Here is a 57,671-nt window from a genome sequence, read left to right as displayed (position 1 = left end):
GTGTTGGTCATTGCTGATAACGGTGCAAACCCAGCATTTACTGCATCTGATTTGCTATCTCAAGCAGAGCATGGCCCTGATTCACAAGTTATTTTATTAACTGATGATGAAAACTTTGCCCAACGCGTGATCGAAGAAACAGAAAAACAATTAGCGCAACTTTCACGTGCAGAAATTGCTCGAGAAGCATTGAGCGCCAGCCGTGTCATCATCGCTGATTCCATCGCTCAATGCGTTGAAATTAGTAACCGTTATGGCCCTGAGCACTTAATACTGCAAACTCGCAATGCAGATGATTTAGTAGATGCAATTACTAGCGCGGGCTCGGTGTTTGTTGGCGACTGGTCACCGGAGTCGGCTGGCGACTATGCATCAGGCACAAATCACGTATTACCCACTTACGGGTATACCGCAACCTATTCAAGCCTTGGCCTCGCCGATTTTATGAAGCGAATGACAGTTCAAAAACTGTCGAAGCAAGGTTTATTAGGCTTAGCCGACACCATCGAAACCTTAGCCCAAGCAGAGCAACTCACCGCTCACAAAAATGCCGTTACCTTACGCGTTAACGAACTAAAAAAACAAAATCAGGAGTAAGTCATGAGCCAACCATTTAATGCCGCCAGTCTTGCACGTGAAAATGTTAAAACCATGACGCCTTATATGTCTGCACGACGTTTAGGGGGAAATGGCGACGTTTGGCTCAATGCCAATGAATACCCAATTGCACCTGATTACCAATTCAGTGAACGCAACCTTAACCGTTATCCTGAATGCCAACCAGTTGCGGTGATCAATAACTATGCAGCTTATGCCAAAGTTAAACCAGAACAAGTGCTAGTTTGCCGTGGGGCCGATGAGTCCATCGAGTTGTTAATCCGCGCATTTTGTGAGCCGGGGAAAGATGCGGTGATGTTTTGCCCGCCAACCTATGGCATGTACAGCGTCAGTGCAGAAACCTTTGGTGTTGAACAAAAGAAAATCATGGCGTTGCCAGACTGGGCATTAAACGTTAACGCGATCCGTGAAAATCTATCCAATACCAAACTGATTTATATTTGCAGCCCGAATAACCCAACAGGCAATATCATCGACAATAAAGATTTACGCGAAGTGCTAGATATGGCTGCGGGCCGTGCATTAGTCGTTGTCGATGAAGCCTATATTGAGTTCTGCCCACAATACAGTGTGGCAAGCTGGTTAGCACAATACCCAAACTTGGTAATTTTAAGAACCTTATCCAAAGCCTTTGCATTAGCAGGTTTACGTTGTGGTTTTACTTTAGCATCCCCTGAAGTGATTGAAGTGCTATTAAAGGTTATCGCCCCTTATCCTTTATCAACCCCTGTTGCGATGATTGCAGCTCAAGCCCTTGAGCCCCAAGGTATCGAGACGATGAAAAGCCGTGTAGAAACGGTAACAGAAAACCGTATTGCACTTCGTGAAGCGCTACGCGACTTATCAGTGGTTGAACATGTTTATCCAAGTGAAACCAACTATATTTTGGTGCGTTTCACTGATGGAAATAAAGTCTTTAAAGCCCTGTGGGACCAAGGCATTATTTTACGTGACCAAAGTAAACAACCCGGTCTCATTAATTGCCTGCGTATTACTATTGGGACAGAAATAGAAAATACCCGTGTTATTGAAGCTATTGCAGCACTTTGCTAATTAGGAATGATTCATGAGCCAGAAAATTTTATTTATCGACCGTGATGGAACATTAATTACCGAGCCGCCAACTGACTTTCAAGTTGATAGTTTAAGTAAACTCGCCTTTGAAAAAGCAGTTATTCCTAGCTTACTTGCTCTGCAAAAAGCCAATTACCGTTTAGTGATGATAACCAATCAAGACGGCTTAGGCACCGATAGCTTTCCAACAGCAGATTTCGAACCCCCTCATAATTTAATGATGCAGGTATTTGAGTCCCAAGGCGTTAAATTTGATGACGTGTTAATTTGCCCACATAAGCCCGAAGATAACTGCGCTTGCCGTAAACCTAAATTGCAGTTAGTTGAGCGCTATTTAGACAACAACGTATTAGACAGCGAAAACAGCTATGTGATTGGTGACCGTGAAACAGATATTCAATTAGCTAAAAATATGGGTATCAAAGGGTTACGTTATAACCCAGCTGAACTTGACTGGGAGGCCATCACCCAGCAATTAACCAAACGCAACCGCCATGCACTGGTGAAGCGTGTAACAAAAGAAACCAATATCCAAGTTGAAGTGTGGCTGGACCAAGAAGGCGGCAGCAAAATTAGCACTGGCGTAGGCTTCTTTGACCACATGTTAGACCAAATCGCGACTCACGGCGGTTTCCGGTTAAACATTGAAGTGAATGGCGATTTATTTATCGATGACCACCACACGGTTGAAGACACCGGTCTTGCACTAGGTGAAGCATTGAAAGTGGCACTGGGTGATAAACGCGGTATCGCACGTTTTGGTTTCGTTCTGCCAATGGATGAATGCCAAGCGCGCTGTGCACTGGATATTTCAGGTCGCCCGCACCTTGAATACAAAGCCGAGTTTAAATACCAACGCGTCGGTGACTTAAGCACAGAAATGATTGAGCACTTCTTTAGCTCACTTTCCTATGCCATGGGTTGCACATTACACCTGAAAACCAAAGGGAAAAACGATCACCACAAAGCCGAAAGTTTGTTTAAAGTTTTCGGCCGCACATTGCGCCAAGCAATTCGTGTTGAAGGGGATACGTTACCTAGCTCGAAAGGGGTTCTGTAATGAACGTTGTCATCCTTGATACCGGCTGTGCAAATTTAGCCTCCGTAGCCTATGCGGTGAAACGCCTAGGCTATAACCCTGTGGTGAGCCGTGATACCAATACTATTTTACAAGCTGACAAAGTCTTTTTGCCGGGGGTTGGTACTGCTAGCGCAGCCATGGAAAAGCTCACTGAACGTGAATTAGTTCCGTTAATCAAAGCACTAACCCAACCGGTGTTAGGCATCTGTTTAGGCATGCAGCTACTCGGCTCTTTCAGTGAAGAAGGCCAATCTACAGTGCCACTACTGGGGTTAATTGATAGCCCTGTACAAAAAATGGATGCCAATGGGCTTCCAGTTCCACATAGCGGTTGGAACCAAGTCAAAGCCTTAGCAGGAAACCCCTTGTTTAGGGATATCCCTGATAATGCCTATTTCTATTTTGTACACAGTTATTCGATGCCTATTTCCAGCAATACCATCGCGCAAACTCAATATGGCAATCCGTTTAGCAGTGCCGTGAATTGCGATAACTTCTATGGTGTCCAATTTCATCCAGAACGTTCTGGCGCAGCAGGTTCACGTTTGATTCAAAACTTTTTGGAGATGTAATTACCATGATCATTCCCGCATTAGATTTAATCGATGGCACTGTGGTGCGATTGCACCAAGGGGATTACGCCAAACAAACTGATTATGGCAATGACCCACTCCCACGTTTGCAGCAATATGAAAAAGAAGGGGCAAAACTATTGCACCTCGTGGATTTAACAGGTGCGAAAGACCCGCAAAAACGCCAAATTCCACTGCTCAAAAAATTATTAGCTGGCGTGAGTGTTCCCGTACAAGTTGGTGGTGGTATTCGTACCGAAGAAGATGTTAAAGCCTTACTGGAAGCCGGAGCGACCCGTGTCGTCATCGGCTCAACGGCAGTGACCAAACCGGAGCTAGTCAAAACATGGTTTGAAACCTATGGTGGGGAAGCCATTGTACTTGCGTTAGATGTACGAATTAATGACAAAGGCGTAAAAGAAATTGCCATTAGCGGCTGGCAGGAGAATTCAAATTTAACCTTAGAGCAAGCCATTGAAATATATCGCCCTTATGGCTTAAAACACGTCCTTTGTACTGATATTTCCAAAGATGGAACATTGGCGGGTTCTAATGTGAATTTATACCAAGAAATTAGCCAAAAATTCCCTGATATTGCCTTTCAGGCATCAGGGGGAATTGGCGATCTAGATGATATCGCGGCTATTCCGCCATCTGGTGCAGCTGGCGTGATTGTTGGTCGTGCACTATTAGAAGGTAAATTCACCGTTACGGAGGCAATCAAATGTTGGCAAAACGCATAATTCCTTGCTTAGACGTCCGTGATGGGCAAGTGGTTAAAGGTGTCCAATTTCGTAATCACGAAATCATCGGTGATATTGTTCCATTAGCACAACGCTACGCCCAAGAAGGCGCAGACGAGCTGGTGTTTTATGATATTACCGCCTCTTCTGATGGCCGAGTGGTAGACAAAAGCTGGGTTGCCAAAGTCGCCGAAGTGATTGATATTCCTTTTTGTGTTGCAGGTGGGATTAAAAGCGTTGACGATGCCGCGCAAATTCTGTCTTTTGGCGCAGATAAAATTTCCATCAACTCCCCGGCATTATCCGACCCTACATTAATCAGCCGTTTAGCTGAACGCTTTGGCGTACAATGTATCGTTGTCGGTATTGACACTTGGTTCGATGAAAGCTCAGGTGAATATCTCGTTTACCAATTTACTGGCGATGAAAAACGTACCACACAAACCACGTGGAAAACCCTTGATTGGGTAAAAGAAGTACAACAACGTGGCGCGGGTGAAATTGTGTTAAATATGATGAACCAAGATGGTGTACGCCAAGGGTATGATCTACAACAACTCAAAAAAGTCCGTGAAGTCTGCCAAGTGCCCTTGATTGCCTCTGGCGGCGCAGGTGAAAAAGTGCATTTTCTTGATGCCTTCACTGACGCAGGTGTTGACGGTGCTTTAGCCGCTTCTGTATTTCATAAACAAATTATTAATATCGGTGACTTAAAACAATACCTAGCCGAAAACGGAGTTCAAATTAGAGTATGTTAACCACAGAACAATGCAGCCAACTTGCATGGCAAAAAGTCGATAACCTGATGCCTGTTATCGTACAACACGCCGTTTCAGGTGACGTGCTAATGCTTGGGTATATGAACCCAGAAGCATTGCAAGTCACCTTAGACAGCCGTAAAGTCACTTTTTTTTCTCGTACAAAACAACGTTTGTGGACGAAAGGCGAAACCTCCAATCATTTTCTAAATTTGGTGGATATCTACCCTGATTGTGACAGTGATACGCTACTGGCTCTCGCACTGCCGGATGGCCCAACTTGCCATAACGGTACACAAAGCTGCTTCGCGCCCGCACAAAGTGACTGGGGCTTTTTATTTGAGTTAGAAACATTACTAAAAGAACGCAAAACTGCCTCTCCTGAAAGCTCCTATACCGCGCGTTTATATGCTAGCGGTACTAAACGTATTGCTCAAAAAGTGGGTGAAGAAGGTGTTGAAACCGCTCTGGCGGCAACCGTTAATGACCGCGCTGAATTGACTAACGAAGCCGCGGATTTGATGTACCACTTATTAGTCTTACTACAAGACCAAGAGCTGGATTTAAGCACGATAATCAAACGGTTAAAAGAGCGTCATCAATAAATAACAGGCTGCCAGCCTCGCTGGCAGTTTTATTTTATGGGTGCAAAATATTATCGATTTGCGCATCGCTCAATGAAATACCAAAGAATTTCAGATAGAAATCAGCCGTTTCTTGTTGCATATCGATATCCACAAAGCGCTCTGGGTACAGTGTTTGTGCTAGCCACAGAAACTGCAATGCCTCCTCTGACGTTTCTCGGCACCACCAAAACATTCCCTTTGGGTTCACATATACCTGCTGGTTTTTTACCGCGCTAATTGCTTTCCATTGAGGAGATGTGAGTATGATATTAGCATCTTCTTTATTCATCGCAACAATCACATCAGGGTTCGCAGTAATAATGCTTTCCAACAAGACCTCACCTGAATTATTTTTTTTATCCGAAAACCAAGTCTCAGCCACATTTTTTGCCCCTGCTAAATCCATCCAATCTTGATTTAATGATGGGCGGCCAGACGTAAATAACACGTTCCCCATACTGTGGTATACCGTCCGTTTTTCTGCATCAGTGAGCCCTTTTAGTCGTTCATTAACTAATACGATATTACGGTCAAAATAGCGTTGATATTCAATAGCTTTACTTTGCGCATCAGGGCCCAGCTCTTTTGCTGTGGCTTGAACCCTTTCTTGTAACGATTTTAATGAATTCGCTGGGTATTCAACCAGTTTCATCCCTGCATTTTCTAATAAATCACGTTGTGGGACTTCCATTCCTTTAGCAATGAACAGTAACTCCGTACGTAATGAAATGATTTGTTCTGGGTTTAATTGATTGCTAATACTGATCACTGGAACATCATCAATATTGGGTAACATTTGGCGAAATAATGGAATTTTTTTCGCGATCATCGATGTGCCGACAATTTGCTCACCGTAACCTAGCATCATAATAATAGTATTTTGTGCTGGCCACGGTGTTGCAATACGCAATTCGGGGTTATCTGTCTTCGCCTGTATTGCGCTACTCATTAGTAGTCCAAACAGTAAAATGACCGATTGCAGAAAAATGGTTTTTCTCATATTTTTCACGCCGTTTCACCTTAACGTAAAACGGCATACTCCTAGACTGTTATAATTAGAAATCAAACGTAACCGTTGCGCGAACTTCACGGCCTGAACCTAAAAAAGCACTTCCCCCTTTCCCTTCTCCATTGATACCTGATGGAAAAATGGAAGCCCAATAGCGCTCATCCGTTACGTCATTGACGGATAATCTGACCGTCGTTGGAACTTGATTGATTTTTGTACTATAACGAGTTCCTAAATCCAATGTTGTGTAGCTACCTGCCCAACTAGTATTGGTGTCATTAGCAGCTCGTTTTCCTGTATAGTGCACATTAGCGCTGTACACCAGTTCTGGCATTGTCGGTAAACTGTATTCCACTAACATATTGGCTTGAACTTTCGGCACACCAACAACACGTTTATCACGCGTTGTCGTGAACTTGGTATCTTTGAGTTTTGGATCTAAGAAAGTCACGCCGCTATAGACATTTAGCCCTTGCCAAACATGGCCGGTTGCCGTGAGCTCTAGCCCTCGGTTTACTTGTTCACCTTGTTTGCGGAACACGTTGTCATCCCCCGCGTAGGCAAATGGCCGCTCCAAATGGAATACCGCAGCACTAAGGTTTAAATCTGCTACATCGGCTTTAATACCCAATTCATATTGTTTGCTACGATAAGGGTCTAAAGTCTGCCCTTCATTTTTCAGGTTTTGATTCATCGGCGCGGTATCCCCCTCTTCTAACGAATCAGCATAGCTAATATAAGTCATCACCTGAGGGGTAATTTTATACATCAATGCTGCTTGAGGGCTGAGGCCATGGTCATTGGTCTGGCTGGTTTTGTGGTTTTGTTTATCAAAGCTACGGCTTTCAATCCAACTTTGGCTGAGATAAAACATGGCTGACCATTGTGAATCAAACGTGATTGTGTCACCGACAGTGATACTTTGTTGGCTATTTTCAGCTGATTTATAACGTGAACCTCCCGTATGAATTTTGCCATCCGATGGCTCTTCCATTGGCGACGGGCGGTGCATATTGGTTTGCCCCAAATCACGTCTCACGCTCTTGTCTTTTGCACTATAAATCGACCAAACATAGCCATTCGTCGCTAATGATAAATCATGACCAATAGAGCCTGTGTCTACATGACCATTAATTACCACTGAATTACTCAACACACGAAAACGTCCCGAAGCAGGAGAATCACTTAATGAGCGGCTAATGGTTCCATTGTTATCTTGAATGGTACTTGTCACCGTACGCATCGCCCTATCCGCTTGCTGATAACCAATTGCCGCTTTTAGTGTCCAATCCTCATTAAAATCATGAATTAATCGAGTACTAACGGTATCAGTGGTTAAATCATTTCCTGCGGTATGCAATGCTAAATTTTTATCTTGTGGATTAGGTGATTTTGGTAATTTGATAGCAGAGCCATAACTAAAACTACCCACATAACCTTTTTGCACAAAATTATAGTGGCTGGCATTAAACTGAAGCTGTGTACCCGGTTGAATATTCCAATCAAGCGCCACAGAGGCTAACTTACGGCGTAATGTGCTCTCTTTAAGGCTGCCTGTTCCCTCTTCATCCAACAAATTAAGGCGATATCCAAAACGTTTATCAGCATCAAAATAACCACCTAAATCAGCATGGCCACTATAGGCATTACGGCTTTGGTAACCTAAAGAAAAACGCTGAATATCCTCAGGGCGTTTTGTGGTGAAATTAAACTGCCCTGCGGGACTTGCAGGGCCATACAATGCTCCCGTCAAGCTATTAATAATGTCCACTCTATCCAACATTTCCACGGGAAATGCCGTTGTTGACACCATATACAGATCATCAATCCGGCTATTCGTTACCACGCCACCTTGCATGCCTCGGCTTTGTGGACGCCCTACATCCATCCCTCCACGGGCTTGCATTTGTGTACTTGGCGCATATTTCAATAACTCACTCAAACTTTTAGCTTGTTGATTATTAATCATTTCGCGGCTAATCGTGGTTGTAGAATACGGCGTATCAATCCACTCACGGTTGCCTAATGGGCCAATATCAATTTGCGATGTGAAAAAGCCAGCACCAGCCTGTGCTTCCATGGTTACATCACTTGGCGCTGCGGTGACTAACATTCTATCTTGCTTAGGTTTAGCCAGTTGTTCAGAAACTTGTGCTGCAACAATAGACGGTGCGATCCCTGCAATAAGCGGCATAATGAGATATAAATTAAATTTACGAGTCATATTATCTTTTCGTTATATAAAATTTTATATTACCGATAATACAATGCAGCGTAAATGATCAAACTCAATCCTTAATAAGATGTATTCTCAATCAAAATAAAAAAATAAAAAATTAACCCATTGATTTTATTTATAATAATTAATTCACCAGAAGATATGACAACAAAACCCAAAAATAGATTAACAATATAGTTAAAAACCGCATCTGATATGCAATTTATAACATTTTCCAAATTTATGGATTTTAGCTCGCTATATTTCACGGTTGTATCTCTTAATTAACTTGTTATCATTTCTTATTATTGATGTGGTTTTAAAGGGAAAAAACAGTGTCTGAAAATTCTATTTTTATGCAACTCACACAGTTACTTGATAAAAATAATGCAAAATATCGTGTGATGGAGCATCCCACAGCCGGGAAATCGGAAGAAGTGGCAAAAATACGTGGCACGCAGCTTGGGCAAGGGGCAAAAGGACTAGTATGCCATGTAAAAGGAAATGGGGTCCGCCAACACGTACTGGCAATTTTACCTGCTGATAAACAGGCTGATTTAAGTAAGGTTGCCATAGCTATTGGTGGAACTCGCGCATCTCTAGCAAGCCCAAAGGAAGTCGATGAGCTCACCCAATGTGTGTTCGGGGCTATTCCGCCTTTTAGTTTTCACCCTAATTTAAAGTTAATTGCTGACCCACTATTATTTGAACGTTTTGAGGAACTCGCCTTTAATGCAGGTACATTAGAGCGCTCTATTATTTTAAATACAGAAGATTATCAAAGAATAGCCGCACCGACTTTAGTTGAGTTTATTCGCACAGAAGAAAAATAGTTTTGTATTAAAAAAGGGTATTCCACAGAATACCCATCAATAAGTAAAATTAACCAATCAATCGCTGATCATATTCCTGACTGGCATTTTTTAATGCCACAAAATCTGATCCACAAATAAACCGCTTTAATGCGGTAAATTTTTCCTCCGACCAATCATAGATTTTCAATGCTAATAGTTCAGTAATTACATCGTGTGAGAAGCGGTAGTTAATCGGCTTTGCAGGGTTCCCTCCCACAATGGAGTAAGGCTCGACATCTTTGACCACTACACTATTAGCAGCAATTACAGCTCCTTCACCTATTTTAACTCCGGGCATGATAAAGGCTCGCATGCCAACCCAGGCTCCGTCGCCAATCACTGTGTCGCCTTTTCCTACATAAGCTTCTTCAATAAATTCAAGAAAAGGATATAAGCAAAACCAATCCATTCGGTGAGTATGATTCCCTCCCATTAATATCACAGCTTCGCTACCAATACAGACATAATCACCGATATAAAGTTGGTCAACATTCCATGCTAGCTGCCAATCTCGGCTTTGTTCATCACCTTGTAGATAACGCACAACTGACCGCTCAAACCCGTTATCCCAGCAGTCGCTATAATAACTATGCTTACCTTTAATATGGATATTGGGATTTTGTACAACCTCATGAAGGAGCTCGTATTTTGACCAATGCTTTTGATTCATGGTACTAAACCTTTTAATTCGTTTATATTTACCATAGAACGCATTCTATGGTGATGTATCCGCGTTCAAAATACATCACACTAAGTAATCATTGGCTTTTTTAGTAATGAGTTATTCATTTTAACCTCACTAGTTCAAATAATATTAATTTCCTCACTCATGGTGAGCTTTCCAATACTTAGAGTATCATTTAGGAGTAACTATTAAACAATTCATCTTTTTTTTAAAGATATTTTATCTTACCATCAACTAAAAATTTGACCAGCTTCTACGAAACAACAAATAGATAAGATAATATTTTATGCCAAATAAAAACTTAAGTACGACTTCACCATCATTACTGATTAACAGTTTAAAAAGCCATATTTTATCAATAGGAAACAATGATTATTATATAGATACTATAAATAAGTCTAACTCCATTCTAGATTATTGGCATTTAATAACAGAAATAAACAAATCCTTCGGTAATCTCTCATTTTTTGAAAATGGGAAAACCAATCATTACTTTAATAACAACCAGCACTCTAGTGATGTAGATGGTGAATTAAAAGGAAATGTATTTTTCGCCCAAGCTAATATTATTCCATCTAAACTCCATATAGATGGAGATAGTAAGCCAAAACTAGTTAAGGAACGTAAGACTTTAATTATGTTTAAACCGCATACTCATATTCCAGAAGAAAATCTAATTCAATTAAATATTTATGATAAAAATCATAATTTAATCATGCAAAAACCACTATCCCCACCATCTAAACTGCCAAAAATTGCAAATAATAGTATAAGAGAAACTAATTTATTACCTCGTGATTTCAAATCACCGGTAAATTTCGACCTTGTCATGAGATCTAATAGTGAATTAATTGAAATTTCCAAAAATCAAAATCACTTGCATAAAGCAATTTTGAATAACAAAAACATAAAGTTAAAACTTAATCATAACAACACAAAAAAAACTTTTATTCTAAATAACAGCATCAACTATAAAGGTAAAACTATCACATTACACAATACTGATAATAACGACATTAAAGTTAATTATGGCAATAACACTTCTGTATTACCTTCAAAATCATCCACTCGTTTTATGTGTGATGAAAATGGGTATTGGCTGACAAAAAGTGATGCTAAACAAATGAAATATTACAGTCCACCTAGAAAAGCAAGCTCAAACTCTCTTCCAATTATTTATTTTGAAATTGGAAACCTGCCAGATATCGATATAAATAAAATAGATGCAGATTTTTTTGAGAAAAATCTAGAAGAAAACTCCACCTTAAAAATAATGAAAATGGATTATGACAGAGTCAAAAAATTCACGCTAAAAAAGAATAAAAAATTTACATCTAAAAAAATCATTTTCACATCAGAAGCTAAAGAGTCAACATTCATCCACACTACAAATAAAGTTTTCGAGCTAAAAAAAGACAGTATATTATTATTCCATTGTAATTCAAATGGCAAATGGAAAAACATCCCTATTTATTCTAGTCACACATCAAAAATCAACAACTCATACCCTAATAAATTTGATATAACTTTAGATGAAAATGAATTAATCATTGAGGCTTCGAAAAAAAGAAATTATTTAAATAATCTAATAAAGAATAATGACTCAATAAAAATATTGACTAGTGATGGTAATTGGAGTCGTGACTTCACATTAAATAAAAATGATGCATTCCATAATAAGAAAATACTGTTTAGCTCTAATGCATCGTATAACAGTTACATTCATTATGGAAAAAACACTATAAAGTTACAAACAGGTGAAAACGTCCTTTTTGTCTATGATTTAGATAAAAAATGGATCCCTATTAATCAGAATAACAAAGAAAATTTCATTAGCAACTTGGAATATATAGATAAAACATGGTCTACTACAATCCCAAAAGAATATATCCATCCAGAAATAAAACTTGAATTTAATTATCAAGGTCAGAAAAGCATATTATCTAACATTGATGTAGGTGCACCAAATGAATTACTCATTAATACTTTTGATATAGGGTTGCTTACACCACCAAGAGATACACTTCTATTTCTAGATAAATTTGAATTAAATCGCCAATATTATCAAACGATCCCGGTAAAAAAATTAATTGTCTCCCGCTACGAACCTATCCATTTGTTAAAAGTGGTCATGCCTAATGGCCAAGTATTTACAGATAATGCACCGGATGAAGGAGGAGGCCATAGTGGCAGCATGCGAGAGTGGATCACTAAATCTTTTTATGCTAATGGTGTTAACACCGCAAATTATGGCATAAATAGTTCAGCTCCAGATGCTGATTCCTTTGTTCCAACCTCCCAGATAACTGCCTATAACTCTGTCGGAATGTATAAAAATGGTAGAGTCGTCCACGGCTGGTCTGGTGGTGGAGGTAAAGCAACATTAAATAGGACAGATAGTAATGAGCTTAGCCATGAATTCGGTCACAATTTTGGTTTAGGTGATTATCATGGGGGAGATGAAGGCGGCTCCCATGCAGTTGCAAATAAAAAAAATTCAACCTGGCTATGGGATTCAGATAATAACTATTTTATTCCCAATATATACCAAGATGGTAAATTAAATCATGACGCAATGAGTGGAGGCGAATTTTATGATACTCGTTACAACGCTTATACTGCTTATACGCCTAACTCTTTCATTGCAATTCAAAATAGATTAGAAAGTAAATATGTATTTAGTACAGAATCAAAAACAGGATATAAAAAATGGGATCCAAAAACAAAAGAGATGGTAGATGCATATTTAGAACTATCACAATTCAATACCGTCGAGTTTACTGCAATAAATGGCTCAGATATTACAACTAACGATTTAAATTCACTATTTAAAAAAAATAAAAATATTATTATTTATAATGGAAATGGTTATCACGCCCCAAAAATCAACATTCCATTAGCAAATGAAAATAATAAAAATGCTATTTTAAGAATAGAATCAGGCGCAGATTTCGATAGTGAGCTTTATATTAACAACCAGATTGAACCAATCAAAAAAAATGATTTAATTTGCTATATTTCAGATGGTTACAATTGGAAGAGAAAAGATAGTAATGAAACAATCCTCTATAAAGTTCCCTATAAACAAGGAGTACCTGTTGTGACCTTAATGGGGTTCTATGACCCTAAAGATGTAATTGATAGCTATATCTACCCTTCTTTATATGGTTCTTATGGCATGGTTTATAGCTATGATAAAAATATAGACACTCAAATGCCATATTTAGAGGTTATTTTTGAAGATGGGACAATAAGCCAGTACCAACTTCATAACTTCCGTTCAAATGAAGAGATGATGAATAAATTTCATGTTAATATTGAGCGAAGTTTAAACCCCATAAAAGCTAATCTTTATATTAATAATAAAATTGTCCATTCTAGAGAAATTGAAATAAAGAAGAATAGACTCCTAACAACGATTAATGGTGATATTACATAATTTTATCTAAGTTATCACTAATTACTAAATTAATTAGTGATAACTATATACGACATAATGAAAAATAAAATCTTTAAACGATCTACTCTATGCTGATTTAACAAGAGATAAACTCGCTTTTCTTGCAAGTAATCCAAACAAACAACCAACCAGCATAACTAATGCTAATGATATTTTTGGTGCGATAGGCAAACCGATTGCACAAAGTCCGAGAGTTGCTCCTCCTGCCATTTGAACAAAACCCACTAAGGCAGATGCGGTGCCTGCTTCATTACCAAACGGTTCTAAAGCATAACTGGTTGCCGTTCCCATCATAAAGGCCAGCCCTGTACAAGCACAAGCGACAGGCAACATATAGACTAACCAATGGTTTTGTATTTCTATCGGCAATACGACAAAACCTAGCAATAATCCTAAGCAGCCAAGTGCCATCATTGAACTACCAATCAATAAACAGGTTGGCCGCCCTATTTTATGAATAAAATAATTAGCGATATAACTGGCAAACATGATCCAAAAACCATTAACACCAAATACTATAGAAAACGCGAGCGGAGTTAACTGGGCATCCCCCATCAGTACAGTTGGTGCAAGTGATACATATGTTAATGCCATACCCATCGTGCCTGCGTTCACTAAGGCAAAAATAATAAATTGAGGATTCCCCAAAATTCGCCAATAGGTTTTCAGTGGGATAACTTTTGCTTTTGGCAAATTAGCTGGGCGAGTTTCAGGTAAAAAGGCAACAATCAGCACTAATATGACTAACGCATACAAAGCAAGAAACCAGAACGGAGCTCGCCAGCCCCACGCTTCTGCTAACAGGCCTCCGAGCAGCGGAGCTAACGCAGGAACAATATTCAATGTCCCATTTAAGAAGCCAAAGGCACGAGCCGCTTCCGTGCCATTCATACGGTCACGTACACAACTAAATGCCACCACCGAAGTACAACAGACTGCAACCCCTTGCAATAAACGCGAGGCAATAAATACCACGGGTGTTGTTGCTGCAATAGCAACACCTGCCCCAATGATGTACAGCACTATGCCCAAAATCGCGACAGGTTTTCGGCCATACCTATCCACTAATGGGCCCGAAAACAATTGCCCTAGCCCCAGAACAAGAATGAACAATGCTATCGTTGACTGGATCACCGACTCACTGCTACCTAAATCCTTCGCAATATCAGGTATTGTTGGTAAATATAAATCAATCCCTAATGGACCAAGTAATACCAATAAAAGTAATAAGATAAGAAAATTACGCATAAGCCATGCCCAGACTCGATAAAATTAATTTTTAAAATATTAGATGCAATAAATTATAGAAAAGCTAAAGCCACCGTCGAATTAATGATTTACTTATAATGATAAATTAAATATTTTACGGCTCTTCAAAGTCAAAAAAGGCGCTAAACCTAGCGCCTTTTGTGTTATCAAATATTAATGATAACGAATTTTATTCCATCCACTCAGTGTGGAAAACACCGTCTTTATCCGTACGTTTATAAGTGTGAGCACCGAAGTAGTCACGTTGCGCTTGGATCAAGTTTGCAGGCAATACTGCTGAACGGTAGCTATCATAATAAGAGATAGCCGCTGAGAATGTCGGTGTTGGGATACCATTTTGTACGCCATAGCAAACAACATCACGCAGTGCTTGCTGATATTCGTCAGCAATTTGCTTGAAATATGGCGCTAGCAGTAAGTTTGCAATTTTCGCATCTTGGTTATACGCATCAGTAATTTTTTGCAGGAACTGCGCACGAATAATACAACCTGCACGGAAGATTTTTGCAATTTCACCGTAGTTTAAATCCCAGTTATATTCTTCCGATGCCGCTTTGAGCTGTTGGAAGCCTTGCGCATAAGACACAATTTTACCTAAATACAGTGCACGGCGAACTTTTTCAATAAAGTCTTTTTTATCACCTTCAACGGCTTTTAGGGTTGGACCGGTTAATACTTTAGATGCCGCAACGCGCTGATCTTTTAAGAAAGAAATATAACGCGCAAATACAGATTCAGTAATTAAAGTCAGGGGAATACCTAAATCCAGCGCACTCTGGCTAGTCCATTTACCTGTACCTTTATTAGCCGCTTCATCAAGGATCACATCAACGAGATATTTACCATCTTCATCTTTTTTCTTGAAAATATCTGCTGTAATTTCAATCAAATAGCTGCTCAGCTCACCTTTGTTCCACTCAGCAAAGATACCAGCTAACTCTTCGTTGCTCAGGTTCAAAGAACCTTTTAATAATGAATAGGCTTCTGCGATTAATTGCATATCACCGTATTCAATACCGTTGTGAACCATTTTCACATAGTGGCCCGCACCATCTGCACCAATATAGGTCACACAAGGTTCGCCTTCGGCTTGTGCTGCGATTTCTTTTAAGATTGGCGCAACTAATTCATAAGCTTCTTTTTGCCCGCCCGGCATAATTGAAGGGCCTTTCAGTGCGCCTTCTTCACCACCTGAAACACCAGTACCGATGAAATTAAAACCTTGTTCGGATAATTCACGATTACGACGGATAGTATCAGTGAATAAGGTATTACCGCCGTCAATTAAGATATCCCCTTTGTCCAGATGAGGAGTCAGCGAGGCAATAGTTTTGTCCGTCGCTTCACCCGCTTTAACCATCAACAAGATGCGGCGAGGTTTTTCCAGAGAGTCAACAAACTCTTCAATTGTATAGTTGGGAACTAATTTTTTCCCTGGATTTTCGGCAATCACTTCGTCTGTTTTATCTTTAGAACGGTTAAAGATAGACACTGAGTAACCGCGGCTTTCAATATTGAGCGCAAGGTTACGCCCCATGACTGCCATTCCGACAACACCAATCTGCTGCTTTGACATGAACAACTCCTGTCTGATTAGGACCAAGTCAGCCTCGACCGTGCTGACATTCTGTTAACGGGATCACATATTAACCTAGGATTGGGCAGCATGGTAGTTATTGATGCAATCGATGACGTATACAAGGCCATTTTTGTCAAGAATTGTCCAATTAGCGTGATTTTTTATTGATATTTCATTCAACAAACCGCATTATTCATTCGTCGGTATAAGCCGTCATATCAGAAGGTAAAACAAACTGTATGGAATGGATCGCAGATCCTTCGATTTGGGCGGGCCTCGCTACCCTTATCGTTCTAGAAATCGTTCTTGGTATTGATAACCTCGTCTTCATCGCCATTCTGGCAGATAAGCTCCCGCCAAAGCTGCGTGATAGAGCCCGTGTAACTGGACTTTTATTAGCCCTGATTATGCGTGTTGTGCTTCTATTTAGCTTGTCATGGCTCATTACCCTCACGAAACCAATATTAACTCTCTTTGAGCATCCTTTTAGTGCTCGAGATTTAATCATGTTGGTGGGTGGTCTATTCCTCTTGTTTAAAGCCACAATGGAACTAAACGAGCGGCTGGAGGGGAAAGACGAACACACCAATACTCAAAGAAAGACATCGAATTTCTGGGCTGTTGTTGCACAAATTATTGTTCTTGATGCCGTATTCTCACTGGACTCCGTGATCACCGCTGTCGGCATGGTTGACCATATCGGCGTAATGATTGCCGCTGTAACCATTGCTATGGTATTAATGATTTGGGCAAGTAAACCGTTAACTAGCTTTGTTAACCAGCACCCAACCATTGTCATACTGTGTTTAAGCTTCTTACTGATGATTGGTTTCAGCTTAGTTGCCGAAGGGTTTGGCTATGCCATACCGAAAGGTTACTTATACGCTGCAATTGGCTTCTCTATCATGATTGAAGTCCTAAATCAATTTGCCCAATTTAACCGTCGTAAGTTCCTTAAAGGCTCACGTCCACTACGTGAACGTACGGCAGAAGCGGTCTTACGTATTCTCAGCGGTAATAATGAGCGTGGGGAATTAGACCCGCACACTTCTGACCTTATCGCTGATAATCAATCGGTTTTTGACCCACAAGAGCGCTTGATGATTGCTCGAGTGCTCGGTATGGCACAACGTAACGTAGAAAGCATTATGACTTCACGCCATGATGTGGATTATCTCGACATTAATAAATCATCTTCAGATTTACTGCAATTAATGGAGAAAAACCCACACTCGCGTTTAGTGGTCATTGATGAAACTATCAGTGATGAACCTGTTGGGGTAGTACATGTAATGGATTTGGTTAAACAGCAATTAAAAGGCCAACCATTAAACTTACGTGCATTGATTACCCAACCATTGATATTCCCAGAAGGGTTATCTCTGTTAAAAGCGTTAGAGCAGTTTCGTAAGGCGCATACTCACTTTGCCTTTGTTGTGGATGAGTTTGGTTCTATCGAAGGTATCGTGACATTGACCGATGTAATGGAAACGATCGCAGGTAACTTGCCGGTTGGTGATGAAGAAAATGACTCACGCCACGACATTCAAAAACTGGATGATGGTACTTGGATTGCCAACGGCTTTATGCCACTTGAAGACCTGATCATGTTTATCCCTATGGAATTAGACGATAAACGTGAGTATGAAACGATTGCGGGTCTTTTAATGGAGCACTTGCAGCGTGTTCCTGAAGTGGGTGAACAAGTGACAATTAACGGTTGTATATTCCAACCTCTTGAGGTTAACAGCCACCGAGTTAATAAAGTGTTAATCACGCCACCTGCCCCTGAAGGTGATGGCTATGAATTTGAAGATGATTAATTAGTTTTATTTCTTTACTACAATACCGGCCTATAGAGCCGGTATTTTTTTGTCTAAAAACCGCAGATGTTATCTCTTTACCCGTTAACAATAAAAACAGTAGCGTTTTATTAAAGAAAATAGCATTGAAACACTGAATAATTCGACCAATAAAATACAATTAACTTTAATAAAGGTCATATCATGACAAACGTAAATAATGGCTCAAAAACAGTACTGCGACCGAATCCGCCTGCGATTAAAAATACAAATAACTCACCGAAAGGCCTGAGTGGAAATACTCACAGCGTTAGCAATGATAATCAAAAATGCCCCATTACTACATCAAAAAAAACCGTTCATAAAAAAGATGTTAAACAACTAAAGAATGCCATGACAAAGCTGTTAAGTGATATTACTTCAAAAATTAACGATATTAAAAACAACAAAGCAAATGGGGCCTTCTCTCAGGATAATATCAGAGAGTTAGGGGACAGATTAGATGCTGTACAAAAAAACATCGTTACATATCAAGGTCTGTTAAATAGCTCTTCATACAAGCATCATAGTTCGAAGCAAAAAACACTCAATGATGCACCAGGTCAAGTAAAAAACCTGAAGGCTCAGATAGCAGAATTAGAAAAACAAGATAATGACAAAATGAATCAAACTCACCAAGCTTACAAGAATAATAAACAAAAACACAACGAATTTCTGATAGGCAGAAAAACACCATCCAAATTTGAACAATAAATTATTACCATCAAATGGAGCCACCTATTTTAAGCGGCTCCATTTTTATACTATTCATATATGAAATATGCATTTATCTTCACAATGCATTCAATAAATCATTAAGCCCTTTATTTTCTTCTTTCTTTAAGAAATTACCAAGGGCTTCTTTGGCTTGAGTCCGTAGCTCATTACGCAGTAGTTTTTCCACATCTAATTGGTATTTTAAATTATTCCAACTACCATAAATACGCAGTGGAATGGTCATCGCTTGCAATTGCTGGACTAAACGTGAATCACCGCCCCAGCCGTTAGCAATATTAACCCCTAAATTGACATCAATGGTTTCATTAGGGATATTTATACGGCCTTGCCCACTAATATTCACTAAGGATGACATTGCATTCATAGAGGAAATGTTCAAATTACCTTTATTTAATTTCCCTGCTACAGTGAAGGAATCAACCTCAGTGACGTTACCCGTATTCACTGGTGTATTAATTTTATTGGTTACTCTGGAAACGGATTGCTGAATTAATAAAGGAATATTCAACCCCTGCAATTTTGCATTTCTTAACTCAAAATTAACAGGCCCCTGCCATTGATTTTTTACTGCATGGTCATCATAACCTACACCCGATAATGTAGCATTTAACGAAATTACCCCACTTAATTTTTGTGGCATATTGAAGGCTTTTAATAGTGGTGTTAGGTCGATATTTTTAAAATCCGGCCTTGCGGAAACGTATGCAGGCGTTGAACTGTAATTAAATGTCACTGGTAATGAGAAGGCACCACCAAATGCCTTACCCTGTAATTTTGAAACCGTCAAACGAGGTGTTTGGTTTTGTGCCTCAAAAACTACGTCACTAACCATCATTCCACGATAGATTAACTGGTTAATGGCTAAATTGATATTGGCGGAAAATACCTGCAAGCCAGATAAATCATATTGTTGAGGATTTGCACCAGAAATAACTGGTTTAACACCAACACGGTTATTATTCACCTCTGATTCGATACGGGTACTGCTAGGCACAGTCCCCAGTAAGTTATCTAAATCTAATTTTTCGGCCACTAAATTGACCATTATTTTGGGGGTATCGGCTAATTGTATACTAGCATCGCCTGACAGGGCACTTTCATTAGCCGTTATCACCAAATGGCTTAAACTGGCACTTTCTACTTTCCCTTTGGTGTATAGAAAATCACTTGTTATTTGCCCTTCAATTCCACTTTCAGGCAAATCAACACCACTCAATTTATAATCAAATTGCGTTAATTTCCCACTAATCTTTTGATTAATATCCGATAAATCGATATCTGCACGTAGATTAAATACAAACTCTTGTTGGTTTTTATTTAGATTTCCACTGAATTTAACAGCGACCTGTTTTTTATCACTTTTCTTCAGTGATAAATCAATGTTACGTAGGTTAAACTCATCTTTAGATGTTTGCCAAATCACTAAGCTATTGGAAATATTAATTTTTTCTATATCTAATAACCAGCTATTTTTCTCTGGTAAAGGGGAGGATGTAGGCACACCACCTGGCGCGACAGGAGCATTACGGTGAGTTTGGATTTCGCTATCCGGTGTTTTGCGGATAACAGCACCATCAATCACAATTTGCTCAACAGAAAGCTTATGGGAAATAAGTGGCCATAATTCAACATCTAAGCGCATATTATCTGCACTTAGTATGGGTTTAGCGGCATTCGGTGCAGTAAGGGAAACAGGGCCAGTAATAATGCTTAAAGTTGGCCATACATGCCAACGCATATCACCGTTGAATTCAAGTTGATAACCGCTTTTTTTCTCTACCTGTTCAACAATATAATGACGAAAATCATTCGGGTTCACCAACATTACAAGTGTGGTTAACCCTGCAACAATTACCACGAGTAAAATAATCAGTGTCGTCAAAAAACGTTTCATCCTTCCCTCTCTTAAATTCCGCTTGCGCTCGCCACAAAAATGAACTCACACCTATCCCTGAAAATGGGCGGAAATTACCTGTTTAATCTCCATTAAACGCCGCAATTTCCGCAAAGTTCACCGGTTATCAGTCTTCGCTGATACGGCTACCAACAGCACCTTGTTGGTTTTTATATTTAGCGTCTTGTCGGCTATTATAAGGGCGATCAGCACTACCAGATAACGGCTCAAAACTTAATGCGCCAATCACCATGCCAGGACGCAACGCTAACGGTAATTTACCTGAATTGTAGAATTCTAGCACGATTTGCCCATGCCAACCGGGGTCAATTCGATGTGCTGTTACGTGCACCATCAAACCTAACCGCGCTAATGAAGAGCGCCCGTCTAGCCAACCGACAAGGTTATCAGGGAGCGTAACAGACTCAAGCGTCACTGCAAGTGCTAATTCACCTGGATGTAGGAAAAAGGGCTCATCTTCATCAAGCACAATTTCATCACTCATGACGCGATCTAATGCGGCATTAACCTCATCTTTAGGGCCACTAAGGTCAATAAATGCAGCCGTGTGTCCTCGAAAAACACGGAATTGATTTCCTAAACGAACATCTGCAGTTGCACCATTGATTCGTTCAACTGGTGGGCGTGGGCTAATAACTAATTTACCATCATCCATCCATTGAATAATATCGCGGTCACAAAGACGCATGGTTGTTTCCCCCTTCATTATTTTAATTTCTGCGCGGTTTAATCTTGACAGAATTCGCCAATTTTCGCTTTCAAGATATCAATCGCAACACGGTTTTTCCCCCCGCGAGGTACTATAATATCGGCATATTGCTTTGATGGCTCAATAAATTGCAAAAACATTGGGCGAACCGTTTTATTATATTGGTCAATAACGGAGTCGAGCGTTCTGCCCCTTTCATTTACATCACGTTTAATACGGCGCATCAAGCAAATATCAAGTGGCGTATCGACAAAAATAGAAAAATCCATTTCACCACGTAAGCGCTTATCTGTTAATAATAAAATACCTTCAATGATAATAACTTTTTTAGGTTTAAACGTGATGGTTTTCTGTTTACGGGTATGAGCGACATAGTCGTATTGCGGAATTTCTACTGCTTGGCCACTTTTCAGTGATTTGAGATGTTCATAAAGCAAGCTGTGGTCCATCGAGTTAGGATGGTCATAATTTACTTTAAGACGCTCTTCCATTGGGACATCGGCTTGGTCTTTGTAATAACAATCTTCTGGAATAACACCGATATTATGATCACCAACCTGTTCCCTTAATTCACGGTATAACGTGCTGGCAATTAAGCTTTTGCCAGATGCAGAGGCTCCCGATATACCTACAATGGTACAGTGATGCGCTATGTCAGTCATAAAATGATAACCTGGTTAAATATTAGAAATGAAAATACACAACAACAAAATGTTATGTTGGCGGAATTATAGGGGGTAATGGCGTGTTGTTCCAGCATACCTCAACAAAGTTCGCTAAAAAAACACCCATTAGATAGGAAATGCCGTAAATCAAAGCGTACAAAATGTCATTTATACACTAAAACTGTTTTTTTCCTTCTAATACCGCGATGCGATTTTCAATCGAAGGGTGAGTTGAAAACACAGAATCGCCCTTATTAAAAATATAAGCGGCCTTACGGTAAGCTTGGCCTGTACTCGTTTCATCATAATCATGGGTTTCATGCTTCCCTGATATTTTTTTCAATGCGCTGATCATCGCTTGGTTATCAGAAGTCAGATCAACCGCTGCGGCATCCGCCATATATTCACGGGTACGCGATAAATAAAAATAGAGAATTTGTGTTATCCACGGTAAAACAAAATTCAGAACTAATAGGATCATTTGCGCTTTGTTCGCCGCATTATTGCGACTGCGCCCTGCTGTTCGAATAAAAATCTGACTAAATAAATTGGTCACGGTTAAAATCACATTCGCCAAAATCCCCACGTACAGAGTTAATTTTGAATCACCGTGAATAATGTGCCCAACTTCATGAGCAAGAACGGCTTGAACCTCTTGCCGATTAAGTGTCTGTAATAAGCCTCTTGTCACCCCCACAAGTGCATTACGATTATTCCACCCTGCTGCGAAAGCATTAGGCTCGTCCGTTTCTAAAATATATAAGCGAGGAATATAGCCTAAGCTGGCACTTAAACTTAATTCTTCAATAATATTAAAAAGTTGCTTTTCTTGGGGGATATTCGCATTTTCTTGGGTGATTTCTCTGGCATTCATCCCAGCTAACATCATTTTATGGCCTCTAAAATGAATATAAATTAGCCCAAGGAAGGTTAAACCTAAAACAATGAAAGTGGCGATAGGTAATTCATGAAGTGTCACAAACATCATCGCATTGTCGACCAAATCCAATTGTTCATTTGGATGTGTTGCAATATCCGCCAGTAATCCAATGATTAGCATTAAAAAAATATAGCTCATCACCACCAAACGTGTGCGAATATTATTTTTACGAATGACGTTTCTAAAATCCATAATGTAACCTGTTATCTACTACTCATAAAATATCGGAACACCATAAGGCATCCCGATGATTTATCACTTCAAAGGTTTAAAGGCTTTTAATCAAAATTAATTCGACGTGATTCCTCAGTCTTAATGGTTTCTTCATCAAGACGCCAATATTCCTTTGAAATTTTTAAGCTAGGAATAATGCCAACAATGAGTGCCGCAGGCATAGAAGCGATATACGCATTATAAGTTTCTAATGAACGGTTATAACCACGTTTAGCAAATGACAATTTATTTTCTGAAGAAACGATTTCTTCTTGTAAATTTGCCATAATTGCATCGGATTTTAGCTCAGGATAAGCTTCAACCGCGACATTAATTGCCCCACTTGTTACCATTTTTGATAACGCATCTTCGGCTTCACGGGCTTTATCCCCAGTCGCCGTTTGTGCTTGCGTCCGTAGCTCAGTAATTTTACTGAACACCTCGCTTTCATGGCTTAAATATTTTTTAACTGTTGCCAATAAGCTATCAAATACTTTTCCACGACGATCTAATTGAACTGAAATTTCTGTTTCACTCGAAATAACAGCTTCTCGCAATGCGACGATACGGTTATAAAAATAAATAACGATCAGCACCACGACAACAATAAAAATTAAAAATTTCATAGTCACCTTTTCGGGTTGCCCGTAGAAAGAAAACTGATTAAATAAAAGATGTGGTTATTCTACGCGAACATGACTCAATAAAGAAATGTTCCGCAAACAATTCAGAAAAATAGAAGGTTAAAAAAACACGTTTAGTAAAGAAAAGTATCAACAATAAATAAGGCTATCTAGTGATAAACTAAATAGCCTTTTTTCTCTATAACCGATTAAACGGCGCGGAAAGAAATCTCTGTTGGGATTTTATCCCCTTCCCAATACATCAAAGCTGAAATACCCGAAGCAATTTCACGGTAGATATCTGCAAATTCACCTTCAGGATCACGCATAACAGTAGGCTGGCCACGGTCAAGGTCTTCACGTAAAGAAATATGCAGAGGAACCTGCCCCAATAATTTAGTATGGTATTTTTCGGCTAATTTCTCAGCACCACCAGTACCGAAAATTGGCTCAACATGGCCACAATTACTGCAAATATGTGCGCTCATATTTTCAACAACACCCAGCACTGGGACATTGACTTTCTTAAACATCACAATGCCTTTCATGGCATCGACCAAGGCGATATCTTGTGGAGTCGTCACCACAACAGCACCGGTTACTGGGATATTTTGAGAAAGTGTTAGCTGGATATCACCTGTTCCCGGTGGCATATCGATAACTAAGTAATCCAAATCAGGCCATAACGTATCTTGCAACATTTGCATCAACGCTTTGCTTGCCATTGGGCCACGCCAGACCATCGCGTTATCATCAGTCACTAAGTAACCGATTGAGTTTGTCGCCAAGCCATACGCCATAATTGGCGCCATGTGCTGACCATCTGGGGAGGTTGGGCGCTCTAAAGTTGTGCCTAACATATTTGGAATTGATGGGCCGTAAATATCCGCATCAAGGATCCCCACTTTCGCCCCTTCTTGTGCCAGTGCTAGCGCTAAGTTCACAGAAGTACTGGATTTACCAACACCACCTTTACCCGAACTGACGGCTAAGATATTACGAACACCATTAATACCCGGCAAATCATTTGCACGTTTTAATGTGGTGATGTCATGGCGCAGTTTCCATTCAACAGCATGAGCCCCTGTTTGTTGCTTTAATTCAGCAGTTTTTTCGCTAATTAAAGTTTGAAACGGCCCTTTCCAAACGAATGGCATAACTAATTCGACATGCAGCACATTGTCCAACATTGCACAATGATGTAACGCTTTGATAGAAATCAAATTACGTTGCAGTGTTGGGTGTGTAAATGAAGCCAAAACTTTGGAGACTTGTTCAGTCAGCAGTTCTGGTTTGTTCTGCTCGGGGGATTTATCGTTCATCCCGGCTCCTTTATTTATATTTTTGAACTATGTATATCCTAGAATAAGTTACAGAAAATTGGGCGGATATACTTTGACTGAGATTAATCATAACAGAGAACAGGAAGAAAGTTATTATATCGAGATAGGAAAAGCCACGAAGAGGTAAAAATTCTTTTTCAAACAAATTTCCAATTAATATTTTATACCCCTAGCAGCGATGGTTTTGATCGGTTAACATCAAAGACCCTTTTCAAATAATGGAAGTAAGAAAGTTACTATGTCTCAAGTCGCGAATAAATTACTGGTAACCTGTGCGTTACCCTATGCTAACGGTTCAATCCATCTTGGTCATATCCTGGAACACATTCAGGCTGATATTTGGGTCCGTTATCAGCGAATGCGCGGCAAAGAGGTTCACTTTATCTGTGCCGATGACGCGCACGGAACTCCAATCATGCTTAAAGCTCAACAACTTGGCGTAACGCCAGAAGAGATGATTGCGGCAGTGAACCAAGAGCATCAGAACGATTTTGCTGGTTTCGCCATTAGTTATGATAACTACCACTCCACACACAGTGAAGAAAACAAAGTTTTATCAGAGCTGATTTACGGGAAACTGAAAAATAACGGTTTTATTAAGAACCGTACTATTTCACAGCTTTTCGACCCAGAAAAAGGCATGTTCTTACCGGATCGCTTCGTTAAAGGCACTTGTCCAAAATGTAAAGCCGAAGACCAATATGGTGATAACTGTGAAGTCTGTAGCGCAACCTATAGCCCAACAGAACTGATTAACCCACGTTCAGTGATTTCTGGCGCCACACCTGTAATGCGTGATTCAGAACACTTTTTCTTTGATCTTCCTGCATTTAGCGACATGCTTCAAGCGTGGACTCGCTCTGGCGCATTACAAGAACAAGTCGCCAACAAAATGCAAGAATGGTTCGAATCAGGCCTACAACAATGGGATATTACCCGTGATGCGCCTTATTTCGGTTTTGAAATTCCTGATGCGCCGGGTAAATATTTCTATGTTTGGTTAGATGCGCCTATCGGTTACATGGGCTCCTTTAAAAACCTGTGTGACAAACGCGGTGATCTTGATTTTGATGAGTTTTGGAATAAAGATTCGAAAACCGACCTTTACCACTTCATTGGTAAAGATATCGTCTATTTCCACAGCCTGTTTTGGCCTGCTATGTTAGAAGGTAGCCAGTATCGTAAACCAACAAACCTGTTTGTTCATGGCTATGTCACGGTTAACGGGGCAAAAATGTCTAAATCGCGCGGAACATTTATTACTGCGCGTTCGTATTTAGATCATTTAGATGCTGACTGCTTGCGCTATTACTATGCAGCAAAACTGTCTTCGCGTATTGATGACATCGATTTTAATTTGGAAGATTTCGTCCAGCGCGTCAACAGCGACATCGTCAATAAAGTGGTTAACTTGGCATCACGTAATGCGGGCTTTATTGCTAAACGCTTTGATGGCAAATTATCAGCAAACCTTGCTGAGCCAGAGTTATACCAACAATTTATCGATGCAGCTAAAGTTATCGGTGAGGATTATAACAACCGTGAATATAACAAAGCGATCCGTGAAATCATGGCATTAGCCGATATCGCAAACCGCTATGTTGATGAAAAAGCACCTTGGGTTGTCGCCAAACAAGAAGGTAAAGATCAAGAACTGCAAGATATTTGCTCGATGGGCATCAACTTATTCCGCGTTCTGATGACGTACCTGAAACCTGTTTTGCCGGGTCTTACTAAGCGTGCTGAAGCCTTCTTAAATAGTGAATTATCATGGGATGCGATTAACGCCCCATTACTGAACCACAGCGTTGCGCCATTTAAAGCGTTGTTTAACCGCATTGAAATGGCAAAAGTGGATGCGATGGTTGAAGCCTCAAAAGAGAGCATCAAACCCGTACAGCAACTTACGGGGCCACTTGCCGATGACCCAATTCAAGAAACCATCACTTTTGATGATTTTGCGAAAATTGACCTGCGAATTGCATTAATCAAGCAAGCTGATTTTGTTGAAGGCTCAGACAAGCTACTGAAATTGCAATTGGATATCGGTGGTGAAACGCGCCAAGTATTTTCTGGTATTCGCTCCGCTTATCCAGACCCTAAAGCTTTAGAAGGCCGTTTAACGGTGATGGTTGCCAACCTTGCGCCACGTAAAATGCGTTTCGGTGTTTCTGAAGGCATGGTAATGGCAGCAGGTCCTGGCGGGAAAGATATCTTCTTACTCAGCCCAGACAGTGGTGCACAACCCGGTATGCAAGTTAAATAACCCATACTTACTCTAGTCTGTTATTCATCAAAAGTGGGAAGCTAAATACTTCCCACTTTTTTATTGGCTTTTTATTGTGATCAGTAGCACAATAATAAAGTTAATTGTATGATGAATAGATATTACATTACAGGACCAGTCTCATGTCATTTAAACAGGTACTGATAACGGGATGGCAATATTTGCGAGCTTTCGCAATACTCTACCTTTGCCTGATTATTGGAAACCTTATCTCAACACTACTTCCATTCTCCATCCCTGGCAGCATTGTCGGCATGTTAATTTTATTCATATTGCTTGCGTTACAAATTATCCCCGCGAAGTGGGCACAACCCGGTTGCAGCATTTTGTTGAAAAATATGACCATCCTGTTTGTTCCTATTGGTGTTGGCATAATGAATTACTATGAATTACTCAGCCAACAAATGGTTCCTATCATCGTTTCCTGTGTAGTTAGTACCTTAATCGTTATGGTGGTTGTCGCCATCAGTTCCAACTATATTCATAAGGAACGCCCTGTCGTTGGGGCTCAACCTGATGACGTTCCTTTACCCCCCGAAGACCCAATTTCTTCGGTCATTAATAATGATAAAACTAAGGGGAATGAATAATGTTAGAACATATTTGGTGGTCATTACCGCTGACCATTGTGGTGTTTTATTTAGCGCGTAAGTTGTCGACCACATTTAAGTTACCGATTTTAAACCCACTATTAATTACTATTACGGTATTGATTGCACTACTAGTGATCACGAATACCTCTTATGAGCACTATTTTGCAGGTAGCAAAATACTCAATGATTTACTACAACCCGCAGTCGTTGCGCTCGCTTTTCCACTTTACGAACAAATGCACCAAATTCGTGCCCAGTGGAAATCTTTATTAAGCATTTGTTTTGCAGGTAGTTTAGTGGCCATGTTCAGCGGTGCTGCCATCGCACTATGGTTGGGGGCAACCCCAGATATCGCGGGTTCTATTTTACCTAAATCAGTAACTACTCCTATTGCGATGGCTGTCGCTGATTCTGTTGGTGGGATCCCTGCGATTAGTGCCGCTTGCGTGTTGTTTGTTGGGATCTTAGGCGCCATGTTTGGCCATAGCTTATTTGATGTGCTACGTGTACGAACCCACGCCTCAAGAGGGCTCGCGATGGGAACCGCTTCCCACGCCCTAGGTACTGCCCGCTGTGCCGAAGTGAATTACATTGAAGGTGCTTATAGCTCTCTTGCATTAATGACCTGTGGGGTTATCACCTCGCTTATTGCCCCGTTTATATTCCCTGTCATTTTACATCTTTTTAGCTAAGCTTAATTCATTAAGCCAATAACCAAATATATGGGTAAGAGGAGTTCAATAGCCTCTTGCTCATACGCACACTGATAAAATATGAGATATATCTCACAACAAAAGAATATGTTTCATATATTACACCCAAAATAGTGACAATCATCACATATAGTTCTACGTATTATTGAATAGAATAAAAACAATTAAATAGGGAGAGTAACTCATGCATTCAAGATTTAAGGCCGCTTGGGCCGAGCTTCCAGAAAAGTTACAGTCAGTACTTAGACCTATCATTGATAAATCTGATTTTCAAGGCATGTTAACGGCGGAACAAGTTAAACAGATTAAAGCTGAAACAAGTGTAGACGACGCTGAGTTAGCCTTTGCATTATTGCCTTTTGCTGCTGCCTATGCCCTCACTCCTATTTCCCATTTTAACGTGGGTGCAATCGCACGTGGAGCAAGTGGTAACTTGTATTTTGGTGCCAATATGGAATTTAGCCATGTATCAATGGGCCAAGTGATCCATGCAGAACAGTGTGCAGTGACACACTCTTGGATGAAAGGTGAAACGCAGATTACCTCAATTACTGTAAATTACACACCTTGTGGCCACTGCCGCCAATTTATGAATGAATTACGTGAAGGTGGTAAAATTATGGTGAATTTACCAGGTCGCACACCTGCGGTACTACACCACTATTTACCCGACTCATTTGGGCCGTCTGACCTCAATATTACCACTTTACTGCTAGACCCTGTTGACCATGGCTATAAAAACCAAAGCCGTGACCGGTTATTAAGTGCAGCAATTGAGGCTGCAAACCAATCCCATGCACCTTATAGCCAATCCCATTCAGGAATTGCGTTACAATTAAAAGATGGCTCACTGTTTACCGGACGCTACGCAGAAAATGCCGCATTCAACCCAAGTTTACCGCCACTACAAGCCGCTTTAATTATGATTAACCTTGCAGGTAAAGATATTCACGCCATCGACCAAGCTAAGTTTGTTGAAAAACAAGATGCAATTATCAAACATTGGTATGTTACCGAAAATACATTACAGGCATTGGGTTGCCAAAATATTGAATTAGCTTATTTGGATTAATTTTATATTTATTTAAATATAACGGTTATTGCTGGGAGCTTGAATAAACAGCAATAACCGTATAGTTGCTATTAGAACTTTAATCTTGTTCACAAAACCATTTACCTGCAAAGTGGCCATCCATAATAGAACTCACTAGTTTTGATTAATATATGCCCTAGTAAGTGAATTCATTAAACAATTTTTCTGTTTCATTTATCGTCTCTTCTAATGTAATAACTAAAGGGATCTTTCGCATTTTTTCTAGCCAAGCTTGGCTTTGTTGCTGTTTTATCGATGCAGATTGCGCGGCTTCTTCTTTCATGTCTAGCCAAATGCTAGCAAATAACTCTGATTCACCATTAAGTGATTTATTAGAAAAGCTATTTAATAGTTTCCCTATAATTTTATTCTGTTTATCTATAGATAATACTTCAAATACATCTTTAAATAACCAACCTTCATAAGGAATTCCTGTATTTAACATCGCTTCTTTTTTTATTTTAATAAATTCTTGATGTGTAATATCACCAATTGGAATGTTATCACTTTCTTTCCGATTTTTCATAATTCGTCCATATGCTAATTTTACTTCTTTTTGATACCGACTCCGTTTTTCACTGGTAAATGACTCACCCCGTGCCTTCATATGATTATTTAAAAATTCTTTTTCTAGATAAATAAAAATACTAAAATATTTATCATCCGAATTATTAACCTTTTGAATATTGTCTTTATCAGTAAAAGCATAACCTTTATTTAAAAGACTTAAATATGATAAAATTATACAAATAAAAATTAATGTAATAATAGATTTGTATTTAAATGATATCATTAGAACCCCTTCGATTTTTATTATAAAACTTTGAATCATCAATCATTTCTTCAAACATAAAATCTAACTTTCTCTCTAGCTTATTGACTAAAGCAATCCGCCTCATCTTCTCCAGCCATCTTTTGCTTTTAATTTGCTTGTCTGATGGTGGTTTGGAAGCTTCCCTTACCATTGCATACCAAAGCATCATGAATAATTTAGCTTCCTTCGCAGGATCATTGTTATTCATCACAAAAATGAACTGTTGCCATAGTGTCTCCCGGTTTCTCTCATTAATAACATCTAAAACATCTGCTAAAATCCAAGCATGATAAGACATTCCCATTTCATTTAAATTCTTACGATAAAAACCCATTGCCTGTTCATGGCTTAATTTTTTAATAAATGCTTCTTTTGTATACTTTAAAAATTCTAACATTGGGTTATTTTCTTTTCCCCCCTTGAAAATAACTAATTTTTTTCTATCAAATATTAAATCCTTAGATTCAGAAAAGTATAACATCTGTAGCATAAAGAAAAGACGTGGCGTTTTAACACCTTTTTTTTCACAAAAATTAGTTATATTTTTTTTATTATATTTTACATTATTTCCTTGAGGATTTTGGCAAGCACCGAGAAGAAAAACTGAAAGCACAACTATTAATTTATAATTCATATACATCCTTGTGATTCATAAAGTTAGAAACCAACAATCTTAAAAAGCAATTATGTAAAAAACACATTGCCAACATAAAAACAAACATCAGTAATCACCATTCGTTTACTAATAACTAAAATAATTTATTTTATTATAAGTAGACTTTTTAAATATTAATTAAAACTAAAAGATCCTCCAGAAGAATAACCACTATAACTAAATTCAGGTATACTTGGCATTGAGGGTATTGAGTATTTATCTTCAAATGAGTCCATTGAATTGTTCATTGATGACATATTGTCTCTTAACTGGCCAATCATATTTTCAAAATGAGGGTTATTTCTTATGGTATCTGTAGGGAAGTCTTTAAATCCTGGCGTTTCCGGAAGAACAACACTCGGGCGTTCTAGATAATAATTTGTTGGTGTTTCATTATCCTTAAACCTATCAAGTAGGTTTGTTGTACGAGGTGCTAATTGTCTATTCGGTTCGGATTTTGGATAAGTGCTTTCCAATATCGATTTATCTACCATATTGTGTGGATACTTAATTGGAGGTGTTGACTTGTTGTTTATTGATGGCATATTTCCCCTTAAATCATCAATCATACGGTCATACGGTCATAATGAGCAACATCTGGTTGATAATTAACTGATGGTGAATCAAATAAGCCTGTTTCTGGTAATATATAATCAGGTCTTTCTAGATAATATTCAGATAATAAATTTTTATGTGTAAATTCCGTTTGCCCACGCCAATCTGTTTGTACAGAAAATCGACTACCATCGCCAGATGGAAAATTCCAAAATGAAAAACGCTCTGTTCCTCTATCGATTAAAGGGTTTCCTGTATTATAAATAATTGTATTTATTCTATCCATATTATCTTCTTCTATATGAGATATAATATTTTGATAAGATTTCTTGGCTGTAACCACCACGCCATCTACTACATTATCAATATCCAGAACTCGTTTAGTCCAACTATGTATTTTAGGCTGCATATGCGCTGGAGCTTCATATAATGCTCTAAACATTATATCTTTAGTATTTATACTTAATAATGTTTCACTTTCTATATCACCTACAGAATTTAAAGCTCTCTGCCAATAACTCTCTCTTTGTTCTCTAGGTAACACAAAAAATACAGGTTCTAAAGTCCATGCATCAGAAGGAAGATTATAATAAGAAAATACACTACTATGAAATAATTTAGCCTCTATGTGATTTATATCACCATAGATTACATCCTTTCCATCTTCAAATCTATTTTTTAGGGTTTGAACATAAGCTATTGCCATATAATAGCGAATACGCTCAATTATAAACTCATCTTGCACTCCAATATGCTCTAAAATAGCTTCATCTAAATAATTAAGCGCAAAGCACCTGAAAGAGAATCACCTTTAACCACACTATTAGCTAATTTAGCATATCGATCTCCTTTACTTTCCAAATATTCATACATCAACTTTGGTTCTTTGGTTACGTATAAAATTTTAATTGCATTAGAAACATCACTACGAGTTAACTTTAAATCACCCTTTCTAATTTCTTGATTTCTCATATTATCTCCTAATTTTTAACATGGTCGAGTAAAAAAATGCGTATTTTTTCCCTCATTATATTGCTATTAGATAATTCTTTAGCATCAAAATAAAATTTAACCTTAGTTCCTATTTCTGGAATCAAAAAATATTGAAAACACTTATGATACTTCTCATCAATTGGTAACCATTCACACTCAATTAAAAAAATTACTTCATTATTAATTTCCTTCCAATAATATCCTTTTTTATTAAAATACATATCATCTTTATGACCAATACTTCTTCGTATTGTTACAGTCACTTCAGTAAAATAAAGATCCAACTCTTCATCATAATATAACTCCCCCTTTCTTTTGAGGTACCCCATATCTAAATACACGTGTTTTCTATAACTCAAATATTTTTCAGGGTTTCCTTTTAATGGTTCAGCATAAACCTCTATAATTTTAACATCATTACTTACCTCATTAGATGGTTTCAAATCAGACCAAGACATTCGCATTGGCAGCACTCTAAAATTAGCCTCACACCCTTTTTTATTTTCAATAAACCTTGGGTCAAAATAGCTATATCCTTCATATTCAGCAAATGGAAAAACATACTCGCCAGGAACTTCTATAATATTCTTATTAAACTGCCCACAGACAAAACCGGGGCGATTATCAGCGAAACTATTTATGGAAATCAATAACACAAGACAATTAACTGTAAATTTAATTAGATAATTAATTATCATTTCAAGTTTCATACTTGCACCTATTGAAATAAATCAATATATTTTAAATTATAAAAACATCCTCACTAGATATACTTGAAAAATTTTCTTCGCCCATAGAATTTGCAAATTTACTTTCTAAGAAAATAACATTTAAACTTACGATATCATTATAATTAATTGAAAAACTAGCCATATCTTTACTCATAATATTCATCCTTAATAAAACCGAAGACAAAAACCTTAGCTTCATTCATTATATCTCTCCATTGATTATACTTATCAAAACTAAATTTAATCTCTGCAAGTATACCTATTTCTGATATTGAAAAAATCATATTACAACTTGAATATTTATTTTCCAATGGTAGCCATAAGCATTCTAAGATAGCAATAACTTCATTTTCATTTTCGAACCAAAAAAAAGTTCTTTTCTTTTGAGTTCTTTTTCCACTATATAGTTTTTCAGATACATTATATTCATCAAAATAGTCAACATATTGAAGTTCGGAATCATCGTCATAAAATATTTGACTTCGCTTTCCTAAATATGATGCATTTAGATAATTTTTCATTTTTTGTGTTAATGAATAATCTTTCTCTCTAATTGGTCTCAATATAATTCTTATCGTTTTTTCATCTATTTCAAGATGAAATTTTTTTTGGGGATCAACACTTGTCATATAAGGCCAATGCGTTATTAATGTTAACTCTCTAAAATTAGCATCACATCCTTCTTTATTTTCAATAAACCTTGGATCAAAATAGCTATACCCTTCATATTCAGCAAATGGAAAAGCATACTTGTCAGGAACTTCTATAACCGTTCCGTTAAACTGCCCACAGACAAAATCGGGACGATTATCAGCGTAACTATTTATTGAGATTAATAGCATAAGACAATTAACTGTAAATTTAATTAGATAACTAATTATTAGTTCAAATCTCATACTTACACCTATTAAAATAAACTAATCATACATAAGCTCTGGATTTTTACTAACTATTAAAATTCGGGTAACATTAGATAAATCTATTGATATTAATTCTAAGTCTCCCTGCCTACGTTCCCTAATATTCATATTTTTAGTTCCTAATTTTTAATATATTCAGATAAAAATAGCCTTACCTTGTCTTGAATAGCTTCCCAATTAACAAGATTTGAAAATTCAAATGAAACACTATATTTAAGACCAAATTCAGGCATTAATGATAATAATTTACAACGCCGATAACTATCATCTAACTGTCTCCATGAACACTCCATTAAAACATTAACTTCATCATTATCTTCATCCCAATAGTAACCATACTTTATAATATTGACATGCACTTTATTTCCATTAATATGTTTAGACTCAATAAAAACCTCATTAAAATACAACTCTAGTTCTTCATCATAATATAGTTCACCTTTCCTTTTAATACTCCCCATATTTAAATATATATCTTTCTTATGACTAAAATACTTTTCAGGATCACTATTTAATGGCTCAACATAGACTTCTATCATTCTAACATCATGACTGACTTCACTAAATGGTTTTAAGTCTGGCCATGACATCCTCATTGGCAGAATTCTAAAATTAGCCTCACACCCTTTTTTGTTTTCAACAAACCTTGGGTCAAAATAGCTATATCCTTCATATTCAGCAAATGGAAAAACATACTTACTAGGAACTTCGATAATATTCCTATTAAACTGTCCACAAACAAAACCGGGGCGGTTCTCGCCATTAACAATGCAGGAAAATAATAATAACGGTAGAATTAAACAAAAATATAATTTCATAATAATTGACACCTTAATACTTATATAACATTTAGTTTTCAAACTTATTTAAATGAAAACTATGATTTAGCAGAAGCTAATGTTTTACTCATACGTTCATACCATTTATTAATAATGATTTTCTGTTTTTTAGTGGCCTTCTTTTCCTTTTCTAACATCACTTTCATCAAGCTGTATATTACCGATAATTCATGGCCACGGTCTCCGGAAGCTGCCATAATTTTTTGCCAATAAAATTCTTTTTCTTTTTCATCTAATACAGAAAATACCACACCTAAAACCCAAGCTTCTTCGGGTATTTTATTACGTAACATGACCAGATAGTGTATTTCATCTGCTTCTTTATAAGTCATATCATGAGAGACTTTTTCACCTGTACTCTGTTTCTTCGCTTTTCGCTTTAATACTTGAAGCATTTCTAATGCATGGTCATAATTTATTTTGTCTATCAATGTTTTATTAATTGTTTTGTTTTTTCTTTCATCACCAAATAAAAATAATCTGTTATAACTCGACCAAAAATTGATGAACCATATTTGTTTTCATAGAAATAGCTGTCAATATTCCTTAGTGTTTCGATTGGGTTATAGTCTGCTCTTGAATGATTCATTCCTCCTAGAAATGCCATAATAATTAATATATAAATACGCTTATTTCTTAACACTCCATTAATTAAATTCATAAAACTCCTTAGTAAAAAATGAAATATAAAATAAAATTCAACTTATATAAATTTAAAACTTGCAGCAATATATGATATTTAAAAATATAATTTAACTTTCAGTGAATCCGTTTTTTCTCTCTGTAACTGACTAAAAATAAGAAAAAACATGAAAAAATTGAACCCGCAGCAAAGCTAAACTAACGTTTGAAAACGTAAAAATAACGATGAGACATTCATTATTTGCCTAAGCGTGATCTACCTACCGTAATGCGTATGCCGTTATCGGCTTTCATTCCCTTCCGCGCATAAACTCCTTATCATATGCACAATATTTTTCAGTAAATTTTTTAACGCTTTTTTATCATTATTTACTGTACATATTTGCTGTTTAGCTTAGGATCTACCCTGACTTTGTTGATTAATCGTCCGAAGAGTGATATTTCATGGAACATGAGTACGAAACAAAACGCCCTCTCTATATACCCTACGCTGGCCCAATTTTGCTTGAATTCCCTTTGCTGAATAAAGGAAGCGCCTTCACCGAAGAAGAGCGTGCAAATTTTAACTTGCATGGTTTACTTCCTGAACAAGTAGAAACCATCGAAGAACAAGTTGAACGTGCCTACCGCCAATTAATTGATTTTAAATCAGATATTGATAAACACATTTATCTGCGAAATATTCAAGACACCAACGAAACCTTATTTTATCGCCTTATAGATGCTCACCTCACTGAAGTAATGCCTATTATCTATACCCCAACCGTGGGTGAAGCTTGTGAGCATTTCTCTGACATTTATCGTCGTGCACGTGGTTTATTTATTTCTTATCCAAATCGTGAATACATCGACGACATGCTACAAAACGCCACCAAACAAAATGTGAAAGTGATTGTTGTTACTGATGGCGAACGTATTTTAGGCCTTGGTGACCAAGGTATCGGTGGTATGGGCATCCCAATTGGGAAACTCTCTCTCTATACCGCGTGCGGGGGTATCAGCCCTGCTTATACCTTACCTATTGTTATTGACGTAGGAACCAACAACCCACAGCGTCTGAATGACCCTCTGTATATGGGATGGCGTCACCCACGTATTACGGGTGATGAATACAATGAGTTCCTTGATGAATTTGTTCAGGCAGTTAAACGCCGCTGGCCAAATGTATTATTACAATTTGAAGATTTCGCTCAGAAAAATGCGATGCCTTTATTAACCCGTTACCGTGATGAGCTATGCTGTTTCAATGATGATATTCAAGGCACCGCATCGGTTGCATTAGGTAGCTTAATTGCCGCCAGCCATGCCGCAGGCAGTAAGCTAAGCGACCAACGCGTGACTTTCTTGGGTGCAGGCTCAGCAGGCTGCGGTATTGCAGAACAAATCATCGCCCAGATGAAATCCGAAGGCTTGAGTGACGAAGAAGCGCGTTCACGTATTTATATGGTTGACCGCTTTGGTTTATTAACCGATAAACTACCTAACTTACTCGATTTCCAAGCCAAATTAACCCAAAACAGTGGGAATTTAACCGACTGGGATGTTAACAGTGACTCAATTTCACTGTTAGATGTGGTACGCAATGCCAAACCAACCATATTGATTGGTGTGTCTGGCCAAGCTGGATTATTCACAGAAGAAATCATTAAAGAGATGCATAAGCACTGTGAACGTCCTATCGTGATGCCGTTATCTAACCCAACATCACGCGTCGAAGCTCGCCCTGAAGACATTATCAATTGGACTGATGGCAAGGCCTTAGTCGCAACAGGAAGTCCATTTAGCCCAGTATCTTACAAAGACCAAGTGTTCCCAATTGCACAATGTAACAACTCCTATATCTTCCCGGGTATAGGTCTTGGTGTGATTGCCTCTGGTGCTAAACGCGTTACTGATGGCATGTTAATGGCCGCCAGCCGTGCGCTTGCCAGCTGTTCACCACTTGCCAAAAATGGTGAAGGTGCGCTATTACCTCTACTGTCTGATATTCAAGATGTATCTCGCATTATTGCTAAACAAGTGGCAAAAGAAGCACAGATCCAAGGTGTAGCAACGGTCACCTCTGATAGCGCATTGGATGAAGCCATTGAGCGTAATTTCTGGAAACCAGAGTACCGTACCTATAAACGGACTTCGTTTTAATTTGTCATAACGGTATTGATTGAAAGGGGCTCTTTAGAGCTCCTTTTTTATTTTTTATAGATCCGAAAAAACGAATGTCTGTTTTCTCAGATAATGATAAATTGCGCTAAACAAATCACTTATTTAAGATAATGGCCATGACTGATTAATAGGATATTGACATGACTGGCGACCTCAATGCTGCTATTCCACAGAAACCTAAGTTTTCCCTATGGGCAATAGCCCTAACGCTTTTTATTGCGGTGCTAAATATTGTTGTTTATTTTTACCAGCTCAATTATGCCGCCCCACTCGGTTCCCAAGAAAATAACTTATTATTATTTGGTGCCAATGTTTACCAACTTTCATTAACGGGGGATTGGTGGCGTTATCCAGTCAGTATGGTATTGCACTCAGGTGGTATGCACCTTGCTTTAAATACATTGGCCTTGTTTGTTATTGGGATTGAATGCGAACGCACCTATGGAAAATTTAGGATGCTCGCAATATACCTATTTTCAGGTATTGGCGCGGCATTTTTTAGCGCTTATTGGCAATACAGTGAAGCCATTAACGCCGCAGCAAACCGCGCGTCAATGAATGCATGGAATAGTTTATATTTACCTGATAACACGGTATATATTACCGTTGGTATTGGCGCATCTGGAGCCATTATGGGGTTAGCTGCCGCTTCCGTAATTTATTTATTAAAAGGGATAAATAACCCAAACCTCTCTCTTGAAGAGCGCAACCAATTAAAACGCCCGCTATATAATATTATTGGAATGATTGCGCTAACTCTCATCAATGGTTTGCAGTCAGGTATTGATAACGCTGCTCATATTGGTGGAGCAGTACTTGGCGCTGTTATTAGTGGCGCTTTTGTACTTGCGCCCCAAGCAACCGTCCGGGCAAAACTACTCTCTAGCGGTGTCATTGTACTTATAGCTGCCGCCTTACTGGCTATAACACTAAGCCAGTTTTCTTCCCTACAAGACGAAGACCTGAACTATGAGCGCCAGTTTATTTACCAAGAAATGGCAAAAGAACTTAATCAGCGATAAAAATACCGTTTTTTCGTAAGAGATTAGTCCTATTATTGATACCGTCAATAATAGGACGCGTAAATCTAGAAAGTGAATAAATTCATTGTCATCATTACTGCACTACAGATAATTAATAACAATGTAATGTATTGGAAAGTACGTTCAGATAAACGGACCAGTAAATATTTAGCTAATGGCATCACAATCAATGCCCCTGCACACAATATCAGCGCCAGTTTTAAATCCGTATAGCCATCTTGCGCATAAGCTAAAGCAGAGGAACCAGACAACACGGTTGTTACAAAAATCGATGTACCAATTGCTTGCTTAATATTCAGTTGCATATAGCGCAGCAACATAGGGAGAACAACCACCCCACCACCAACTCCAGTTGCACCAAGTACAACACCCGCTAGGATAGCCGGCACAGCCATGGATTTTAGCTGATCCCCTTTTGCCGCTTCTTGCTTGATGATCGAAACAAAAAACATTCGCTGAACAAATAAATATAGCGAAAAAATAATGGCAGCAGCCACTAACAGGTTAATACCCCACTCGACTTGTTTTTCATACCCCGGTAATCCCCCCAACCATGTAACAAACAGACTTGAGAGAAATGTGCTCGGCAACATAATCGCTAATACAATCATAGCGCCTTTAAAGGGGATATTGCCTAATCGAAAATGCATATAAGAAGAAGAAACCTTCATTAGCATCGAAAGGAAATTGGCAGTGGCTACTGCTGCTAGTGCATTTAGCCCAAAAAAATAGGTCAGTATCGGTAAGACAATCACACCACCACCGACACCCGTTGTGCTGATAATCAGCCCAATAAGTGCGCCTATCGCTAACTCCGTTACAATCATTAACTCTTGCCTTGTATCAGTGCTCGTCGCCCTTTTTGTAATGCTTCATTTGCATCACTATCTGCTAACGTGAGGTATTTAAAAAATAATGTATCGAAAGTAATCATCTGTAACACTTGGGGGGTGATGATGCCTAATTGGGAATGTTGCTCATCATAAAAATAAGGCAAGGCGAAGTCCGCTAACTTTATCGCTTCATCTTGACCAAAACGTGTCAGTGCGACTGTCGGGCAACCTGTTTCTTTTGCAGCACGAAGCATACTATTGATTTCTTGAGTATTTCCACGCGCCGTTACTGCAATAGCTAGGTCTTCCGGCCCCAAATTTGCCGAGTAACTTAGCTGAACATGCAAATCATAACTAAACAGTGCGTGTTTATTAATGCGAATTAATTTATGGAAAATATCACTGGCAACAATGGCTGAAGACCCGACACCAAACAGCACGATACGTTTGGCCTGAAACATTTTTTGCGCGATGGTATCTACGACAGAGGGCTCAAGTAAATCCAGTGATTTTTCAATAGCCGAAATAAACATTTGCCCTGTTTTGGCGATAATCTGAGAGGTATCATCGTGACGACTCAGATTACCGTATAAACTTTCTGCTTTGTGTTGCTTCTCATCCGACAAATAATCAACTTTAAATTCAGGATAGCCACGGTACCCCATTTGGCGTGAAAAGCGGATAACAGATGCACTACTGACCCCAGCCGCCTGAGCCAATTCCGCTGCATTCATTGCGATAAGACTTTCGCGATTATCCAGCAAAAATGTGGCAATACGTTGTTCTGTGCCTTTACCTCGTGTCTGCAAGCTTTCCAGTTTTACCGTCAGTGTCGACATGGCTTTTCCTTCTAATTATTTTTCTGGATCAGTGAAGCCTATTATCATACTGGCAATGAACCCGACAATCCATGCACCTGCAACAGCAATTAAGAAATCCAATATTTGGCCATCACCCACTAATGGAATTAGCGATAACCCTGCTGTTCCAAAAGGAATGATGATCCCGACATGAAAGAACGCCATTAATGCCCCACCAGCTGCGCCGCCAATGCAACCTGCGATGAATGGTTTACCTAATGGTAATGACACACCAAATAAAAGCGGTTCACCGACACCAAAAATACCCACAGGTAACGCACCGACTAAGGTTTTCTTCAAGCGTTGGTTTTTGGTTTTTAAATAAACCCAGAAACACGAACCCACTTGCCCCATTCCCCCCATAGCTAAAATTGGGAACAAGTAATTCAGACCAAAAGTTTGTAAAATTTCAGCGTGAATTGGGATCAAACCTTGATGTAAACCCGTTAGTAATAAGAATAAGAAACTCCCCCCCAAGATACCGCCAGTCGCCACGGCACCACCGCCACTATTTAATAAAGCGACAGAAACACCTTGAGCCAAAATTTGGTTTAAGTAATGTCCTGCGGGTTGGAACACCACAATTGCGACCATCGCAGAGACTAAAATGGTCACAAATGGCGTCACGATAAGGTCTAAGCTTTCTTTAATAATGCTCCTAAACCACACTTCAAATTTAGAAGAGAAAACGACCACCATGAGCACTGCAAAAATACCCCCGCTACCCGGGACTAATTTCGAACCAAATAAGGTGATATCCGCTAACCCCGGCATCGAAAGTAACCCAGCCATGACCGCACCAATTGAGGTAGATGCACCAAGCTCTTTCGCGGTATTCACCCCAATCATAATTGAAAGATAAACAAAGACTGCGCTACCAATCAATTTTAATAACTTAAATAACTCAGGGAATTGGTCGACAACCCCCGGAGCAACCAAGCGGACGATATTGATTAGCCCCATAATTAGACCACAACCAATCAAAGCTGGAATAGTAGGAACAAATATAGCGGCTAACGTATTCAACGTACGGCGAATGGAAAACGCTTTTTTCTCCGCCGGTGCTGAACTTTCTGATGTCGTAGAGGTGCTACCTTGCATACGTTTGTTCATCACCGAAAAAACTTTCGCTGCGGTTCCCATCCCAACAATCACTTGTTGCTGTTCACCATTAAAAATAACACCTTTTACGCCCTCAATTTGTTTCAAGGACTCAGCATCAAATTTACTATTATCTTTTAAAACTAAACGGATACGCGTCATACAATGAGTTAATGTTGCCACGTTCTCAAAGCCGCCCGCATATTTTTCTATTTCTCTGGCGAGTACTTCCAGATGTTCTATCTTATTAGCCATATGATCCCCCTGATGTTGACTGAGCCAATAAACCCGCTCTTCAACATGCTATCCCATTACTTAACGGTAATTGCTAACATGCTATCCAAGGTGGTATTTGGATGTTGTTGAACGATATCCGTCGCTTGCTGTGCATTAATTTGTAGCTCATGCATTAAAATTGCGCGTCGTGGATGATAATCCACTTGCGCTAATAACCCTGCCGCGGTGTGTTCATCAATACCGCAGACTTCACTCACAATCCGTTCTGCGCGGCGCAGTAATTTGATATTACTGGCAACAACATCAACCATTAAATTAGTATGAATACGGCCTAGTCTCCCCATCACACAAGTACTTAGCATGCCTAAAATCATTTTTTGCGCAGTACCACTTTTCATACGAGTCGAACCCGATAACACTTCAGGGCCAACATCGGGGGCAATTGCCAATTTTGCTACGTCACTTAATAACCCTCTTCCTCGCGTGGTGATAGCCACCGTTAACGCACCGATTTCATTAGCGTATTCAATACCCGCTAAGGTAAATGGTGTACGTCCACTCGCAGCAATGCCCACCACGACATCTTTGGCACAAAGTTGGCGTTTTTTTAGCTCAGCAATCGCTGATTCTGCTGAATCCTCAATATTTTCAACCGCTTTTAGCATTGCATCTTGGCCACCCGCAATAATCGATTGCACCATTTCAGGTGAAGTACCAAATGTGGGTGGACATTCTGCACTATCTAATACGGCTAACCTACCGCTAGTACCCGCGCCAATGTAAAACAAACGTCCACCTTGCTTTAAGCACTCAGCAACAGCGTCAACCACTTGAGCAATCGCAGGTAGAACAGCCTGAATGGCACCTGCAACCGTGCTATCAGCTTGGTTAATGACGTTCACCATCGATAGCGTATCCAAACGTGAAAACTGCTGCGTTTCCTGATTGAATTCATTGTGTAGACAGTTACTCAGAGTATTTTCGGCTAGAGACATTCAAATGCCCTCATGAAATTTAATTTCATTAAAAAATACATTAAATGAATTTTAATTTCAATTCAAATCACAGCAATTTCGTACCACTTAATTGCGGGTTATGATCTTACTCACAATAATAGGTTTGTATTGAAAAATACCGGTGACAAAAGCCACCGGCGATAATGCTATTTTACGAACTTACAGGTTCCGAAGGCTGATGGGATGTGAAAATCAGGTTTAACGGAATCAGGTTTGATCCAGCTAATCCATTTACGCACTTGCTTAGGTTCACCCGCGCTGAACTCTCCACGCAAAATGGCACACATTAGTGTCTGTTTGTCTGCGTCTTGCCATAAATCGAGTTTAGTGAATTCATCTAAATCAATTTTTCCCGTTAATACATAACCATTTGGCGTTATTTCACCCACGGTTTGTAATGTTTCCCAGTTCCAACTTGGGTCAACTTCACGGTAATAATTAGCTTTTGCATCGAAAGTACGCCCTTTCGGGTCCATTTCAGCCGTGTAATAAGGTTTTAATTCAGGGCTAGTCGCGAAAAAGAGTTCGACTCGGTCAGAATCTAACACTGCTTGGTCTTTATCTGGATTATCACCTAACTGGATATCTTTATCATCTGCAATAAAACGGAAATATAGTGCGTCATCACTCCATAAAGCGCGAAAATCTGTTTTGGGAGCCACTTCCTTTTCCCATGGGTAAGTAAAATCGGTTAATACTTCTGCTTTTTCCCAGACTTCAGTACTTTTAGTCGCATCATTGAGTGATTTTAACTGATCGGTATGATTGATTTGGTACTCTTTTGCCGCCACACTTGCTGTAACAAGCACAGCGCTCGCGGCTAGTAATGTCGTTAATTTCATACTTTCCTCACCTATCTGATTAGAGAGCTGTTATTCACAAAAAACCGCCAAAGAAACAATATTTCATAGAACATACAAAATATAGAATTAAAATTTCATAATATATAGCTTCATTCTATAAAAACTATCATGATGTGAAGCCGCTCACTCTTTAATGAGAATGTGATTTATCTTTTTCATCCAATGTCTGATTAATTTTAATTCAATTATTAGGCTTAATATTAGTCAACTTCGATTGGTATTCAGACATTGACATGACTTTACGTTACGCGACTTGCGTCACTAATTTAAGTCAAGTAGCCTAAAGACACAGGCCTATTGGGGCTGACAATTTCGGATTATGACTTTTTATTATCAAGGCTAGGACATGAGGAAACGTCTGTTTTTTGGTCTTATTATTATTGCAGGGATCGCATTTACGACCATAATGTTGCTTGATCGCTGGATAAGCTGGGATACCGCCCCCTATATCTATGAAGATGTAGAAAAATTGCCTGCACGCGATGTTGGGATGGTACTTGGCACATCCAAATATTATGCCTCTGGTGTTAATAACCTCTATTATACCTATCGCATTAAAGGCGCAGCAGAGGCATACCACAGTGGAAAAGTTAAATATTTGCTCCTCAGTGGTGATAATGGCGCTCATAATTACAATGAGCCAATCAACATGCGTAAAGATTTAATTAAAGAAGGGGTTCCAGCCTCTAAAATCGTGCTCGATTTCGCAGGTTTTAGGACATTAGACTCCGTAGTACGCACTAAAAAAGTGTTTGATACCGATAATTTTACGATTATTACCCAGCGTTTTCATTGTGAACGCGCGGTCTTTATCGCCAAACATAAAGGTATTGATGCACAATGTTTAGCAGTTCCGACACCTTCTGGAATGTATAGAGTGAGAGTGCGTGAAGTGTTTGCACGGCTAGGCGCTCTGGCGGATTTATATATCTTAAAACGGGAACCTAAATTTTTAGGTGAACAAGAATCCATCCCAGCCCCCATTAAGATGCCAGCAGGAATTAAAGGCTATCCGGCGGTTTCACCGGATGAAGTCAATAAATTGAAGTAGATATAGGTAGATGAATACTCATCTACCTATGAGGTTGTTGACAAAGCGGGATAAAAGCGTGGTTTTTCCCGCTTTGTGTTATCAGCCGAAAATCAATAAATTGATTTTCCTAGTTTATTTTCAATAACCTATTCGACTTGCCGCCAAACATAATATGTTTGTCAGCAGTCTGATAGGTAGATGAATACTCATCTACCTATCAGCTTTCTCGTTAATTTGCGCCAACACCATTCAAGTGGGCCTTGCCTGAAAAACATCAACCAATAATAAGAAAACAATAAATTTGCTCCCCAAATAATGGGAACCAAGGCAAGTAATTCAACCCGCGTAAATTGACCAAAATAGCCGAATTGGTAAAACAACATGGTACAAATTAGCGTTTGCAAAATATAATTACTTAGCGCCATCCGCCCCACATATTGCAAGCCAAGAGCGACTTTGCTGTTTGCCAGTATCGTCCAAAAGCCATACACCAGAGCTATGTATCCTAAAGATTGAAATGGAATAACTAGCTCATTAATAATGTAACCAATGATTGATGTTGAAAAATAACTCCAATTGAATTGGCTTTGCATGTATAGCGAAACTATTTGGACCAATATAGATGGCAAGATAAATATGTAGGCTACTTTGCGGTAGTGTTGAGCGCTAAATTGCCCTCGTAACCAACCATTTTTCATTAGCAGTGCACCAATAACCATCAATGCCGCTAATTGCCAGCCATATTGGATAACCAACATTTCAACCATTTTGAGCATCTCTGACGCTCGATAAAGCACGCCATCCATTCCCCCTGAGGTATGTATCGCATATTCAAATGCCAGTTGCTCATCAGAGGTTTGCCAAAAACCGGAGGGGTTTACACTACTACCCAACACGAGCAAGATAACTAACCCAATCAAATAGATTGATAGTGCTATTTTCAATAAAAAACCATCTTCATATTGATTAAGCAGATAGGTTACCAACAAGCCCGTCAATGCATAAGCCAAAAGAATATCACCATCCCAAAAACCAACCCCATGAATCACCCCAAACAGGGCTAAAACCAATAGACGGCATCGGTTCCAACGAAGAGAACGGGGTTGTAATAAAGCAAGGGTTGCCCCAAATAGGATTGAAAAAATAGCGAGAACTTTGCCTTGAAAAAGGACATTGAAAATCCCCCAGAGGTAAGCCTCTGAGTCGGGTGTTTTATTGGTGTAATAAGGGTTTAAATACGCCGCTTGTGGTAAAGCAAAAGCAAAGATATTCATTAAAAGAATACCTAAAATCGCCATACCACGAACAGCGTCAAGTTGGCCAATGCGACTTGACGGCGTCGTTGCTGTCATAAATTATAAGTGACGCACTGCACGTAAAAATTCTTGCCGTGTATTTTGGCTTGATTTAAATAACCCGCCTAATGACGTTGTTGTTGTTGCACTTGTCGCGTCACGAATACCACGTGCTTTCACGCAATAATGCACTGCATCGATACAAACAGCTACATTTGTTGTTCCCAATAATGTTTGCAAAGCAACCAAAATTTGCTGTGTTAAGCGCTCTTGCACTTGTGGGCGCTGTGAGAAAAATTGCACAATTCGATTAATTTTCGATAAACCAATGACTTTATCTTTTGGAATATAGGCAACCGTGGCCTTTCCATCAATCGTAACAAAATGGTGTTCACAGGTACTTGTTAACGTAATATCACGCACAGTGACCATTTCATCCACTTTCATTTTATTTTCAATTAAAGTGATTTTTGGAAAGTTTGCGTAATCAAGCCCTGAAAAAATTTCATCAACATACATTTTTGCGATGCGACGAGGGGTATCAGCTAAACTGTCATCGGTTAAATCCAAATTCAGTAGCGTCATGATCTCTGTCATGTGCCCTTCAATCAGTTTCTTACGTTCGTCGCCTGATTTTGGCTGGATACGTAAAGGCGTTTCTAGGCCTCTAGCCTCCAGCGCGGCATGAACTAATTCGGCCTCTTTACTCAGAGATGACATGTGATCCTCCACAAATGGTATAACTATTTTTATAAAATGCAGGTGTGCGGTACTCTAAAACAGCAGGTAGAGATAATCCAGTACAACATCGTTAATCGCTGTGAAATATTTGCATTTAGCCCTGTAATTTATTCACAAGATGAATACATACATTAAAAGGTTTTACACCTTATATAAGGTGATTAGTAGCACATTTTTTATCAATGTTTTAACCTTGAATGGCGATAAACGAATAAACTTGAAATGATTAACGCAATAAATAATCTAAAAATTGGTCATTTCATGTGTAATTTTGTCTACGTTAATGCCTCCCTGTTCGTTAAATCTAACCAAAAGCTATCTGTAATCAATTTCTATTCATTCACGCACTAATGGATTTCTGCCATAATATGCATCACGAACACATTTTAAAGCCTCAAGGCAGATAACAATAATGAGGGTCATTATTTATGGATCAGTGTCATACTAACGATTTGATTTCTCTAGATGTTGCATTGGAAAAATTACTATCTCAAACGAAAACCGTCACAGATACAGAAATCATTCCACTGACCTCCTCTGCACAACGTATCATTGCGACAGACCTGATTTCCCCTATCAATGTTCCACCATTTGATAATTCTGCTATGGATGGTTATGGCTTACGTTTCGCCGATTGGGATGGTAAAACGCCAATGCCTGTAGCAGGTGAATCTTTTGCGGGTAACCCGATGGAAGGTGAACTAAAAGCAGGTTGCTGCGTACGTATTATGACAGGCGCACCAATTCCACAAGGAGTGGATACCGTTGTGATGCAAGAATCTACACAACAAACGGACCAAGGTATTGTATTCACCCAACCAATTAAACAAGGTAGTAATATCCGCAAAGCAGGGGAAGATATTACCCAAGGCAGTGCCGTATTCCCTGCGGGCACCTTACTAACGACCGCTCAGCTACCTTTAATTGCTTCACTGGGTATTGCTGATGTCACCGTATATCGCCGCCTTAAAGTTGCCGTTTTTTCAACGGGAGATGAGCTACAAGCCGTCGGCCTTCCTTTAGCAGATGGGCAAATTTATGATACTAACCGTTTTACCGTTCGTCTGATGCTGGAAAAACTTAATTGTGAAGTGTTTGATTTAGGGGTAATACCGGACTCGCCCGAAAAACTCAAGCAAACCTTTATCGAAGCTAACCAACACGCTGATTTAGTGATCAGTAGTGGCGGTGTTTCCGTAGGTGAAGCCGACTATACCAAACAAATTTTGGATGAATTAGGCACCATTGGTTTTTGGAAGTTAGCCATTAAACCAGGAAAACCCTTTGCTTTTGGTAAGCTGAGCGACGCTTGGTTTTGTGGGCTACCGGGGAACCCTGTTTCCGCCGCACTCACCTTCTATCAATTGGTTCAACCGCTGATTGCCCGCCTTTCAGGACACAGCCAATGGCGTGCTCCGCTACGCTTTAAGGTTCCAGTGACCACCGCGTTGAAGAAAAGCCCGGGCCGTTTAGATTTTCAACGAGGAATTCTAAGCACCAATGAGCAAGGGCAGTTGCAAGTCGCCACGACGGGTCACCAAGGCTCACATGTGTTTAGTTCATTTAGTTTAGCCAACTGTTTTATTGTCCTTGAAAGAGAACGTGGGCGCGTTGAAGCAGGTGAAATGGTTGAAGTCGAAATGTTTAACTATTTATTAAAAAGTGAATAATAACAGTGCAAGAGCTTAGCGATCCGGAAATGTTGCGGTACAACCGCCAAATTATCCTCCGTGGGTTTGATTTCGATGGGCAGGAAAAACTTAAAGCTGGCAAAGTACTGGTTATTGGCCTTGGCGGTTTAGGCTGTGCCGCAGCTCAATACCTTGCTGCTGCTGGTGTCGGTCATCTGACATTGGTGGATTTCGATACCGTGTCATTGTCTAACTTGCAACGGCAAATTTTGCACCGTGACGTCACCATTGGTACACCGAAAGTTGATTCAGCTAAAGCGCAACTTGCTGCCATTAACCCATATATTCAAATTGACACCGTCAATGCACAACTTGATGATGCACAACTTGATGAATTAATTATGCATCATGATGTGATCTTAGACTGCACAGATAACGTTGCCATTCGTGAACAGCTCAACCGCTTGTGTTTACCACGAAAAAAACCACTGGTTTCAGGTGCTGCTATTCGCATGGAAGGGCAATTATCTGTTTTCACTTATGAAGAAAACACCCCTTGCTATCACTGTTTAAGCCGTTTATTTGGTGAAAATAACTTAACTTGTGTGGAAGCAGGGGTTATGTCCCCTTTAGTCGGTACCATTGGTACGCTAGAAGCGATGGAAACCATTAAATTATTAGCTAATTATGGGAAAGTTAATTCAGGAAAAGTATTGCTATTTGATGCAATGACCATGGATTTTCGCCAATTTAAACTTAGCAAAGACCCGCATTGTGAAGTCTGTGCTAAAAGCTAACTGCTAAATTTTCGGGCAAGTTGGCTTTTCTCATCATTCAGGCGAGGCTTTTCTCGCCTTTTTCCTATTTTTATTACATCAAAATTAAGAATAATCCGAAAAAATAATTTAATTGCCCTTTCACCTTATACTATCTCTCTTTTGTGGTGCTTGATGGTTTAAATATCACCACTGTTTATTCTTTTGATAAAGTTACTGAGAGTATGAATATGCAATTCCCTCCTTGCCCGAAATGCCAGTCTGAATACACCTATACTGATAACGATATGTATATCTGCCCTGAGTGCGCGCATGAATGGAATGATGCCGAACCTGTAGCTGATATTGATGAATTGATTGTAAAAGATGCCAATGGCAACCTGTTAGCTGATGGTGATACCATCACGGTTATTAAAGATCTCAAAGTCAAAGGCAGCTCTTCTATGCTAAAAATTGGTACCCGCGTTAAAGGTATCCGTTTGGTCGAAGGCGACCACAATATCGATTGTAAAATTGATGGTTTCGGTCAAATGAAATTGAAATCTGAGTTTGTGAAGAAAAACTAAGTTTACTTCACCCATTAAAAAGCCCTCAGATTTTGAGGGCTTTTGTGTTTCTAATCCCAAAAAACAGATTTAGATAACCACACCTTGGCTTGTCAGGTATTCATCATAACTACCTTTGAAATCAATGACTTTATCTTCTTTAATTTCTAAAATACGACTCGCTAACGAGCTAACAAACTCACGGTCATGAGAAACGAAAATTAACGTACCTTTGTATAATTCGAGGGCTAAGTTTAATGACTCGATAGATTCCATATCCAAGTGGTTGGTTGGCTCATCCATAATCAAAATATTTGGCTGTTGCATCATTAACTTACCAAATAACATACGCCCTTGTTCACCACCGGATAACACTTTAACTTTCTTTTTAATGTCATCTTGAGAAAACAGTAAACGGCCTAAAATACTGCGCACCGCTTGCTCGTCATCCCCTTCACTTTTCCACTGACTCATCCAGTCAAACACGGTTAAATCCGTTTCAAAATCTTCTGCATGGTCTTGGGCATAGTACCCAATACTGCTGTTTTCTGACCATTTAACCATCCCGCTCGTTGCAGGCTGTTCACCCACCAGTGTTTTTAAGAATGTAGTTTTACCGATACCATTAGCACCAATGACAGCCATTTTTTCGCCAACTTCCAGTAATAAATTGACGTTTTTGAATAATGGCCCTTGGTCATAACCGTTCGTTACAGCTTCTAATTCAAGCGCATTTCGGAACAATTTTTTCTCTTGTTCAAAACGAATAAATGGATTTTGTCGGCTAGACGCTTTCACTTCATCCAATTGAATTTTATCAATTTGACGTGCGCGTGAAGTCGCTTGTTTCGATTTAGATGCGTTAGCGCTAAAGCGGCTAACAAAAGATTGCAGTTCTGCAATTTGTGCTTTTTTCTTCGCGTTATCTGCCAGTAAACGCTCACGTGCTTGAGTTGCCGCGATCATATATTCATCATAGTTACCAGTGAATAAACGCAATTCACCGTAATCTAGATCAGCCATATGGGTACATACGGTATTTAAAAAGTGCCTATCATGGGAAATAATGATCATAGTACAGTTACGATCGTTCAGCACTTGCTCTAACCAACGAATCGTATCGATATCCAAGTTATTCGTCGGCTCATCGAGTAATAAGATATCAGGGTCAGAAAATAGGGCTTGAGCCAACAGCACTCGCAGCTTCCAGCCTGGTGCGACTTCACTCATCGGCCCATAGTGTTGTTCAACAGGAATACCCACACCTAGTAATAATTCACCTGCACGCGCTTCCGCACTATAACCGTCCATTTCACCATAAGCGACTTCTAGGTCAGCCACACGGTAGCCGTCTTCTTCGCTCATTTCAGGTAAGGCGTAGATTCTATCGCGCTCTTGTTTGACGTCCCACAGCTCGCTATGGCCCATAATCACGGTATCAAGTACGGTAAATTCTTCAAATGCGAACTGATCTTGGCGAAGTTTACCAATACGCTCATTTGGATCAGTCGTGCTCACATTTCCAGCTGTAGGGGTTAAATCTCCCCCTAAAATCTTCATAAATGTGGATTTACCCGCGCCATTTGCGCCGATCAAACCATAACGGTTGCCTGTGCCAAATTTAACTGAAATGTTTTCAAACAGTGGCTTACTGCCAAACTGCATAGTGATATTGTTCGTTGTTAACACTGCTATGCCTTAAATTAAACGGTGTAAAATAGCCTGCGATGATTAGGGGTCTATGACCACAGCGTGCAAAACAACCCAAAATAGTGATTTGAGCAGCAAAATACACTCCATGTATGGTCATTAGAGTATGGCAGGTATAAATAGCGGCGCATTATGCCATATTACACCGCTTAGATCTTGTGCTGTTTTCAGCAAATTGATTAACACGAAAGGAAAGGCTGACTAAATGCCAAACTAAAGAGCGATCCCCATAGTACGGCTGATCTCGGTTAGCCCTTCTCGCTCATAAAATTTAATCGCTTTATGGTTTTGCGCTAACACTGACAACTCCAAGTGGCTTAGTTGTCGACTTTTTGCCCAGGCTTTCATCGCATTTAGTAATTTTTGCCCTGCTTTTTCACCACGGAAATTAGGAGCAACCACTAGGTCAAAGATATAACCAAAATTTCGAGGAACAACACAGTTATAAGGGTCAGCTGCTTGTTGTTGTGCAATACAAAGCCCTTTAATCTCACTGTTAAATTCAGCAACTAATAAACAAAATTTATCGTCAATAATCGCATTTTCAATAAATTCCCTAGTCTGCTCCGCTGGTTGTAAACGTTCAGGGTCGAATAATGCCATTTCCGAAAACAAAATTTGGTAAAGCGATAAAATGGATTCTACATCACTTTTAATAGCTTCCCTTATCATGCATTCCTCTCTGTGATTTTAATATTAACGCTAGTCGTAGGTTTTAATTGGTGGGGCGACATAAGATTCAAAACTTTCTAATAACTCAGCGGGAGAATCATTCACAATCGCCATATGACGGTATTTTTCATGGAGGAAACCTTCATCTGCCATCTTATTTGTCATATCAATCAATGGCTGCCAATAATTATTAATATTAAATAAAGCGCATGGCTTAGCATGCAAACCAATTTGGCTCCAAGTAAATACTTCTGCGTACTCTTCAAGCGTGCCATAACCGCCAGGCAAAGCGACAAAGGCATCCGCAAGCTCAATCATTTTACTTTTACGCTGATGCATCGTTTCAACTTTATACAACTCAGTTAAATTCTTATGAGAAATTTCACGTTCTTCTAGCAATGATGGGATCACCCCAATCGCTTTTCCCCCTAATGACAATACGGTATCAGCAACTGTCCCCATAATTCCCACGCTCGCTCCACCATAGACTAACGTGATATCACGTTTAACCATTTCTTTAGCAAACTCAATGGCTTTTTGCTGATAGACCTCATTTTTTCCCATACTGGAACCACAATACACTGCAATACTTTTAATTTTTCCCATTTGTTCCTCATTTTCCATTTTTATTGTGACTTTTTAGTTAAAGCACTGAATTATACGAGCCTAATACAGAAGCTCAAGCTTCACTCTTCGCCATAATAAAATGAGACTAACTCATGTTTATAGCACTGCTATTCACCTAAACCAACATGTTGACAACCAATAGAGCACATTTACCCCCTTATTCTCTATAGCTAAACCATAAACAAATATAAAGCCGTGCTGTTTTATGAGATAATCTTTAAGAAATTATTTTTCATCACTGAATACTTATTTTCTAAATATTTATTATCAATTAAGTTACGTTTTCCGAGGTTTACTTATTTATGTCTGCCGACACTAAAAAGAGCGCATTTCCGCTATTACCTATAGGGTTATTACTGCTTGCAATGACCTCTATTCAAAGCGGGGCTTCTTTAGCTAAAACTTTATTTCCTGTTATCGGCGCTCCCGGTGTTACTGGTTTACGTTTATTGCTTGCTACTATTATTTTGTTCGTTATTTTTAAGCCTTGGCGTTTAAAATTCAGAAAAAATTCGCTAGTTCCATTGCTTGCTTATGGGTTATCCCTAGGTACGATGAATTATTTGTTTTACCTATCTCTTGAACGAATTCCATTAGGGATAGCTGTTGCTTTAGAATTTACTGGTCCTTTAGCCGTTGCGATGTTTTCTTCTCGCCGTCCGATTGATTTTTTATGGATAGCCCTTGTTATTGTTGGGTTATTATTCTTACTTCCAATCGGCGATAATATTGATTCCATTGATACACTCGGTGCTCTCTATGCTCTCGGAGCCGGTGTCTGCTGGGGGTTATATATTATATTCGGGCAACGTGCAGGAGCGGGTTACGGTGCAGCAACCGTTGCAATAGGTTCATTTATTTCTGCCATGCTCTTCTTCCCTATCGGCTTAATGCAAACAGGTGTCGAGGTGATGTTCGACCCCTCAATTTTACCTATTGCACTAGCAGTCGCGATTTTATCAACCGCATTTCCTTATACATTAGAAATGATCGCGCTAACGCGTTTGCCTGCCCGAACTTTTGGTACATTGATGAGCCTTGAACCTTGTATGGGCGCATTTTTAGGAATTGTTTTCCTAAATGAGCACTTAACGATGACTCAATGGTTGGCATTATTATGTATTGTCTGTGCTTCTATTGGCTCCACCTCAACAGCAGTACCAAAGTCAAAAATCGAAAAAGTGTCCTAGCCACTAAAAGCTCGAAGCAAACAAAGACAATCAAGGTTAATAAATTCGATATATAGATATTTATTAACCTTTTTTCGTGTAAAGTTTTATTCATCAATTTGAAATAATCTATTTTTATTTCTAGTTTATGCTTTAAATAAAAATTTATTATCTCTATCGCACTTATTGTCAAAAACGATTAGTACCGAAGATCCACAATTAATTAACGGTTAATAAAGTATATCGAATAGACCTATTAAATTAATCGTTTATTACATTATGACAAATTAGTTTAGTTATTTTATATTTATTGACAGATGAGGTTACTAAACAAATTCATATTTAAGAGAGGATGAATCATGAGCACAGCTAAATTATTTAAAGCATCTTCAAATGAACTTTTATATACACGTAATGATATGGAAGACAGCGTAAAATTGGAAACCATTGGAATTCTTAATGTTATGGTGGTCCATTTTACCGATCTCTCTCTAATGACTAAACAAGCCCACTGGAATATGCGTGGCCGTAATTTTATTGCTATCCATGAAATGCTAGATGGCTTTAGAACCACGTTAGTTGAACATTTAGATGAATTCGCAGAGCGCGCGGTTCAATTGGGAGGTGTTGCTATTGGTACAACGCAAGAAGTTAACCGCTTCACCTCGTTAGAAGCTTACCCAATTAATATCCATAGTGTACAAGACCACTTAAAAGCGTTAGCCGACCGCTATGCTATTGTCGCGAATGATATCCGTAAAGCCATTGATGAGGTGGAAGACGAAGACACTGCGGATATGTTTACCGCAGCTTCCCGCGATATGGATAAATTCCTCTGGTTCTTAGAAGCAAATATTGAGTAATGTCGTAAATAGAGTCAATTAAAATTGACCAATGGCCACTGTAGAGTGGCCATTTTATTTGCGAGTCATTAACTATAATCAAACTGTTATTCAAATACCTAAAAATAAAATAAGTTAACTTAGTTATTTACTGTTTTTAGGTATCTCAGGTTGTTCTATAGGAAATACAGGTAATGCATTTAATAGCCTTTTACCATAATTTTTAGTTAGCAAACGTTTATCATAAATAATAATTTCACCATAGCACTCATGACTACGAATCAACCTACCTGCTTGCTGTATCAAGTTAAATGAGGCGCTAGGTAAACTTTGTACTTCAAATGGGTATCGCTTCAATGATTTCAACCAATCCCCTTCGGTGATAATCACAGGGTTTGTTACTGGTGGAAATGCAATTTTATGAATATGGACCTGAGTTAAATATTCCCCTTTTAGGTCTAACCCCTCAGCAAACGATTGTAAGCCAATTAAGGCACTAGATTGCCCTTGGTTAATTCTTTCGCAATGTGTTTCGACTAACCGGTAACGTGGCTGATCTCCTTGAACTAAAAGCTGCAAACGCAAATCTTTTACGTGCTCAAGAAAACCTTCCATCGCTCTTTGGCTACTAAACAAAACCAGTACTCCACGGTGAGTATTTTTAGTGAATTGTTCACGGAAAAATACTGCCACTTCCGCTAAGTGTTCAGCTTCAGTGTTTATCGTTGGCTCATATTCCATTTTAGGAATAATAATTTTTCCCTGCTCAACATGGTTAAAAGGAGAAGATAATGTCACAAAGCGGTCATCACTTTTTTCGGATAACCCAGTAAGTTCCATAAAACGTGAATAACTGTTCAATGACCTCAGTGTTGCCGAGGTAATCACAATATGAGGAACATTTCGCCATAACAAATGTTGTAATTGTTCGCTGACTCGGATCCCTGCACAATGCATAAAGAAGCGAGATTGGTTTTTCTCATAACGCCGACTTAACCATTTTGATACAGGGGCACCTGAACTTTGTTCTAATGCCGCCAACCGCCAAAGCTTCGACATATTTTCAAAGTACCCCATAGCCCTACTAGTCACAATAATGGAGCGATGTAAGCGGACAATATCTTGCTTCGCAGTTTGTTCCGTCAAATCATTTAAGATGGCTTCCGCCAGTCCCTGTAATGCATCAGTTTGCTTAAACAAGGCCTGACAGCTCAGTTGCATAGCTTCAGGCAATACACCAAGCGGAAATAAATATTCAGTTTCTTTTGATGTTTCTGGTAATAATGCATTCGCTAATAATGAGAAATCACGAAATGTTTCACGTAATTTTTCTGCATGTTGCTGTAACCGTTCGGGGTTAGCTAACTTTGGTGGCTTCGCCGGACGAAATTGCCCCATGTACTGCCCAACATGCTGAATAAAGCTATCAAGCTGTGCCGTTAGTTGAACTAACGTAATTTCGCCTTCAACTTCAAGGGCATCCCTTGCAACATCCGGAACATGATGGCCTTCATCAAGCACTAATAATAAATTTTTCGGGTCAGGTAATACCGATTCACTTTCCATTGCAGCCATAACTAACGCATGATTAGCAACCACCACATCGGCATCTTCGATTTCCCGCCTAGCAATAAAAAATGGGCAACGCTGATAAAATTGACAATTACGACCTAAACAATTCATTTTATCTGTGCTGACTTTGCGCCATAAGCTATCACTAAATGCACGTTTGTGGTGATCCCTTAGCCCATCCCATGCAAAACTCTGAAAGTCATGCCGCAGTTGCTGACAAATAGCCCGCTCTTCACTATTCGCAATTTCTGTTTTATCTTCCACCAATAACATTAAATCAATTTGTTCGCCTTCCGCGGCACAAATAGCTTCTAAATTACGAGGGCAAACATAACGAGCACGCCCAAATGCCCCTGTATATTTTAAATCAGGAATAATTTTGCTTAATAAGGGTAAATCTTTACTATAAATTTGGTCTTGTAATGCCACATTCGCCGTACTGACCACTAAGGTTTTACCTTCTTCCCTACCAACCGCTATCCCTGGTATTAAATAAGATAGCGTTTTACCCACCCCAGTAGGCGCTTCTATAACCAAATGGCGGCCGTCATCATCTGCTAAATTTTTTGCGACT

General features: G+C 39.1%; 56 protein-coding genes (2 of these 56 cut by a window edge). 23 read left to right on the top strand and 33 right to left on the bottom strand.

What is annotated here, in order from left to right; all coding sequences use genetic code 11:
• The 7 genes in view from hisD to hisIE are tightly spaced (at most 13 nt apart) and all read left to right on the top strand, a layout consistent with a single transcriptional unit that may run on beyond the window.
• On the top strand, positions 1-597 hold the final stretch of the coding sequence (hisD, locus tag PR834_RS05330; protein ID WP_196724526.1) for a histidinol dehydrogenase. 720 nt of this gene lie to the left of the window's left edge; the window shows 597 of its 1,317 coding nt (coding positions 721-1,317); its start codon lies beyond the left edge, outside the window; the stop codon is at positions 595-597.
• A 3-nt stretch (positions 598-600) separates the two neighbouring features.
• Positions 601-1,671 (top strand): histidinol-phosphate transaminase, encoded by a 1,071-nt coding sequence (hisC, locus tag PR834_RS05325; RefSeq protein WP_094960650.1) that lies wholly within the window; start codon positions 601-603, stop codon positions 1,669-1,671.
• 13 nt (positions 1,672-1,684) lie between these two features.
• Positions 1,685-2,752: a bifunctional histidinol-phosphatase/imidazoleglycerol-phosphate dehydratase HisB gene (gene hisB / locus PR834_RS05320; protein ID WP_262960906.1), complete on the top strand. Its 1,068-nt coding sequence runs from the start codon at positions 1,685-1,687 to the stop codon at positions 2,750-2,752.
• Positions 2,752-3,345 carry an imidazole glycerol phosphate synthase subunit HisH gene (gene hisH, locus PR834_RS05315; RefSeq protein ID WP_004256463.1) on the top strand — a complete coding sequence of 198 codons (594 nt, stop codon included), beginning with the start codon at positions 2,752-2,754 and terminating at the stop codon, positions 3,343-3,345. The genes hisB and hisH overlap by 1 nt, the downstream gene beginning before the upstream one ends.
• A gap of 5 nt (positions 3,346-3,350) precedes the next feature.
• The gene (gene hisA / locus PR834_RS05310) at positions 3,351-4,088 is read left to right on the top strand and encodes a 1-(5-phosphoribosyl)-5-[(5-phosphoribosylamino)methylideneamino]imidazole-4-carboxamide isomerase (RefSeq protein ID WP_096864148.1); all 738 of its coding nucleotides are present in this window, start codon (positions 3,351-3,353) and stop codon (positions 4,086-4,088) included.
• On the top strand, positions 4,070-4,846 hold the full coding sequence (gene hisF, locus PR834_RS05305) for an imidazole glycerol phosphate synthase subunit HisF (RefSeq protein ID WP_094960647.1): 777 nt from the start codon (positions 4,070-4,072) through the stop codon (positions 4,844-4,846). The genes hisA and hisF overlap by 19 nt, the downstream gene beginning before the upstream one ends.
• Positions 4,840-5,451: a bifunctional phosphoribosyl-AMP cyclohydrolase/phosphoribosyl-ATP diphosphatase HisIE gene (gene hisIE / locus PR834_RS05300; RefSeq protein WP_004256466.1), complete on the top strand. Its 612-nt coding sequence runs from the start codon at positions 4,840-4,842 to the stop codon at positions 5,449-5,451. Before hisF ends, hisIE begins: the two co-directional genes overlap by 7 nt.
• A 34-nt stretch (positions 5,452-5,485) precedes the next feature.
• Here hisIE and PR834_RS05295 read toward each other — a convergent pair whose 3' ends face one another.
• Together PR834_RS05295 and PR834_RS05290 are read right to left on the bottom strand one after the other, a co-directional pair.
• Positions 5,486-6,460: an ABC transporter substrate-binding protein gene (locus PR834_RS05295; RefSeq protein WP_405127823.1), complete on the bottom strand. Its 975-nt coding sequence runs from the start codon at positions 6,458-6,460 to the stop codon at positions 5,486-5,488.
• A gap of 67 nt (positions 6,461-6,527) precedes the next feature.
• Positions 6,528-8,705 (bottom strand): TonB-dependent receptor, encoded by a 2,178-nt coding sequence (locus tag PR834_RS05290; RefSeq protein WP_442959646.1) that lies wholly within the window; start codon positions 8,703-8,705, stop codon positions 6,528-6,530.
• A gap of 350 nt (positions 8,706-9,055) precedes the next feature.
• On the opposite strand from PR834_RS05290, the gene PR834_RS05285 reads away from it, so the two are divergent.
• Entirely contained in the window at positions 9,056-9,532 is a 477-nt protein-coding gene (locus PR834_RS05285; protein WP_272536506.1) for a YbaK/prolyl-tRNA synthetase associated domain-containing protein, read from the top strand.
• Positions 9,533-9,581: 49 nt separating this feature from the next.
• On the opposite strand, the gene PR834_RS05280 is transcribed toward PR834_RS05285, so the two are convergent.
• Complete coding sequence (locus tag PR834_RS05280) at positions 9,582-10,223, bottom strand: CatB-related O-acetyltransferase (RefSeq protein WP_272536493.1); 642 nt, start codon at positions 10,221-10,223, stop codon at positions 9,582-9,584.
• Between the two features lie 301 nt (positions 10,224-10,524).
• Between PR834_RS05280 and PR834_RS05275 the strand changes: the two genes are divergently transcribed.
• On the top strand, positions 10,525-13,677 hold the full coding sequence (locus tag PR834_RS05275) for a M66 family metalloprotease (protein WP_272536492.1): 3,153 nt from the start codon (positions 10,525-10,527) through the stop codon (positions 13,675-13,677).
• 87 nt (positions 13,678-13,764) lie between these two features.
• Here PR834_RS05275 and PR834_RS05270 read toward each other — a convergent pair whose 3' ends face one another.
• Positions 13,765-14,946, bottom strand: a complete 1,182-nt coding sequence (locus PR834_RS05270; protein WP_196724522.1) for a multidrug effflux MFS transporter — start codon at positions 14,944-14,946, stop codon at positions 13,765-13,767.
• 190 nt (positions 14,947-15,136) lie between these two features.
• On the bottom strand, positions 15,137-16,543 hold the full coding sequence (gndA, locus tag PR834_RS05265) for an NADP-dependent phosphogluconate dehydrogenase (protein ID WP_004256481.1): 1,407 nt from the start codon (positions 16,541-16,543) through the stop codon (positions 15,137-15,139).
• Positions 16,544-16,785: 242 nt separating this feature from the next.
• Between gndA and PR834_RS05260 the strand changes: the two genes are divergently transcribed.
• Entirely contained in the window at positions 16,786-18,369 is a 1,584-nt protein-coding gene (locus tag PR834_RS05260) for a TerC family protein (RefSeq protein WP_004256484.1), read from the top strand.
• Between the two features lie 183 nt (positions 18,370-18,552).
• Positions 18,553-19,101: a hypothetical protein gene (locus tag PR834_RS05255; RefSeq protein WP_272525684.1), complete on the top strand. Its 549-nt coding sequence runs from the start codon at positions 18,553-18,555 to the stop codon at positions 19,099-19,101.
• Positions 19,102-19,180: 79 nt separating this feature from the next.
• On the opposite strand, the gene asmA is transcribed toward PR834_RS05255, so the two are convergent.
• The 6 genes from asmA to apbC form a co-directional block, all read right to left on the bottom strand.
• Entirely contained in the window at positions 19,181-21,019 is a 1,839-nt protein-coding gene (asmA, locus tag PR834_RS05250; protein WP_272536491.1) for an outer membrane assembly protein AsmA, read from the bottom strand.
• Positions 21,020-21,146: 127 nt separating this feature from the next.
• Positions 21,147-21,728: a dCTP deaminase gene (gene dcd / locus PR834_RS05245; RefSeq protein ID WP_004909269.1), complete on the bottom strand. Its 582-nt coding sequence runs from the start codon at positions 21,726-21,728 to the stop codon at positions 21,147-21,149.
• Positions 21,729-21,766: 38 nt separating this feature from the next.
• Positions 21,767-22,411 carry a uridine kinase gene (gene udk / locus PR834_RS05240; protein WP_004256495.1) on the bottom strand — a complete coding sequence of 215 codons (645 nt, stop codon included), beginning with the start codon at positions 22,409-22,411 and terminating at the stop codon, positions 21,767-21,769.
• 178 nt (positions 22,412-22,589) lie between these two features.
• Positions 22,590-23,546: a zinc metalloprotease HtpX gene (gene htpX / locus PR834_RS05235; protein ID WP_110591377.1), complete on the bottom strand. Its 957-nt coding sequence runs from the start codon at positions 23,544-23,546 to the stop codon at positions 22,590-22,592.
• Between the two features lie 86 nt (positions 23,547-23,632).
• The gene (locus PR834_RS05230) at positions 23,633-24,193 is read right to left on the bottom strand and encodes a LemA family protein (protein ID WP_004256501.1); all 561 of its coding nucleotides are present in this window, start codon (positions 24,191-24,193) and stop codon (positions 23,633-23,635) included.
• Positions 24,194-24,399: 206 nt separating this feature from the next.
• Entirely contained in the window at positions 24,400-25,512 is a 1,113-nt protein-coding gene (gene apbC, locus PR834_RS05225; RefSeq protein ID WP_004256506.1) for an iron-sulfur cluster carrier protein ApbC, read from the bottom strand.
• A 259-nt stretch (positions 25,513-25,771) separates the two neighbouring features.
• Between apbC and metG the strand changes: the two genes are divergently transcribed.
• The 4 genes from metG (at position 25,772) to cdd (ending at position 30,198) form a co-directional block, all read left to right on the top strand.
• Complete coding sequence (gene metG, locus PR834_RS05220) at positions 25,772-27,799, top strand: methionine--tRNA ligase (RefSeq protein ID WP_196724518.1); 2,028 nt, start codon at positions 25,772-25,774, stop codon at positions 27,797-27,799.
• A gap of 143 nt (positions 27,800-27,942) precedes the next feature.
• Entirely contained in the window at positions 27,943-28,410 is a 468-nt protein-coding gene (locus PR834_RS05215; RefSeq protein ID WP_004256512.1) for a CidA/LrgA family protein, read from the top strand.
• On the top strand, positions 28,410-29,105 hold the full coding sequence (locus PR834_RS05210) for a CidB/LrgB family autolysis modulator (RefSeq protein ID WP_164455857.1): 696 nt from the start codon (positions 28,410-28,412) through the stop codon (positions 29,103-29,105). Before PR834_RS05215 ends, PR834_RS05210 begins: the two co-directional genes overlap by 1 nt.
• Before the next feature lie 205 nt (positions 29,106-29,310).
• On the top strand, positions 29,311-30,198 hold the full coding sequence (cdd, locus tag PR834_RS05205) for a cytidine deaminase (protein ID WP_004256516.1): 888 nt from the start codon (positions 29,311-29,313) through the stop codon (positions 30,196-30,198).
• 157 nt (positions 30,199-30,355) lie between these two features.
• Here cdd and PR834_RS05200 read toward each other — a convergent pair whose 3' ends face one another.
• The 11 genes from PR834_RS05200 to PR834_RS05150 form a co-directional block, all read right to left on the bottom strand.
• Positions 30,356-31,012 (bottom strand): hypothetical protein, encoded by a 657-nt coding sequence (locus PR834_RS05200; protein WP_262960937.1) that lies wholly within the window; start codon positions 31,010-31,012, stop codon positions 30,356-30,358.
• Complete coding sequence (locus tag PR834_RS05195; RefSeq protein ID WP_262960936.1) at positions 30,999-31,667, bottom strand: hypothetical protein; 669 nt, start codon at positions 31,665-31,667, stop codon at positions 30,999-31,001. Before PR834_RS05195 ends, PR834_RS05200 begins: the two co-directional genes overlap by 14 nt.
• A 155-nt stretch (positions 31,668-31,822) precedes the next feature.
• The gene (locus tag PR834_RS05190; RefSeq protein ID WP_196724514.1) at positions 31,823-32,233 is read right to left on the bottom strand and encodes a hypothetical protein; all 411 of its coding nucleotides are present in this window, start codon (positions 32,231-32,233) and stop codon (positions 31,823-31,825) included.
• Between the two features lie 20 nt (positions 32,234-32,253).
• On the bottom strand, positions 32,254-32,988 hold the full coding sequence (locus tag PR834_RS05185) for a hypothetical protein (protein WP_272536490.1): 735 nt from the start codon (positions 32,986-32,988) through the stop codon (positions 32,254-32,256).
• A gap of 26 nt (positions 32,989-33,014) precedes the next feature.
• Positions 33,015-33,215 (bottom strand): hypothetical protein, encoded by a 201-nt coding sequence (locus PR834_RS05180; protein ID WP_272536489.1) that lies wholly within the window; start codon positions 33,213-33,215, stop codon positions 33,015-33,017.
• Positions 33,216-33,223: 8 nt separating this feature from the next.
• Positions 33,224-33,946: a hypothetical protein gene (locus PR834_RS05175; RefSeq protein ID WP_196724512.1), complete on the bottom strand. Its 723-nt coding sequence runs from the start codon at positions 33,944-33,946 to the stop codon at positions 33,224-33,226.
• Positions 33,947-33,977: 31 nt separating this feature from the next.
• Positions 33,978-34,121, bottom strand: coding sequence for a hypothetical protein (locus PR834_RS05170; protein WP_196724511.1), 144 nt, complete (start codon positions 34,119-34,121; stop codon positions 33,978-33,980).
• Positions 34,114-34,863 (bottom strand): hypothetical protein, encoded by a 750-nt coding sequence (locus PR834_RS05165; RefSeq protein WP_180359466.1) that lies wholly within the window; start codon positions 34,861-34,863, stop codon positions 34,114-34,116. Before PR834_RS05165 ends, PR834_RS05170 begins: the two co-directional genes overlap by 8 nt.
• A gap of 143 nt (positions 34,864-35,006) precedes the next feature.
• Positions 35,007-35,705: a hypothetical protein gene (locus tag PR834_RS05160; RefSeq protein WP_196724509.1), complete on the bottom strand. Its 699-nt coding sequence runs from the start codon at positions 35,703-35,705 to the stop codon at positions 35,007-35,009.
• Positions 35,706-35,764: 59 nt separating this feature from the next.
• Positions 35,765-36,121, bottom strand: a complete 357-nt coding sequence (locus tag PR834_RS05155) for a hypothetical protein (RefSeq protein WP_196724508.1) — start codon at positions 36,119-36,121, stop codon at positions 35,765-35,767.
• Positions 36,122-36,153: 32 nt separating this feature from the next.
• Positions 36,154-36,387, bottom strand: coding sequence for a hypothetical protein (locus PR834_RS05150; RefSeq protein WP_196724507.1), 234 nt, complete (start codon positions 36,385-36,387; stop codon positions 36,154-36,156).
• A gap of 425 nt (positions 36,388-36,812) precedes the next feature.
• Here PR834_RS05150 and PR834_RS05145 point away from each other — a divergent pair, with 425 nt between their 5' ends.
• Positions 36,813-38,510 carry an NAD-dependent malic enzyme gene (locus tag PR834_RS05145; protein WP_004256541.1) on the top strand — a complete coding sequence of 566 codons (1,698 nt, stop codon included), beginning with the start codon at positions 36,813-36,815 and terminating at the stop codon, positions 38,508-38,510.
• Positions 38,511-38,671: 161 nt separating this feature from the next.
• Positions 38,672-39,553 (top strand): rhomboid family intramembrane serine protease, encoded by an 882-nt coding sequence (locus tag PR834_RS05140; RefSeq protein ID WP_153673647.1) that lies wholly within the window; start codon positions 38,672-38,674, stop codon positions 39,551-39,553.
• 65 nt (positions 39,554-39,618) lie between these two features.
• On the opposite strand, the gene PR834_RS05135 is transcribed toward PR834_RS05140, so the two are convergent.
• The 5 genes from PR834_RS05135 to PR834_RS05115 form a co-directional block, all read right to left on the bottom strand.
• The gene (locus tag PR834_RS05135) at positions 39,619-40,401 is read right to left on the bottom strand and encodes a sulfite exporter TauE/SafE family protein (protein WP_004256546.1); all 783 of its coding nucleotides are present in this window, start codon (positions 40,399-40,401) and stop codon (positions 39,619-39,621) included.
• On the bottom strand, positions 40,401-41,246 hold the full coding sequence (locus PR834_RS05130; protein ID WP_004256548.1) for a MurR/RpiR family transcriptional regulator: 846 nt from the start codon (positions 41,244-41,246) through the stop codon (positions 40,401-40,403). Before PR834_RS05130 ends, PR834_RS05135 begins: the two co-directional genes overlap by 1 nt.
• A gap of 15 nt (positions 41,247-41,261) precedes the next feature.
• Positions 41,262-42,623 carry a PTS transporter subunit EIIC gene (locus PR834_RS05125; RefSeq protein ID WP_094962441.1) on the bottom strand — a complete coding sequence of 454 codons (1,362 nt, stop codon included), beginning with the start codon at positions 42,621-42,623 and terminating at the stop codon, positions 41,262-41,264.
• Between the two features lie 56 nt (positions 42,624-42,679).
• Entirely contained in the window at positions 42,680-43,600 is a 921-nt protein-coding gene (murQ, locus tag PR834_RS05120) for an N-acetylmuramic acid 6-phosphate etherase (protein ID WP_004256554.1), read from the bottom strand.
• A gap of 167 nt (positions 43,601-43,767) precedes the next feature.
• Complete coding sequence (locus tag PR834_RS05115; protein ID WP_094962439.1) at positions 43,768-44,463, bottom strand: sugar-binding protein; 696 nt, start codon at positions 44,461-44,463, stop codon at positions 43,768-43,770.
• A 367-nt stretch (positions 44,464-44,830) separates the two neighbouring features.
• Here PR834_RS05115 and sanA point away from each other — a divergent pair, with 367 nt between their 5' ends.
• A complete protein-coding gene (gene sanA, locus PR834_RS05110; RefSeq protein WP_094962438.1) occupies positions 44,831-45,535 on the top strand; it encodes an outer membrane permeability protein SanA in 705 nt (234 codons plus the stop codon).
• A 188-nt stretch (positions 45,536-45,723) separates the two neighbouring features.
• Here sanA and yeiB read toward each other — a convergent pair whose 3' ends face one another.
• Together yeiB and folE are read right to left on the bottom strand one after the other, a co-directional pair.
• Positions 45,724-46,869 (bottom strand): DUF418 domain-containing protein YeiB, encoded by a 1,146-nt coding sequence (gene yeiB / locus PR834_RS05105; RefSeq protein WP_272536488.1) that lies wholly within the window; start codon positions 46,867-46,869, stop codon positions 45,724-45,726.
• 3 nt (positions 46,870-46,872) lie between these two features.
• Positions 46,873-47,532 carry a GTP cyclohydrolase I FolE gene (gene folE / locus PR834_RS05100; protein ID WP_004256561.1) on the bottom strand — a complete coding sequence of 220 codons (660 nt, stop codon included), beginning with the start codon at positions 47,530-47,532 and terminating at the stop codon, positions 46,873-46,875.
• 449 nt (positions 47,533-47,981) lie between these two features.
• On the opposite strand from folE, the gene moeA reads away from it, so the two are divergent.
• From moeA to PR834_RS05085, 3 genes are all read left to right on the top strand, one after another.
• Complete coding sequence (gene moeA / locus PR834_RS05095) at positions 47,982-49,223, top strand: molybdopterin molybdotransferase MoeA (RefSeq protein ID WP_272536487.1); 1,242 nt, start codon at positions 47,982-47,984, stop codon at positions 49,221-49,223.
• Positions 49,224-49,228: 5 nt separating this feature from the next.
• Complete coding sequence (gene moeB, locus PR834_RS05090; protein WP_180312062.1) at positions 49,229-49,981, top strand: molybdopterin-synthase adenylyltransferase MoeB; 753 nt, start codon at positions 49,229-49,231, stop codon at positions 49,979-49,981.
• Between the two features lie 209 nt (positions 49,982-50,190).
• A complete protein-coding gene (locus tag PR834_RS05085) occupies positions 50,191-50,526 on the top strand; it encodes a zinc ribbon domain-containing protein YjdM (RefSeq protein WP_004909208.1) in 336 nt (111 codons plus the stop codon).
• A gap of 69 nt (positions 50,527-50,595) precedes the next feature.
• Here PR834_RS05085 and PR834_RS05080 read toward each other — a convergent pair whose 3' ends face one another.
• The 3 genes from PR834_RS05080 to PR834_RS05070 form a co-directional block, all read right to left on the bottom strand.
• The gene (locus tag PR834_RS05080) at positions 50,596-52,194 is read right to left on the bottom strand and encodes an ABC-F family ATPase (protein ID WP_140170853.1); all 1,599 of its coding nucleotides are present in this window, start codon (positions 52,192-52,194) and stop codon (positions 50,596-50,598) included.
• A 234-nt stretch (positions 52,195-52,428) separates the two neighbouring features.
• Positions 52,429-52,887 carry a GNAT family N-acetyltransferase gene (locus PR834_RS05075; protein ID WP_272536486.1) on the bottom strand — a complete coding sequence of 153 codons (459 nt, stop codon included), beginning with the start codon at positions 52,885-52,887 and terminating at the stop codon, positions 52,429-52,431.
• A 30-nt stretch (positions 52,888-52,917) separates the two neighbouring features.
• A complete protein-coding gene (locus tag PR834_RS05070; RefSeq protein WP_096864124.1) occupies positions 52,918-53,493 on the bottom strand; it encodes a TIGR00730 family Rossman fold protein in 576 nt (191 codons plus the stop codon).
• A gap of 323 nt (positions 53,494-53,816) precedes the next feature.
• Between PR834_RS05070 and rhtA the strand changes: the two genes are divergently transcribed.
• On the top strand, positions 53,817-54,704 hold the full coding sequence (rhtA, locus tag PR834_RS05065; RefSeq protein ID WP_272536485.1) for a threonine/homoserine exporter RhtA: 888 nt from the start codon (positions 53,817-53,819) through the stop codon (positions 54,702-54,704).
• A 338-nt stretch (positions 54,705-55,042) separates the two neighbouring features.
• A complete protein-coding gene (dps, locus tag PR834_RS05060) occupies positions 55,043-55,546 on the top strand; it encodes a DNA starvation/stationary phase protection protein Dps (RefSeq protein ID WP_004256573.1) in 504 nt (167 codons plus the stop codon).
• A gap of 123 nt (positions 55,547-55,669) precedes the next feature.
• Here the strand turns inward: dps and dinG are convergent, their stop codons facing one another.
• On the bottom strand, positions 55,670-57,671 hold the 3' portion of the coding sequence (gene dinG / locus PR834_RS05055) for an ATP-dependent DNA helicase DinG (protein WP_272536484.1). 110 nt of this gene lie beyond the right edge of the window; the window shows 2,002 of its 2,112 coding nt (coding positions 111-2,112); the start codon falls outside the window, past its right edge — the gene reads right to left on this strand; its stop codon occupies positions 55,670-55,672.

Source organism: Providencia sp. PROV182 (assembly GCF_028480325.1).
Classification (GTDB): domain Bacteria; phylum Pseudomonadota; class Gammaproteobacteria; order Enterobacterales; family Enterobacteriaceae; genus Providencia; species Providencia hangzhouensis.
This window is presented reverse-complemented; position numbering and strand designations above follow the sequence as displayed.

What these genes read in the sequence shown, in the direction of transcription:
- hisC (WP_094960650.1), top strand. Translation starts at nt 601, where the DNA reads ATGAGCCAACCATTTAATGCCGCCAGTCTTGCACGTGAAAATGTTAAA.
- hisB (WP_262960906.1), top strand. Translation starts at nt 1,685, where the DNA reads ATGAGCCAGAAAATTTTATTTATCGACCGTGATGGAACATTAATTACC.
- hisH (WP_004256463.1), top strand. Translation starts at nt 2,752, where the DNA reads ATGAACGTTGTCATCCTTGATACCGGCTGTGCAAATTTAGCCTCCGTA.
- hisA (WP_096864148.1), top strand. Translation starts at nt 3,351, where the DNA reads ATGATCATTCCCGCATTAGATTTAATCGATGGCACTGTGGTGCGATTG.
- hisF (WP_094960647.1), top strand. Translation starts at nt 4,070, where the DNA reads ATGTTGGCAAAACGCATAATTCCTTGCTTAGACGTCCGTGATGGGCAA.
- hisIE (WP_004256466.1), top strand. Translation starts at nt 4,840, where the DNA reads ATGTTAACCACAGAACAATGCAGCCAACTTGCATGGCAAAAAGTCGAT.
- PR834_RS05290 (WP_442959646.1), bottom strand. Translation starts at nt 8,705, where the DNA reads ATGACTCGTAAATTTAATTTATATCTCATTATGCCGCTTATTGCAGGG.
- PR834_RS05285 (WP_272536506.1), top strand. Translation starts at nt 9,056, where the DNA reads ATGCAACTCACACAGTTACTTGATAAAAATAATGCAAAATATCGTGTG.
- PR834_RS05280 (WP_272536493.1), bottom strand. Translation starts at nt 10,223, where the DNA reads ATGAATCAAAAGCATTGGTCAAAATACGAGCTCCTTCATGAGGTTGTA.
- PR834_RS05275 (WP_272536492.1), top strand. Translation starts at nt 10,525, where the DNA reads ATGCCAAATAAAAACTTAAGTACGACTTCACCATCATTACTGATTAAC.
- PR834_RS05270 (WP_196724522.1), bottom strand. Translation starts at nt 14,946, where the DNA reads ATGCGTAATTTTCTTATCTTATTACTTTTATTGGTATTACTTGGTCCA.
- gndA (WP_004256481.1), bottom strand. Translation starts at nt 16,543, where the DNA reads ATGTCAAAGCAGCAGATTGGTGTTGTCGGAATGGCAGTCATGGGGCGT.
- PR834_RS05260 (WP_004256484.1), top strand. Translation starts at nt 16,786, where the DNA reads ATGGAATGGATCGCAGATCCTTCGATTTGGGCGGGCCTCGCTACCCTT.
- PR834_RS05255 (WP_272525684.1), top strand. Translation starts at nt 18,553, where the DNA reads ATGACAAACGTAAATAATGGCTCAAAAACAGTACTGCGACCGAATCCG.
- asmA (WP_272536491.1), bottom strand. Translation starts at nt 21,019, where the DNA reads ATGAAACGTTTTTTGACGACACTGATTATTTTACTCGTGGTAATTGTT.
- dcd (WP_004909269.1), bottom strand. Translation starts at nt 21,728, where the DNA reads ATGCGTCTTTGTGACCGCGATATTATTCAATGGATGGATGATGGTAAA.
- udk (WP_004256495.1), bottom strand. Translation starts at nt 22,411, where the DNA reads ATGACTGACATAGCGCATCACTGTACCATTGTAGGTATATCGGGAGCC.
- htpX (WP_110591377.1), bottom strand. Translation starts at nt 23,546, where the DNA reads ATGGATTTTAGAAACGTCATTCGTAAAAATAATATTCGCACACGTTTG.
- PR834_RS05230 (WP_004256501.1), bottom strand. Translation starts at nt 24,193, where the DNA reads ATGAAATTTTTAATTTTTATTGTTGTCGTGGTGCTGATCGTTATTTAT.
- apbC (WP_004256506.1), bottom strand. Translation starts at nt 25,512, where the DNA reads ATGAACGATAAATCCCCCGAGCAGAACAAACCAGAACTGCTGACTGAA.
- metG (WP_196724518.1), top strand. Translation starts at nt 25,772, where the DNA reads ATGTCTCAAGTCGCGAATAAATTACTGGTAACCTGTGCGTTACCCTAT.
- PR834_RS05215 (WP_004256512.1), top strand. Translation starts at nt 27,943, where the DNA reads ATGTCATTTAAACAGGTACTGATAACGGGATGGCAATATTTGCGAGCT.
- PR834_RS05210 (WP_164455857.1), top strand. Translation starts at nt 28,410, where the DNA reads ATGTTAGAACATATTTGGTGGTCATTACCGCTGACCATTGTGGTGTTT.
- cdd (WP_004256516.1), top strand. Translation starts at nt 29,311, where the DNA reads ATGCATTCAAGATTTAAGGCCGCTTGGGCCGAGCTTCCAGAAAAGTTA.
- PR834_RS05200 (WP_262960937.1), bottom strand. Translation starts at nt 31,012, where the DNA reads ATGATATCATTTAAATACAAATCTATTATTACATTAATTTTTATTTGT.
- PR834_RS05195 (WP_262960936.1), bottom strand. Translation starts at nt 31,667, where the DNA reads ATGAATTATAAATTAATAGTTGTGCTTTCAGTTTTTCTTCTCGGTGCT.
- PR834_RS05190 (WP_196724514.1), bottom strand. Translation starts at nt 32,233, where the DNA reads ATGCCATCAATAAACAACAAGTCAACACCTCCAATTAAGTATCCACAC.
- PR834_RS05180 (WP_272536489.1), bottom strand. Translation starts at nt 33,215, where the DNA reads ATGAGAAATCAAGAAATTAGAAAGGGTGATTTAAAGTTAACTCGTAGT.
- PR834_RS05175 (WP_196724512.1), bottom strand. Translation starts at nt 33,946, where the DNA reads ATGAAACTTGAAATGATAATTAATTATCTAATTAAATTTACAGTTAAT.
- PR834_RS05170 (WP_196724511.1), bottom strand. Translation starts at nt 34,121, where the DNA reads ATGAGTAAAGATATGGCTAGTTTTTCAATTAATTATAATGATATCGTA.
- PR834_RS05165 (WP_180359466.1), bottom strand. Translation starts at nt 34,863, where the DNA reads ATGAGATTTGAACTAATAATTAGTTATCTAATTAAATTTACAGTTAAT.
- PR834_RS05160 (WP_196724509.1), bottom strand. Translation starts at nt 35,705, where the DNA reads ATGAAATTATATTTTTGTTTAATTCTACCGTTATTATTATTTTCCTGC.
- PR834_RS05155 (WP_196724508.1), bottom strand. Translation starts at nt 36,121, where the DNA reads ATGCTTCAAGTATTAAAGCGAAAAGCGAAGAAACAGAGTACAGGTGAA.
- PR834_RS05150 (WP_196724507.1), bottom strand. Translation starts at nt 36,387, where the DNA reads ATGAATTTAATTAATGGAGTGTTAAGAAATAAGCGTATTTATATATTA.
- PR834_RS05145 (WP_004256541.1), top strand. Translation starts at nt 36,813, where the DNA reads ATGGAACATGAGTACGAAACAAAACGCCCTCTCTATATACCCTACGCT.
- PR834_RS05140 (WP_153673647.1), top strand. Translation starts at nt 38,672, where the DNA reads ATGACTGGCGACCTCAATGCTGCTATTCCACAGAAACCTAAGTTTTCC.
- PR834_RS05135 (WP_004256546.1), bottom strand. Translation starts at nt 40,401, where the DNA reads ATGATTGTAACGGAGTTAGCGATAGGCGCACTTATTGGGCTGATTATC.
- PR834_RS05130 (WP_004256548.1), bottom strand. Translation starts at nt 41,246, where the DNA reads ATGTCGACACTGACGGTAAAACTGGAAAGCTTGCAGACACGAGGTAAA.
- PR834_RS05125 (WP_094962441.1), bottom strand. Translation starts at nt 42,623, where the DNA reads ATGGCTAATAAGATAGAACATCTGGAAGTACTCGCCAGAGAAATAGAA.
- murQ (WP_004256554.1), bottom strand. Translation starts at nt 43,600, where the DNA reads ATGTCTCTAGCCGAAAATACTCTGAGTAACTGTCTACACAATGAATTC.
- PR834_RS05115 (WP_094962439.1), bottom strand. Translation starts at nt 44,463, where the DNA reads ATGAAATTAACGACATTACTAGCCGCGAGCGCTGTGCTTGTTACAGCA.
- sanA (WP_094962438.1), top strand. Translation starts at nt 44,831, where the DNA reads ATGAGGAAACGTCTGTTTTTTGGTCTTATTATTATTGCAGGGATCGCA.
- yeiB (WP_272536488.1), bottom strand. Translation starts at nt 46,869, where the DNA reads ATGACAGCAACGACGCCGTCAAGTCGCATTGGCCAACTTGACGCTGTT.
- folE (WP_004256561.1), bottom strand. Translation starts at nt 47,532, where the DNA reads ATGTCATCTCTGAGTAAAGAGGCCGAATTAGTTCATGCCGCGCTGGAG.
- moeA (WP_272536487.1), top strand. Translation starts at nt 47,982, where the DNA reads ATGGATCAGTGTCATACTAACGATTTGATTTCTCTAGATGTTGCATTG.
- PR834_RS05085 (WP_004909208.1), top strand. Translation starts at nt 50,191, where the DNA reads ATGCAATTCCCTCCTTGCCCGAAATGCCAGTCTGAATACACCTATACT.
- PR834_RS05075 (WP_272536486.1), bottom strand. Translation starts at nt 52,887, where the DNA reads ATGATAAGGGAAGCTATTAAAAGTGATGTAGAATCCATTTTATCGCTT.
- PR834_RS05070 (WP_096864124.1), bottom strand. Translation starts at nt 53,493, where the DNA reads ATGGGAAAAATTAAAAGTATTGCAGTGTATTGTGGTTCCAGTATGGGA.
- rhtA (WP_272536485.1), top strand. Translation starts at nt 53,817, where the DNA reads ATGTCTGCCGACACTAAAAAGAGCGCATTTCCGCTATTACCTATAGGG.
- dps (WP_004256573.1), top strand. Translation starts at nt 55,043, where the DNA reads ATGAGCACAGCTAAATTATTTAAAGCATCTTCAAATGAACTTTTATAT.